The organism is Anaerolentibacter hominis, assembly GCF_032380675.1.
GTDB lineage: Bacteria > Bacillota > Clostridia > Lachnospirales > Lachnospiraceae > Anaerolentibacter > Anaerolentibacter hominis.
Genome location: NZ_JAWDIX010000005.1, coordinates 57,672 through 115,342, shown reverse-complemented (window position 1 = coordinate 115,342; position 57,671 = coordinate 57,672). Strand labels below are relative to the sequence as shown.

At 48.5% G+C, this 57,671-nt stretch carries 52 protein-coding genes (2 of these 52 cut by a window edge); 5 read left to right on the top strand and 47 right to left on the bottom strand.

Annotation, left to right across the window (positions count from 1 at the left end; translation table 11 throughout):
* Together truA and ABCW47_RS13935 are read right to left on the bottom strand one after the other, a co-directional pair.
* Positions 1–683, bottom strand: the 5' portion of a protein-coding gene (truA, locus tag ABCW47_RS13940) for a tRNA pseudouridine(38-40) synthase TruA (protein WP_343210550.1). 76 nt of this gene lie to the left of the window's left edge; the window shows 683 of its 759 coding nt (coding positions 1–683); its start codon is at positions 681–683; its stop codon lies beyond the left edge, outside the window.
* Positions 684–759: 76 nt separating this feature from the next.
* Positions 760–1,317: a manganese efflux pump gene (locus ABCW47_RS13935; protein WP_343210549.1), complete on the bottom strand. Its 558-nt coding sequence runs from the start codon at positions 1,315–1,317 to the stop codon at positions 760–762.
* A 100-nt stretch (positions 1,318–1,417) separates the two neighbouring features.
* Between ABCW47_RS13935 and ABCW47_RS13930 the strand changes: the two genes are divergently transcribed.
* Positions 1,418–3,970 carry a calcium-translocating P-type ATPase, PMCA-type gene (locus ABCW47_RS13930; RefSeq protein ID WP_343210548.1) on the top strand — a complete coding sequence of 851 codons (2,553 nt, stop codon included), beginning with the start codon at positions 1,418–1,420 and terminating at the stop codon, positions 3,968–3,970.
* Positions 3,971–4,084: 114 nt separating this feature from the next.
* On the opposite strand, the gene ABCW47_RS13925 is transcribed toward ABCW47_RS13930, so the two are convergent.
* The 7 genes from ABCW47_RS13925 to ABCW47_RS13895 all read right to left on the bottom strand — a co-directional run bounded on the left by ABCW47_RS13925 (position 4,085) and on the right by ABCW47_RS13895 (position 11,799).
* Positions 4,085–4,891 (bottom strand): sugar phosphate isomerase/epimerase family protein, encoded by an 807-nt coding sequence (locus tag ABCW47_RS13925; RefSeq protein ID WP_343210547.1) that lies wholly within the window; start codon positions 4,889–4,891, stop codon positions 4,085–4,087.
* Between the two features lie 85 nt (positions 4,892–4,976).
* Positions 4,977–5,654 carry an aspartate/glutamate racemase family protein gene (locus ABCW47_RS13920; RefSeq protein ID WP_343210546.1) on the bottom strand — a complete coding sequence of 226 codons (678 nt, stop codon included), beginning with the start codon at positions 5,652–5,654 and terminating at the stop codon, positions 4,977–4,979.
* Positions 5,655–5,790: 136 nt separating this feature from the next.
* Complete coding sequence (locus tag ABCW47_RS13915) at positions 5,791–6,765, bottom strand: alpha/beta hydrolase (RefSeq protein ID WP_343210545.1); 975 nt, start codon at positions 6,763–6,765, stop codon at positions 5,791–5,793.
* Positions 6,766–6,787: 22 nt separating this feature from the next.
* Entirely contained in the window at positions 6,788–7,459 is a 672-nt protein-coding gene (locus tag ABCW47_RS13910; RefSeq protein ID WP_343210544.1) for a DUF6320 domain-containing protein, read from the bottom strand.
* Positions 7,443–8,729 carry a hypothetical protein gene (locus tag ABCW47_RS13905; protein ID WP_343210543.1) on the bottom strand — a complete coding sequence of 429 codons (1,287 nt, stop codon included), beginning with the start codon at positions 8,727–8,729 and terminating at the stop codon, positions 7,443–7,445. Before ABCW47_RS13905 ends, ABCW47_RS13910 begins: the two co-directional genes overlap by 17 nt.
* Positions 8,730–8,911: 182 nt before the next feature.
* Complete coding sequence (gene eno, locus ABCW47_RS13900; RefSeq protein ID WP_343210542.1) at positions 8,912–10,216, bottom strand: phosphopyruvate hydratase; 1,305 nt, start codon at positions 10,214–10,216, stop codon at positions 8,912–8,914.
* An 80-nt stretch (positions 10,217–10,296) separates the two neighbouring features.
* On the bottom strand, positions 10,297–11,799 hold the full coding sequence (locus tag ABCW47_RS13895) for a carboxypeptidase M32 (protein ID WP_343210541.1): 1,503 nt from the start codon (positions 11,797–11,799) through the stop codon (positions 10,297–10,299).
* A 288-nt stretch (positions 11,800–12,087) separates the two neighbouring features.
* On the opposite strand from ABCW47_RS13895, the gene argH reads away from it, so the two are divergent.
* Positions 12,088–13,461, top strand: coding sequence for an argininosuccinate lyase (gene argH, locus ABCW47_RS13890; RefSeq protein ID WP_343210540.1), 1,374 nt, complete (start codon positions 12,088–12,090; stop codon positions 13,459–13,461).
* The gene (locus ABCW47_RS13885) at positions 13,461–14,600 is read left to right on the top strand and encodes an AI-2E family transporter (protein WP_343210539.1); all 1,140 of its coding nucleotides are present in this window, start codon (positions 13,461–13,463) and stop codon (positions 14,598–14,600) included. Before argH ends, ABCW47_RS13885 begins: the two co-directional genes overlap by 1 nt.
* An 85-nt stretch (positions 14,601–14,685) precedes the next feature.
* On the opposite strand, the gene ABCW47_RS13880 is transcribed toward ABCW47_RS13885, so the two are convergent.
* The 17 genes from ABCW47_RS13880 to leuC form a co-directional block, all read right to left on the bottom strand.
* Positions 14,686–14,892, bottom strand: a complete 207-nt coding sequence (locus ABCW47_RS13880; protein ID WP_343210538.1) for a helix-turn-helix transcriptional regulator — start codon at positions 14,890–14,892, stop codon at positions 14,686–14,688.
* Position 14,893: 1 nt separating this feature from the next.
* A complete protein-coding gene (locus tag ABCW47_RS13875) occupies positions 14,894–15,529 on the bottom strand; it encodes a DUF3796 domain-containing protein (protein WP_343210537.1) in 636 nt (211 codons plus the stop codon).
* 84 nt (positions 15,530–15,613) lie between these two features.
* Positions 15,614–15,865: a kinase to dihydroxyacetone kinase gene (locus ABCW47_RS13870; protein ID WP_343210536.1), complete on the bottom strand. Its 252-nt coding sequence runs from the start codon at positions 15,863–15,865 to the stop codon at positions 15,614–15,616.
* Between the two features lie 3 nt (positions 15,866–15,868).
* Complete coding sequence (locus ABCW47_RS13865) at positions 15,869–18,490, bottom strand: calcium-translocating P-type ATPase, PMCA-type (protein WP_343210535.1); 2,622 nt, start codon at positions 18,488–18,490, stop codon at positions 15,869–15,871.
* A gap of 405 nt (positions 18,491–18,895) precedes the next feature.
* On the bottom strand, positions 18,896–19,249 hold the full coding sequence (locus tag ABCW47_RS13860; RefSeq protein WP_343210534.1) for an MGMT family protein: 354 nt from the start codon (positions 19,247–19,249) through the stop codon (positions 18,896–18,898).
* Between the two features lie 157 nt (positions 19,250–19,406).
* Positions 19,407–21,512, bottom strand: coding sequence for a glutamine synthetase III family protein (locus ABCW47_RS13855; protein WP_343210533.1), 2,106 nt, complete (start codon positions 21,510–21,512; stop codon positions 19,407–19,409).
* Positions 21,513–21,788: 276 nt separating this feature from the next.
* Positions 21,789–22,634 (bottom strand): mechanosensitive ion channel family protein, encoded by an 846-nt coding sequence (locus ABCW47_RS13850; RefSeq protein ID WP_343210531.1) that lies wholly within the window; start codon positions 22,632–22,634, stop codon positions 21,789–21,791.
* Between the two features lie 43 nt (positions 22,635–22,677).
* Positions 22,678–23,916, bottom strand: coding sequence for a DUF1015 domain-containing protein (locus ABCW47_RS13845; RefSeq protein WP_343210530.1), 1,239 nt, complete (start codon positions 23,914–23,916; stop codon positions 22,678–22,680).
* A gap of 250 nt (positions 23,917–24,166) precedes the next feature.
* Entirely contained in the window at positions 24,167–25,363 is a 1,197-nt protein-coding gene (locus tag ABCW47_RS13840) for an LL-diaminopimelate aminotransferase (RefSeq protein WP_343210529.1), read from the bottom strand.
* A 27-nt stretch (positions 25,364–25,390) separates the two neighbouring features.
* Positions 25,391–26,572 carry a phosphoglycerate dehydrogenase gene (locus ABCW47_RS13835; protein ID WP_343210528.1) on the bottom strand — a complete coding sequence of 394 codons (1,182 nt, stop codon included), beginning with the start codon at positions 26,570–26,572 and terminating at the stop codon, positions 25,391–25,393.
* 40 nt (positions 26,573–26,612) lie between these two features.
* Positions 26,613–27,695 carry a 3-phosphoserine/phosphohydroxythreonine transaminase gene (gene serC, locus ABCW47_RS13830; RefSeq protein WP_343210527.1) on the bottom strand — a complete coding sequence of 361 codons (1,083 nt, stop codon included), beginning with the start codon at positions 27,693–27,695 and terminating at the stop codon, positions 26,613–26,615.
* Between the two features lie 73 nt (positions 27,696–27,768).
* Positions 27,769–29,448: a biosynthetic-type acetolactate synthase large subunit gene (gene ilvB, locus ABCW47_RS13825; RefSeq protein ID WP_343210526.1), complete on the bottom strand. Its 1,680-nt coding sequence runs from the start codon at positions 29,446–29,448 to the stop codon at positions 27,769–27,771.
* A 47-nt stretch (positions 29,449–29,495) separates the two neighbouring features.
* Positions 29,496–31,163, bottom strand: a complete 1,668-nt coding sequence (ilvD, locus tag ABCW47_RS13820; protein ID WP_343210525.1) for a dihydroxy-acid dehydratase — start codon at positions 31,161–31,163, stop codon at positions 29,496–29,498.
* A gap of 107 nt (positions 31,164–31,270) precedes the next feature.
* Complete coding sequence (gene leuB, locus ABCW47_RS13815) at positions 31,271–32,353, bottom strand: 3-isopropylmalate dehydrogenase (protein WP_343210524.1); 1,083 nt, start codon at positions 32,351–32,353, stop codon at positions 31,271–31,273.
* Between the two features lie 180 nt (positions 32,354–32,533).
* Complete coding sequence (locus tag ABCW47_RS13810) at positions 32,534–33,952, bottom strand: alanine/glycine:cation symporter family protein (protein WP_343210523.1); 1,419 nt, start codon at positions 33,950–33,952, stop codon at positions 32,534–32,536.
* Between the two features lie 127 nt (positions 33,953–34,079).
* Positions 34,080–34,568, bottom strand: coding sequence for a 3-isopropylmalate dehydratase small subunit (leuD, locus tag ABCW47_RS13805; protein ID WP_343210522.1), 489 nt, complete (start codon positions 34,566–34,568; stop codon positions 34,080–34,082).
* A gap of 15 nt (positions 34,569–34,583) precedes the next feature.
* Positions 34,584–35,849 carry a 3-isopropylmalate dehydratase large subunit gene (gene leuC, locus ABCW47_RS13800; protein ID WP_343210521.1) on the bottom strand — a complete coding sequence of 422 codons (1,266 nt, stop codon included), beginning with the start codon at positions 35,847–35,849 and terminating at the stop codon, positions 34,584–34,586.
* 176 nt (positions 35,850–36,025) lie between these two features.
* Between leuC and ABCW47_RS13795 the strand changes: the two genes are divergently transcribed.
* Entirely contained in the window at positions 36,026–36,943 is a 918-nt protein-coding gene (locus ABCW47_RS13795; RefSeq protein ID WP_343210520.1) for a LysR family transcriptional regulator, read from the top strand.
* Here the strand turns inward: ABCW47_RS13795 and mutY are convergent.
* From mutY to ABCW47_RS13760, 7 genes are all read right to left on the bottom strand, one after another.
* Positions 36,922–37,977 (bottom strand): A/G-specific adenine glycosylase, encoded by a 1,056-nt coding sequence (gene mutY / locus ABCW47_RS13790; RefSeq protein WP_343210519.1) that lies wholly within the window; start codon positions 37,975–37,977, stop codon positions 36,922–36,924. The genes ABCW47_RS13795 and mutY overlap by 22 nt on opposite strands.
* Positions 37,978–38,093: 116 nt before the next feature.
* Entirely contained in the window at positions 38,094–39,104 is a 1,011-nt protein-coding gene (gene ilvC, locus ABCW47_RS13785; RefSeq protein WP_343210518.1) for a ketol-acid reductoisomerase, read from the bottom strand.
* Between the two features lie 32 nt (positions 39,105–39,136).
* A complete protein-coding gene (gene ilvN, locus ABCW47_RS13780) occupies positions 39,137–39,640 on the bottom strand; it encodes an acetolactate synthase small subunit (protein ID WP_343210517.1) in 504 nt (167 codons plus the stop codon).
* 170 nt (positions 39,641–39,810) lie between these two features.
* The gene (locus ABCW47_RS13775; RefSeq protein WP_343210516.1) at positions 39,811–40,737 is read right to left on the bottom strand and encodes a glycosyltransferase family 2 protein; all 927 of its coding nucleotides are present in this window, start codon (positions 40,735–40,737) and stop codon (positions 39,811–39,813) included.
* Positions 40,730–41,668, bottom strand: coding sequence for a glycosyltransferase family 2 protein (locus tag ABCW47_RS13770; RefSeq protein WP_343210515.1), 939 nt, complete (start codon positions 41,666–41,668; stop codon positions 40,730–40,732). The genes ABCW47_RS13775 and ABCW47_RS13770 overlap by 8 nt, the downstream gene beginning before the upstream one ends.
* Before the next feature lie 27 nt (positions 41,669–41,695).
* Positions 41,696–44,158: a homocysteine S-methyltransferase family protein gene (locus tag ABCW47_RS13765; RefSeq protein ID WP_343210514.1), complete on the bottom strand. Its 2,463-nt coding sequence runs from the start codon at positions 44,156–44,158 to the stop codon at positions 41,696–41,698.
* Positions 44,159–44,226: 68 nt separating this feature from the next.
* Entirely contained in the window at positions 44,227–45,435 is a 1,209-nt protein-coding gene (locus ABCW47_RS13760) for an NADP-dependent isocitrate dehydrogenase (protein WP_343210513.1), read from the bottom strand.
* 194 nt (positions 45,436–45,629) lie between these two features.
* On the opposite strand from ABCW47_RS13760, the gene ABCW47_RS13755 reads away from it, so the two are divergent.
* Positions 45,630–46,355 (top strand): FadR/GntR family transcriptional regulator, encoded by a 726-nt coding sequence (locus ABCW47_RS13755; protein WP_343210512.1) that lies wholly within the window; start codon positions 45,630–45,632, stop codon positions 46,353–46,355.
* A gap of 151 nt (positions 46,356–46,506) precedes the next feature.
* Here ABCW47_RS13755 and ABCW47_RS13750 read toward each other — a convergent pair whose 3' ends face one another.
* From ABCW47_RS13750 to ABCW47_RS13685, 14 genes are all read right to left on the bottom strand, one after another.
* Positions 46,507–47,397: a sugar phosphate isomerase/epimerase family protein gene (locus tag ABCW47_RS13750; RefSeq protein ID WP_343210511.1), complete on the bottom strand. Its 891-nt coding sequence runs from the start codon at positions 47,395–47,397 to the stop codon at positions 46,507–46,509.
* Positions 47,398–47,409: 12 nt separating this feature from the next.
* A complete protein-coding gene (locus ABCW47_RS13745; protein WP_343210510.1) occupies positions 47,410–48,417 on the bottom strand; it encodes an SIS domain-containing protein in 1,008 nt (335 codons plus the stop codon).
* Between the two features lie 15 nt (positions 48,418–48,432).
* Positions 48,433–48,912: an RpiB/LacA/LacB family sugar-phosphate isomerase gene (locus ABCW47_RS13740; RefSeq protein WP_343210509.1), complete on the bottom strand. Its 480-nt coding sequence runs from the start codon at positions 48,910–48,912 to the stop codon at positions 48,433–48,435.
* Entirely contained in the window at positions 48,909–49,388 is a 480-nt protein-coding gene (locus ABCW47_RS13735; protein WP_343210508.1) for an RpiB/LacA/LacB family sugar-phosphate isomerase, read from the bottom strand. Before ABCW47_RS13735 ends, ABCW47_RS13740 begins: the two co-directional genes overlap by 4 nt.
* 38 nt (positions 49,389–49,426) lie before the next feature.
* A complete protein-coding gene (locus ABCW47_RS13730) occupies positions 49,427–49,876 on the bottom strand; it encodes an RpiB/LacA/LacB family sugar-phosphate isomerase (protein WP_343210507.1) in 450 nt (149 codons plus the stop codon).
* Between the two features lie 16 nt (positions 49,877–49,892).
* Positions 49,893–50,606: an ABC transporter ATP-binding protein gene (locus ABCW47_RS13725; protein WP_343210506.1), complete on the bottom strand. Its 714-nt coding sequence runs from the start codon at positions 50,604–50,606 to the stop codon at positions 49,893–49,895.
* Positions 50,603–51,376 carry an ABC transporter ATP-binding protein gene (locus ABCW47_RS13720; RefSeq protein WP_343210505.1) on the bottom strand — a complete coding sequence of 258 codons (774 nt, stop codon included), beginning with the start codon at positions 51,374–51,376 and terminating at the stop codon, positions 50,603–50,605. The genes ABCW47_RS13725 and ABCW47_RS13720 overlap by 4 nt, the downstream gene beginning before the upstream one ends.
* Positions 51,377–51,397: 21 nt before the next feature.
* Positions 51,398–52,366, bottom strand: a complete 969-nt coding sequence (locus tag ABCW47_RS13715) for a branched-chain amino acid ABC transporter permease (RefSeq protein ID WP_343210504.1) — start codon at positions 52,364–52,366, stop codon at positions 51,398–51,400.
* Positions 52,367–52,374: 8 nt separating this feature from the next.
* Positions 52,375–53,259, bottom strand: a complete 885-nt coding sequence (locus ABCW47_RS13710) for a branched-chain amino acid ABC transporter permease (protein WP_343210503.1) — start codon at positions 53,257–53,259, stop codon at positions 52,375–52,377.
* Between the two features lie 192 nt (positions 53,260–53,451).
* Positions 53,452–54,693, bottom strand: a complete 1,242-nt coding sequence (locus ABCW47_RS13705; protein ID WP_343210502.1) for an ABC transporter substrate-binding protein — start codon at positions 54,691–54,693, stop codon at positions 53,452–53,454.
* A 32-nt stretch (positions 54,694–54,725) separates the two neighbouring features.
* On the bottom strand, positions 54,726–55,442 hold the full coding sequence (locus ABCW47_RS13700) for a FadR/GntR family transcriptional regulator (protein ID WP_343210501.1): 717 nt from the start codon (positions 55,440–55,442) through the stop codon (positions 54,726–54,728).
* Positions 55,443–55,874: 432 nt separating this feature from the next.
* The gene (locus ABCW47_RS13695; RefSeq protein ID WP_343210500.1) at positions 55,875–56,666 is read right to left on the bottom strand and encodes a class I SAM-dependent methyltransferase; all 792 of its coding nucleotides are present in this window, start codon (positions 56,664–56,666) and stop codon (positions 55,875–55,877) included.
* A gap of 38 nt (positions 56,667–56,704) precedes the next feature.
* The gene (locus tag ABCW47_RS13690) at positions 56,705–57,292 is read right to left on the bottom strand and encodes a TetR/AcrR family transcriptional regulator (RefSeq protein WP_343210499.1); all 588 of its coding nucleotides are present in this window, start codon (positions 57,290–57,292) and stop codon (positions 56,705–56,707) included.
* Between the two features lie 231 nt (positions 57,293–57,523).
* Positions 57,524–57,671: the 3' end of a hypothetical protein gene (locus ABCW47_RS13685; RefSeq protein ID WP_343210498.1), read on the bottom strand. Its footprint extends 167 nt past the window's final position; the window shows 148 of its 315 coding nt (coding positions 168–315); its start codon lies beyond the right edge, outside the window; its stop codon occupies positions 57,524–57,526.

Genomic DNA, 57,671 nt, shown 5'->3' with positions numbered 1-57,671 from the left:
CGGTCGCCCGATGCAATGACCGTCGTAAGATCCTCCGGCCGCCTGTTCCCCTGTCCGATCTCCAGAAGAGTTCCCACGAGGATACGCGCCAGGCCGGGCCAAAAATCATCTGCATGAATCGTAATCAGTATCTCTTCCTTGTCCCCGTAAATGTCAATGTTATATATTTCTCTGACCGTGGACTTCTTCATCCTGGGATTGTCGGAAAATGCCTTCAGGTCATGCTTTCCGATCAGAATTTTCGCTCCCTGCCTCATCGCATCTATATCCAGAGGGCGAAAACTGTAATAGCTGTATTTCCGTTCAAAAACGGATGCTACTTCTCCCATCACAATCTTATACTGGTACACCGCCGATTCCACGGAGAAGGTACTGTGAAAACGCAGAGGGACATCCTCCGCCTCCACGACCGCAATATCCCTCGGCAGATACCGGTTCAGATAATGTTTTATTTCATACGGCTTCATCTTGGATTTCGTCTTGAAATTGGCTGTCTGGGCGTATGCATGCACGCCTGATTCCGTGCGCACCGCGCCCACAAGCTGGATGGATTCATTCTCCATTTTAGACAGCACAGTTTCAATCTTCTCCTGAATGGTCAGCCGGTTCGTCCGTCCGGCCTGTTTCTGCCATCCATCGTATCTGGAGCCATCGTATTCTATCGTCAGTTTAATATTTCTCATCAGCAGTTTTTCTACTCCCTGTATTCTTTCGCCGCCAAAACGGCTGTTTTCATTATCACTTACTTTTGCCGGTACGTCAAGATGCGAAGAACCGGAACAAAGCGATGGATATGAGCAGAACGCCGGACAGGATACCTCCGCTGTTTATTTTCTTTTTTTTCAGAAGCCGGTGTCCCGCCATCACCGTTCCCAGTGAAAAAACCAGTGTCTGAAATACACCTACCATAACAGGCAGAATCCAGTGATAGACTCCGATTGCCGCTGCCGCCACACCCAGGCTGCCGCTGTCCAGGGAGAGAAGCGCCCCCATCAGGCAGGCCTCCTTCAGGTCAATAACCATGGAGTTATCCAGGTCACATTCCTTGCCTTTATTCCAGATTCCACTGCATATATAATAAATTCCCATACCGACGAGAACCAGGCTGCCCAGTCCTTTGACGATCTGGCCGGACAGGGTTCCAGTGAGAAAAAGGCCAGTTTTCAGTGCGGCCCACATAACACCCCAGGACACCAGTCCGATTGCCAGCTTCTCCGGCAGAGGAACCCGGATTCCCCGAACGCCGTAGGACATACCGATTCCAAAAGCATCAATGCTGACAGAAAAGGAAAAAAGTACCATCTGCAATAATAACATGATAAAAAATCCTTTTCTTTTATCCTATGCAAGTTGTCTTATTGGGTTAATTTTTAGAAAGCCACATATAAATGAAGTAATCATGGATTGGAGGTCTGGCATGGATTGGCATGCATTAACGGCTCAGGAAACCGTACTTTCCCAGGAAACAGATACTAAAGAAGGACTCTCCGCAAATGAAATTACCAAAAGAAGACGAATATTTGGCTGGAATGTGCTGGCCACCCAGAAAAAAACACCTTTTATTCTGCGGTTTCTGGCCCAGCTGAAAGATTTTATGATTCTGACGCTGCTGGCCGCGGCAGTAATTTCTCTGCTGGCCTCTTACTGCAAGCACGAAGTAGACTTTGTTGAACCCTGTATTATTCTGGGAATCGTTCTGCTGAATGCCATCCTCGGATTGGTGCAGGAATCCAAAGCTGAACATGCTCTGGAGGCACTTCGGGATATGGTGGCCCCCATGGCTACTGTGATCCGGGCAGGCAAAACTTCTGTCATCGAGGCAAAGGCCCTGGTTCCCGGTGATATTATTTTATTAGAAACCGGGTGTTTTGTTCCTGCTGATGCCAGACTGATTGAAACCACCCTGCTCCAGGCCGATGAATCCTCCCTGACAGGCGAATCTCATCCGGTGAATAAAAATGCCGGTCTGCATCTGCCGGCACAGACGCCTCTGGCCGATCAGAAAAATATGGTCTTTTCGTCCACGCTTGTTGTCGCGGGACATGGAAAGGCAGTGGTAACTGCTACCGGCATGGACACCGAAGTAGGTAAGATTGCTTCTCTGATGATGCAGGATGAGATACCCATGACTCCTCTTCAAAAGCGTCTGGCAAAAACCGGACAGCTTCTGGGGATCGGCGCACTGGCAATCTGCGTCATTATCTTTCTGGTGGGAGTTGCGGGCGGAAGCCCCATCTTCGATATGTTTATGACCTCCGTCAGCCTGGCTGTAGCCGCGATTCCGGAAGGTCTTCCCGCCACTGTCACCATTATGCTCTCACTGGGCGTCCAGAGGATGGCGAAAAAGAATGCGGTGGTCCGGCGGCTTCCCGTTGTGGAAACTCTGGGAAGCGCCACTTTTATCTGTTCCGATAAGACCGGCACACTCACTGCCAACCAGATGACGGTGACACGCATTGAACCAGAAACCAGCAGAAAGCTTCTGCTCACACTGTGCTGCCTTTGCAATAATGCCGCAATAGACGGCAAAACAGTCACCGGTTCCCCCACAGAGACTGCACTGCTTACAGCTGCCCGCAAGGCAGGCTTAAACCGCGCCGACCTGGAAAAGAAATATCCGAGGAAGGCCGAACTGCCGTTTGATTCCGTCAGAAAGCGGATGAGTACTGTTCATTCGATCGGGCCGGGCCGGTATCGTATTATTACCAAAGGAGCGGTGGATTTCCTGATGGATCTGTGCAGTCTCTCTTCATTCGAGAAGAGGGAGATTCTGCGTCAGAACCAGTCGATGGCAGGCGACGCGCTCCGTGTACTGGCGGTGGGATTCCGGGATTTTGAGGGGCCGCTTCCCTCTGATCTTGCCTCCCTGGAAAAAGGGCTGCAATTTGCCGGGCTTATCGGCATCATTGATCCGCCCAGACCGGAAGTTTTTCAGTCCATACAGCTGTGCAAACAGGCCGGTATCGTCCCTGTTATGATTACAGGGGATCATAAGGATACCGCGGTGGCCATAGCCAGGGAATTAGGAATCTTACATAATAAAGAACAGGCAATCACCGGAAAAGAGCTCTCTGCAATGGCACCGGAACAACTGAGAGAAACAATAAAAAATTATCGGGTATTTGCTCGGGTATCACCGGAAAATAAAGTTCAGATTGTCAAAGCCCTGCAGCAGCGGGGCGAAATTGTGGCCATGACCGGGGACGGCATCAACGACGCCCCGGCGCTCCGCGGTGCGGATATCGGCTGCGCTATGGGCAAAAATGGAACGGATGTAGCAAAGAATGCCGCGGATATGGTTCTTCTGGACGATAATTTCTCTACTATCGTGGCAGCCGTGAAGGAAGGCCGGGGAATCTATGATAATATACAGAAAGCAGTTCATTTTCTTCTCTCCAGTAATATAGGCGAAATCATAACTATTTTTACCGCGATACTGATGGGCCTCCCCTCTCCTCTGGTGGCCGTCCAGCTGCTCTGGGTGAATCTGGTCACAGATTCCCTTCCGGCCGTCGCCCTGGGTGTGGACCCCCCGGATAAAGATATTATGAAGCGTCCTCCGGTCGCTCCGGGACAGAGCTTTTTCTCCGGCGGGCTGTATTACAAAATTGTATTGGAGGGCATCATGATCGGCGCTCTGGCATTAGGGTCATTTTATCTGGGCTGCAAAGAATCCCTGCCCCTTGGCCGTACCATGTGTTTTGCAGTGCTGAGTCTGTCCCAGCTTTTCCATTCGTTTAATATGAGAAGCCGAAAGTCCATCTTCAAGGCAGGCCTTTTCACCAACCCCAAACTGGTCCTTTCCTTCTTCGTCTGTACGCTGCTTCAGGTAAGTGTCATATCCATACCTGTGCTGGCAGCTGTATTCCAGGTCATCCCGCTTACTTTGCACCAGTGGGGCCTCGTCTGGATCTTCTCTGCCATGCCGATATTTATCGTGGAGACTGTGAAGAGGCTGAAAGGTAAATAACAAACGATGGGACGTGAAAACGCACCATCTTATTGCAGCAATCGTATCACCTTATCATAACAAAAGAAGCGCCGCAAAACGGCGCTTCTTGGTTTTATTCTCATAATCATCGACTCAGGCTGTCAATTCTTTTATACGGCTGATTACCGCTGCATACTTCTCTTCCTTCTCCCGCAGATCCGGCGCGTATCCCTCCAGGCTGAACGTGTCATCGTAACCTGTGGATTTGATCCGTTCAAAGGCCGGTTTCAGCTCTTCCAGATCATTCAGATCCGGGGTATGCCTGGCCAGTGTACAGGCAAAGTGAATATGGCCGATTCTGTCCCCATATCTGGTAATCAGATCGTCATCCTCATTTCCCAGAGCGAAATGGTAGTAGTCCAGAATAGTCCTCAGATTGGCTATCCCCAGTTCATCCACCATAGCGGCACTTTCCTCAAACGAGTTGATCAGGTTGCTCTCCAGGCGGTTTAAATGCTCAATCGAAATCACGATATTTCGCAGAGCAGCCTGCTCACACATAATCTGCAGGCTCTTTTTCACTTCCGCCAGAGCCTTTTCCATCGGATATCCCGACGCCCTGTTTCTGGATTTGGCGCTTCCGAAGATGACCTTCCCCACGCCCAGCTCCCGGGCCCGTGTGAGAGCCAGAGCCAGGTAATCTCTTAACTGCTTCTCCTGGTATTCTTCCCCGATCACTCTTAACGTAATGGGAAGGAAATCATTACAGCATAAAACCGGAAGGTCCAATTCGTTCAGCTTGGCCTTCAATGTACCATAGTCTGCTTCCGACAGTCCTGCAACTCCCCTGAGAGGAAGCTCCGCATAGTCGCAGCCGATTCTTTTTAACAACGGCAGAAATGCCATCCCCACAGGATCTGACGAATCTGCCAGCATATTTGTACAGAGCCCAATCTTCATAGTTATCCCCCTGCATATCGCAGGCCTGCCTGCGATACTGCGCTAATAAATAATTTGAAACTACTTGTGCTGCAAATTTTCTCTCCTACTCTGCCTCCAGCATCTCCCTGACTCTCTGGAATCCGGTTGTTCCGCTGTTGTATACCGGAACTTTCGTATCTTTCAGATGCGGTGCCAGAGCTGACATGGAAAGCTGTGCCATCACGATACAATCCACTTCCTTTGACAGGGATTCGATTGTATCAAATAAGATCTCATTATGTTTATCAATATTTCCTTTGGTATATTCTTCAAATGCTTCCGCTTTCAGAACAGTCTTACATTCAATCTCTTTGCCGGCCTCTCTTGCGGCGATCTGAAGCAGCCGTTCAGAGGAAGGTACCGTAGTTTCCAGCGTTGCCAGCAGGCCGATTTTTTTACCTGTCCTCACAGCCAGTTCCATCATCGGCCGGTCAATCTGGGCGATCGGCGTATTTACCAGTGGTCTTCCCAGTTCAGCAGCATAATTAAACGTAGAACATGCCAGCAAAATCAAGTCCACATTTGCCTCTTCCAGATTGTGGGCATACTGGGCAAATTTATAGTAATTCACTTTCGGAATTACGCCTACTCCTGCCGCAATATTATCTCTCTGAATGGTATCATCGCACAAATGCATGATGGTTACTTCCGGAACAAATTCCTTTATGTAAGGCTGCATGGCATTGATGGTTATATGGGAAGCATGAATAATTCCCAGTGTCTTTCCTGATAAGTCTTTCATTTGCGATACCTCCTGATATGGCTTTTATTGTAATTTCAGGCCGATCCCTCTGAATCGAAATTTTCTTTCGGTTTTACTGAACGATCAGCAGTTAAACTTCATTATACAGCAAACCCTCTGAAAAAAAAAGTACAGATTAAATCTCGCTCTGTCTGCGCTCCTCTTTTCCCGTTTTACACAATTTAGCCAGAAACCGCCCAACCTCTTTCCATGCTTTATCTGATTCCGGAATCAGGGAGCCTGCCATCTGAAACACATGAAACATCCCTTCGTAAACACTGAGTTTTACTTTAACATTCTGTTCCTCTGCCTTTCTTGCAACGTTCAAGGTATCATCCAAAAGCATCTCGTAGGTTCCCACCTGCATCAGCATGGGAGGGAAGCCATTATATTCACCATACAATGGAGAGATGTAAGGATCGGTGGGATCACTCTCTCCCACATAATCCCCGTTGTAGAGCATACTGTCGGGAGCATTCCCAAACAGCGGGTCCAGCTCATAATTCTCAGCGTAGGAATCCCCGGAACAGGTCAGGTCCGTCCAGGCCGACATGGTAATAATACCTCTCGGCAGGGATCTGCCCTGATCCCTCAGCCACATACAAAGAGCCAGGGCAAGGCCTCCTCCTGCCGAATCCCCCGCCAGGATGATCTGCTTCTCCGGGTAACGATTAAGAAGCCACTCATAAGCCGTGCAGGCATCTTCCAGGGCCGCCGGATAGGGATTGGCAGGCGCCACTCGGTAATCGATTGTCAGAACATTCCCGCCGCCCAGCGCCTCGCTGTACCGCACCGCAAAGGAGCGGTATATATTTTTCATGGGTCCAATGTAGCCTCCGCCGTGCAGCTGCAGGACTGCACAATTGGAATGAAGCTGTTTTGGTTCCAGCCATTCCATTGTAAACCGTTCCATATCTACTGTGGTAAGGCTGTACCCGGAAGGACAGTGCCACTTCGGTTCAACCGGGTTTCTCCGATATTCTCCCGTGCGTATTTTCTTTCCGATCACACCGGCCGCCGTAATATTTGCATACAGCTCCCGCACAAGCCTGCCTCTTACACTTTCCCTGCGCTCTTTTCTGCTTTTTCTCAGCTTCTCTTCCTTCTTCATTCAACCTCCTTTTTATCTGTGCTCAGACGTGAAAACGCCGCTTTAATTCTTCTTTTGCCTTCCTGTCTCCGAACACAATCGTTCCCAGCAGGATCAGGACCGACATTCCCGCGCCGATAAAAGACAGGAGCGGTTTCGTAATGATGCCAACCAGGTGCAGGACAATTGGAATCAGGGAAAATACCACATACTCGATCTGAAACAGAATGTAACTCTGCCAGTTCATAAAATTCACAATCATTAAAACCAGCATGGCCAGATTTGCCACAATAAAAATGGATGGTATGGCGTAATTGACCGACCACCCCGTATAGCCCAGGGAAAAATCGATCAGCAGGGCAAGCAGCTGGGCACAGAGGGTCTGCACCAGTATTTTGGCAGCTGAGTTCGTGTTGTTTTGTATCGAATAGTATAGAGTAATCCAGAAATAAAGTGTGGCTCCTACCGGGATCAGCGACCACCAGACCGCAGAATAGGTCAGATAATTGACCCCTACCAGCACACAGGCCTGGACTATGGACAAAAACAAGAATATTCGTATCACAAAGGGATACTGGTGCGGATTTTCCTGGATCACAGGATAACTCCGGTATCCTTCTTTTCCCTCCATACCTTCCAGAGCATTGCGGCAGAGTGGGCACACATTTGTATTATCCAGAATTAATACATGACAGTGATTACAGCGTTTCATCATACACCCCGTTACTTTCCAGCTCTACATGAATCCCGTCCTCCGCCAGTTTTCGGAAAAAGGACCGTTGCACCCTCGTATCGGCCAGCACCGAACTGATCGTAAATGCAATCCTGCCCTGATAGGAAACCACACCGCATTTAAAAGGCTGTTTTTTGGAGACTCCCATTGTGACATGGCACCGGTCAATATATGGTTCATATTCCGGCAGGGTTTTCACAATACCCACATTTGATACCGTCGTTGTGAATGACTTGGAGGAGCGGCTGTAGATCCATTTGATCCCCATATTTTTTATAAACAGCGGGATACGGCGGATCAGCCCGTTTTTTTCATTCGAGACGTTGTAGGAAATCAGATCCTCCATGTGGGGGATATTTAACTGCTCTTTCATAGCATCCGCCACCACGTCCAGAATCTCCTGAAAGGTGTAGCCGTTTTTCTTCATGTCAAACCGCACCAGTACGATCCCGAAGAAGTTCATGGTAGTGGTAGAGGGAAAAAACTGTCTTAAATTAACCGGTATATTAATAACAATCGGCCGTCTGGATTTCTGCATATTCAGACACTCTGTATAAATTGACCAGATGATCACCGCCGTAAAATACTGGGTGATAGAGGCCTGGTATTTCCTTCCCGCCTCCTTTACCTGCCCCACATCCATATAGCCGTGCAGGATACCGATGCAGGGACTTGCAAGCATATTGCCCTTAAGCTGGTACGCCTTCTCCCGGCGATAGCCCTTTGCCCCGGTCTTTTTATAATATTTAAGATAACTGTCCTCCATATCAAAAATGCACTCCCGTGTCGGGCCGTCCGGCGTCCCGGAAAATGCTTGCGGATGTGCCAGCCTGATATACTGGTAGGCCAGCTCTTTCAGAAAATTCATTGCTCCGGCGCCGTCGGTAAGCGCATGAAATACCTCCAGATTAATTCTTCTGTCGTAAAAACTCACCCGGAACAGGTATTGCCCATTTCCGTAAGGGTCCATAAAACGGCAGGGGTAAACCACCTCTTCTTCCACCAGAGGCGTCTTTTTATTCGTCTCAAAGTAATACCAGAATACCCCCCGGCGCAGTCTGACATTGAACAGGTCAAACCAGGGAATAATTGTCTCCAGCGCCTGCTGCAGCAGCTCTCTGACCACCGGTTCTTTTAACACAATGGATACCCGGTAGACATTGCTCAGCTTCCGGCTGGAAACCACCGGGTAAATATTCGCCGTATTGTCCAGCCGTCTCCATTTCAGTTTAATTTCTTTTCTTTTTCCCATATGCACCTATATCCGGCCCATGTAAGGGGCGCCTCTGAATTATGTAAGAACATTCCTGTTGCAATTATAAAATTCAGTATAACATATTCTATGAAAAGAAGAAAGAACAGACGCCATAAAGACGTGCTGTCCTTTCTCAACCGGCTTATGAACCCTGCCGGCATCTGTTCTAAATTAACTGACTATACTCTCATGCAGTGAACGCCCGGAAATCTGGCACTCTCACCCAGGCTTTCCTCAATCCGCAGAAGCTGATTATATTTCGCTACCCGGTCGGTTCTGGAGGGCGCGCCAGTCTTAATCTGTCTGCAGTTTAAGGCTACCGCCAGATCTGCGATGGTGGTGTCTTCTGTTTCACCGGAACGGTGGGACAGAATTGCTTTCCATCCGATGTTCTTTGTCATCTCCACCGCATCAATGGTCTCTGACAGAGTACCAATCTGGTTCGGCTTAATGAGCACTGCATTGGCCGCCTGCTCTTCGATGCCCTTCTGAATCTTTTTCGTATTAGTCACAAAGAGATCATCTCCCACGATCTGAACACGGTCTCCGATTTCCTTTGTCAGTATCCGGAAGCCTTCCCAGTCTTCCTCTCCCAGAGGGTCCTCAATAGATTTAATAGGGTACTTCATACACAGTCCGGATAAATATTCGATCATTTCCTGTCTGGTCTTCATGATATCAGACTTCCAGAAATAGTACTTCCCTTCTTCACCTTTTTCCTTCGCCGCGTCATATAATTCGGTTGCGGCCACATCCATAGCAATATAAAAATCTTTTCTGGGTACAAAGCCGCACTCTTTTATGGCATTTGTCAGGAATTCCAGGGCCACCTCATCATTTTCAAATTTTGGTGCAAAACCGCCCTCATCTCCTACAGCCGTTACATATCCCTGCTTTTTCAGCAGACTTTTCAATTTCATGAAAACTGCCGTGCCCCATTCCAGACATTCTCCGAAGGAATCGGCTCCCACCGGCATAATCATAAATTCCTGGATATTCAGGCTGGAATCCGCATGTTTTCCGCCGTTAATCACATTCATCATCGGTACCGGAAGGGTAATGCCGTTCACGCCCCCCACATACTGATAGAATGGAATCGACAGCGCTGTCGCCATCGCCTTGGCATTTGCCAGAGACACACCCAGAATCGCGTTGGCGCCCAGTCCTGATTTATTGTCTGTCCCGTCGGACTCCAGCAAAGCCCGGTCAATCTCTCGCTGACTGCCCGCGTACATACCCAGCAGTTCGGAACGGATTGTGGTGTTAATATGTCCCACTGCAGTGCGCACACCATTTCCGTTATATCTGACTTTGTTATCTCTCAGCTCTACCGCCTCATAGGCGCCGGTAGAAGCGCCGGACGGAACTGCCGCTCTCCCCATGCTGCCGTTTGCCAAAACCACCTCGGCCTCAACGGTCGGATTACCTCTGGAGTCCAGAATTTCACGGCCTCTGACCTCTTTTATGCGAAAACACTCTTTCATATATTTTTCCTTTCTATCATAACTTTTCTGTATTTTTTCTCTTTTGCCACTATTCTACAGTATGGAATAAAACCAGATTCTCATTCATAAAGGCTCCGGAATTTTTCTTTCAAATACTGGATGTAATAGTCTGGGTTAAACTCTTCTCCTGTCATATCAAGCAGCAGTTCGTTGGTACTTCTCATCGCTCCGAACTGGTGGATATGCTCCCTTAAATATTCCCGGATCGGGAGAATATTACCATCTTTTAAATATTGTTCTACCGGCATAACCGTACTGATATGGTCATAGATCTGAGCTGCTGCCGCACTTCCCAGCACGTAGGAGGGAAAATAGCCAAACATACCGCCTGACCAGTGGACATCGGAAAGAACGCCGTCCTTATCGGAAGACACGGTCACATCCAGATATTCTTTATATTTTTTGTTCCAGGCTTTCGGAAGATCTTTCACCTTTAATTTTCCGGAAATCAAATCCTTTTCCAGTTCATAGCGGATCATGATGTGCACCGGATAGGTCAGCTCATCGGCGTTGATTCTGACCGGACCCTGGATCGGTTTGTTTATCCCCAGTATAAAATCGTTCAGCGACAGGTCCTTCAGCTGTTCCGGATACATTTCTTTTAGTTTAGGAAATAAGGGTTCCCAGAATGCCTCTGTCTTGCCCAGCATATTTTCAAAAAAGCGGGACTGGGATTCATGCATTCCCATAGAGGCCCCTTCTCCGACGGGAGTCTGGGTCAGCTCATCGGCAATACCCAGCTCATATAAGCCATGTCCCGTCTCATGTATAATGGAAAATAGGGGCTGTTCAAACCCTTTCTCCGGAAATGCATTGGTCAGCCTGACATCATGATTATGGAGCGCAATTGTAAAGGGATGGGCACTTTCTCCAAATACGCTCCTGTTTTCGTTCATCCCCAGATAAAGGCTTAAAAATTTGGAGTAGCTTTTCTGTTTTTCCGGATCGAATTTTTTTTGTTCATAGGTCTTTGGCACCGCTTCCGCCTTTTTGCAGATTTCCTTCATGAAGGGTATGAGTTCTTTCTTGATCCGGCTAAATAAAAGATCCAGCTTCTCCATAGTAAATCCAGGTTCAAAATCTTCCAATAAGATATCATATCCGGATTTCTTTCCTTTTTTTCTGTATTTAACGAACTGCCTCTTCAGATCAACAATCTGCTCCAGAAATGGAGCAAACTCGGAAAAATCATCCTTTTCTCTTGCTTTCTGCCAGGCAGCTCCCGCTGAAACAACCAGTTCCTGGCTCTTCTGGTATTCATTCAGAGGAATGGGCTTTAACTGATCCTGTTCTTTTTTCAGATAATCAGAAATGGCCCTCTCCTTATCGGTAAGCTGTTCCCTGATCTTCGGTGTCTTGAGTTTATCCAGAATCTGCGTTAACTCCGGGTCCGTCAGACACAGATAATATTCTTTTGCCATCAGCCCCAGAACCTTTGCTGTGTACTCCACGCTTTCTTTTGGAGCAAGCGTCTGGTTATCCCAGTCGGACAGCACCTGCGCCGTAAACAGCACCAGTCTGCGGTCTAAAAAAGGCTGTAAACGTTCATAATACGTATTCATAATACTCTACCATTCCCATTTCTGCAGATACATCTGCAGAACGGCCTTTCTTCAATTTCTCTCTGATTTCTATCATCTTCTTTTTTTCATTTGCTTATTCCCGCATTTTAAATTTTAATGCCGGATTCCCCGTAAAACCCGGGGATAGTTGCAATCTTTGATAAAACAGGTTAAGATAAAGAAACACCTGCTCCGGCAGGACTTACAACTCATAACAGGCAGGCCGGACTAGCCGGAACGTCTTGTTGCCAATGACTATTGTTTATTACGAAATGAGGGATTTTTCTTATGAAATTATGGGGCGGACGCTTCACGAAAGAAACAAATCAACTGGTACATAATTTTAATGCTTCCATTTCTTTTGACCAGAAATTTTACAGGCAGGATATCGAGGGCAGTATCGCCCACGTAACAATGCTGGCAAAACAGGGAATACTTACAGATGAGGAAAGGGATGATATCATCGCCGGACTTGTGGAAATCAAACATGATATTGAAACCGGCGCCCTGGAATTCGATACCTCTGCCGAGGATATCCACAGCTTTGTGGAAGAACATCTGATTGAACGGATCGGCGAGACCGGCAAGAAGCTGCATACCGGCCGGAGCCGCAATGATCAGGTTGCCCTGGATATGAAGCTTTATATCCGGGACGAGCTGGAAGAGATCGACGGCCTTCTGAAGGAACTGATGATCGTTCTCTATAAACTGATGACAGAGAATCTGGATACTTATATGCCTGGATTCACCCATCTGCAGAAAGCGCAGCCGATTACCCTCTCCCATCATATGGGGGCTTATTTTGAAATGTTTAAGCGGGACCGCTCCCGTCTGGATGATATCTACAACAGGATGAATCTGTGTCCGCTGGGCGCCGGTGCACTGGCCGGAACCACCTATCCGCTGGACCGGGATTTCACCGCCGAGTATCTGGGGTTTGACGGCCCCACCTTAAACAGTATGGATTCCGTATCAGACAGGGATTATCTAATAGAATTCTTAAGTGCGCTGTCTGTCGTCATGATGCATTTAAGCCGGTTCAGTGAAGAGATTATACTCTGGAATTCCAATGAATACCGGTTTGTGGAACTGGATGACTCCTACAGCACGGGAAGCAGCATTATGCCGCAGAAGAAAAATCCCGATATTGCCGAGTTAGTCCGGGGCAAGACGGGCAGGGTATACGGCGCTCTGATCTCTCTGCTTACGACTATGAAAGGTATCCCTCTGGCCTATAATAAAGATATGCAGGAAGATAAAGAACTGGCCTTTGACGCGATTGATACGGTAAAGGGCTGTGTAGGTCTGTTTACCGGTATGCTCTCCACCATTACCTTTCGCAGGGATCAGATGGAAGGCAGCGCTAAGAAAGGCTTTACCAATGCTACTGATGTGGCCGACTATCTGGTGAAACACGGGATTGCGTTCCGTGACGCTCACGGTATTGTAGGTGAACTGGTGCTGCTCTGTCTTAAGAAGGATATTTCTCTGGATGATCTTCCGCTGGAAGAGTATCAGGCTTTATGTCCTGTTTTCCAGAAAGATATCTATGAAGCAATCAGCCTGGAAACCTGCGTCAATACCAGAAATACCATTGGTGCGCCGGGCAGGCAGGCCATGCTCGATGTACTGGAAAAAAATAAGGAGTATCTGGGAATCTGATGAATAAACGACTTAAAAAAGATATTATATTTATCCTGTTTGTGCTGGTCCTATTTGTAGGCGTTCTGGTAAACTTTAACCGTATCGGTTCGTTTCTGGGCCTGATTCTGCAGGTGATCTCCCCTCTTCTGGTAGGACTGGCCATCGCCTTTGTTGTAAATATTCTGTACAGCTTTATCCGGAAACTATTTTCCCATTTCCGTTTTGGCAGGGGCAAGGCCGGTAAATATATTTCTCTGGCTTTATCTTATCTGCTGCTGTTTGGCTTTGTGGCTGCTGTTATTCTGTTTCTCATACCGCAGCTGGGTGAGAGCGTCAACCGGCTCTATATGAATCTGGATAATTATCTGGCCCAGCTGGATTCTTTTGTCAGGGATCTGGTCAGTAAAATTGATTTCAGCAAGATTGATTTTACTCAGATAGACGCAGATATGATCAACAGCTACATCAAGTCCTTCTTCAACGGCGGGGTGAGCGTGGTTCAGACTCTCTTCCCCCACCTGGTGGGATTTGCCACAGGCACGGTCCGGGGCGTGGTCAATCTGGTGATGTCTTTTATCGTGTCGGTGTATGTACTGTCCGATAAGGAGCATCTGCTCAGACAGGCCAACGATCTGCTTGCCGCCTGTCTGCCGGAAAAGGTCTTAAATAAAGTCCTGCATGTAGGCAGGGTCTCTGGCCGTACCTTTACTCTTTTTATCAAAGGGCAGGTGACGGAAGCTCTTGTTTTAGGCTCCCTTTGTTTTATCGGTATGGTCATTTTCCGATTTGACTATGCCCTGCTTATCAGTGTGATTATCGGCGTTACCAGCCTCATTCCGATTCTGGGTGCTATTATCGGCTGTGTACCGGCCGTCTTTATCCTGCTTATGATCAATCCGGTGAAAGCGTTCTGGTTTATCGTATTTATCATCATCCTGCAGCAGGTAGAAGGGGATCTGATCTATCCAAGGGTTGTCGGCAGCAAAATGGGTCTGCCGGCCCTCTGGGTTTTCGCCGGCGTCATGATCGGCGGCGGTCTGGGCGGTGTGCTGGGCATGCTTCTCGGAGTGCCGGTTATGGCAATCATCTATCAGCTGACGTCAGAATTTGTGCGGAACAGAAAAGAAAAAAAGAATGTGCTGCAAACAGAAAAATAACGGCTGCAGTAAAGTTATAAATAAGTTTATAAAAAAGAAGTACCTGAGGAATGATTCCACAGACACTTCTTTTTTATTGTCTTAATTAATCAAATATAAACAGCTCTTCGATCGGCACGTCTACCGCCCTGGATATATCAATGGCCAGTTTTAAAGAAGGATTGTACTGCGCTTTCTCAAGCCTCATAATCGTCTCTCTCCTGACTCCCACCAGATTAGCCAGCTGCTCCTGGGTCATTTCCTTCTGCTGCCGGTATTTCTTCAGATTACAGGTAAAATTCTCCGTCCCCATCTTATTCTTCCCCTGTGTCATACTTATAAAGCAGGTAGTTGTTTAAGAATAAAACAAGTGCAATGATCAATGAGGATGCGACCGTAAAGATCAGCGCCACATAATCTGTGCGCAGCCGATCTCCCATAACGCCGGTAAACCAGGTTACAATCCATAAAAGGGTGAACCCCAGTCTGTAGGACGTCAGCTGTGCCCGCATCTGTTCTTCTTTAAACCGCTCGTCGATCAGCGTACTGCTCAATTTACCCTCATAGAAGAAACCAAAAAAGCCGAAGAAAATAAAGAAAAAGAATGGCCAGACCTGCTGCTGTGTGATATACGCGGGTATACCCAAAAATCCGATCAGACCGAAGAATCCGAACCAGCCAAAGCGCGGGCTTACCGTTCGGGTTCTGTTGGCCTCCTGCACCTTTCCCTTCTTCAGGTTTTCTGCAAAATAGCGGATCGCCTGGATTATAACATACAAAACCAGAAGTACGGTCATTACCATTAAGGGCAGGTCACCGGCCCGGAACTGATACGATGCCAGGTCCAGTGGTTTTACAATTCTGGATTCATTATAAATAACGTCATAGGCACATGCCGCAAGTTCTAAAACAATAAGGACGATTAACAGATGGAATCTCTTCTTTTTCATATAGCCCTCCGAAAGTGATGTATTTGTCTTATTATGTGATAAATATATCACTTACATGCTGAGCTGTCAATGAAGTTTTACATTTTAACCCTGCAGACCGTCCGACTGTCTCTGCATGTTTTCTATCACCACATCATAAACCTCGCCCAGAGAAGCCGCATATTCCAGCACCTTCCAGGGTGTGTTCGTATGGAAATGAATTTTGATCAATTCTTCATCTCCTACAGCCAGCAGGCAGTCGCCCTGGATGTGTTCTGTAATATATTCCGTAATATCATCCTCAGAAAGGTTTTCTCCTTCAATCAAAAGCTGTGTATCATACTTATATTCTAACATGTTCTACTTTCCTCCTTCATGTTTAATCAGGCCAAATGCTTTCGAGAGCTCCATAACGACCAGAGGCACCAGGCACAGTCCCAATCCCGCCAGGTACAGACTCGCATCCAGCCGTATCAGACCAAATGCCACAGACAGCGGGGTAAACAGAACTAGCAGCACCAGAACGAAAGAAAGCAGCGCTGCCATATTCAGCTTCCGGTTGCCGAAAAACCCGGTTTTGAACAGGGAATGGTTCGACCGCATATTAAATGCCTGCACAATCTGCGATAGAGACAGCACCATAAAGGCCAGGGTACGTCCGCCCTCCACACTTCCTGTTGTATTCCAGGCATATCGGAATGCAAACAGAGACAATGCTCCAAACATCAGTCCCTGAAGTGCAGTCCTTATCCCAAAACCATTGGCAAAGATACCCTCATTCCTGGATTTGGGCGGATAGTCCATGACATCGGACTCCACCGCTTCCATTCCCAGGGCCACGGCAGGAAGACTGTCTGTCACCAAGTTGATCCAGAGCAGCTGCATGGATAAAAGAGGGCTCTTATGCCACAGAAGCATTGCTGCAAATACGGTGACCACCTCGCCGATATTAGTGCCCAGCAGGAAGCCTACCACCTTCTTGATATTGGCATAGATGCCTCTGCCCTCTCTCACGGCATCTACAATAGTGGTGAAATTATCGTCGGTCAGCGTCATATCCGCCGCGCCTTTCGCCACATCGGTGCCTGTGATACCCATAGCGCAGCCGATATCAGCGGCCTTTAGTGCGGGTGCGTCATTCACTCCGTCCCCGGTCATGGACACCACCTCGCCCTGGGTCTGCCACGCTTTTACGATACGGATCTTATTTTCAGGAGATACTCTGGCGTAGACGCTGATGCGGCGGACACGCTCATTGAGTTCTCCGTCTGACATAGCGTCCAGTTCAGCGCCGGTAACCGCCTCATCGCCCTCCTCAAAAATACCCAGATCCTTTGCAATTGCCGATGCCGTCACTACATGATCCCCGGTAATCATAACCGGTTTGATCCCTGCCCTGCGGCAGACCGCAACAGCATCCCTAACCTCCGGTCTCGGCGGATCTATCATTCCCACCAGCCCCATCAGGGTCAGTCCATTTTCCAGATCCTCCGATGTAGGTTCCGAAGGCAGAGCGTCAATTTTCTTATAGCCTACCGCCAGCACTCTCAGAGCCTCGCGGCTCATCTCTTCCGTAAGCTCCCTTGCCCGGTCAATATTTCCGCCCACACAGCGGGAGGACATCACGTCAAAGGCTCCCTTTACAATGACAATCAGCTCCCCGTCAATACGATTCACAGAAGTCATCAGCTTTCTGTCAGAATCAAAGGGCAGTTCCGCCAGCCTGGGACAGGAACGGTTTAATTCCTCTTTCTCCATGCCGTTTCGAAGTGCCGCCAGCACAATAGAGGTTTCCGTCGGGTCCCCAATGTGTTTTTCCTTCCCGTCCTCCACAACAACCGAGCCGTCGGAACACAGAGTGGCATACATCAGCAGTCTGCGGATCTGCTCCGTATTGCTGCTGCCGATCTCCTCCATCTCTTTCTCCCCATCCACATAACCCTTCACCAGAGTCATCCGGTTCTGGGTCAGTGTACCGGTTTTATCAGAACAAATGATAGACGCGCTGCCCAGGGTTTCTACCGCGGGAAGCCGTCGTATAATAGCATTCTTTTTCACCATCCGCTGTACGCCGATGGACAGTACAATCGTGACAATAGCAGGAAGCCCTTCCGGTATCGCAGAAACTGCCAGAGAGACCGCGGTCATGAATATCTCCATCACCGGGATGCCATTCATCAGGCCAATGACAAATATAATACCGCAGGCCGCAAGAGCCATGATTCCCAGATATTTCCCCAGATTAGCCAGCTTTTTCTGCAGGGGGGTCTGTGTTTCTTCCTCCCCCTCCAGCAGATTAGCTATTCTGCCCATCTCCGTATTCATGCCAGTGGCGGTGACGACGGCCACTGCCGTTCCGTAAGTAACGCTGCATCCGGAAAAGACCATATTGCTCCGGTCTCCCAGAGGCGCATTTCCGGCAACCGCTGTATCCGCTGATTTTTCCGAAGGAACCGACTCTCCGGTCAGCGCGGATTCTTCCGCTTTCAGACTGACAGAATGAATCAGTCTGGCGTCCGCAGGTATAAAGTCTCCTGCCTCCAGTTTAATAATATCTCCCGGCACCAGATGAACGGCATCAATTACCTGTTCCTTTCCATCACGGATTACCCTCGCATGGGGCGCAGACAAACTTTTAAGGGCGTCTAATGCCTTCTCTGCCTTGCTCTCCTGCATCATCCCCATCACTGCATTCATGACCACAATGAGCAGAATCAGCACCGGCTCAAAGAATTCCTTCGGCTCCCCTTCATAGCACGCGATCACAAAGGATACCACAGCCGCAGCGATCAGGATTAAAATCATCACATCCTTAAACTGTTCCAGAAAGCGTCTCAGATTTGACTTCTTTTTCTTCTCCTTCAGTCTATTTTCTCCGAACTTCTGAATGTATTCCTGCACCTGCGCCGCAGTAAGTCCTCTTGCTTCATTCGTTTTCAATTCTGACAGAATCTGTTCCAATGGTTCACTGTGTGGTGACAAATACCGCACCTCCCGAATTTTATTTGCCCATAAGGCATGGTAGCGTCGATTTACAAAGGAATACACGCCTCAGCCAAGGTATTTTACGGGTTTTCTGCGTTATCCTCAATCAGCGTGCATCCAGCACGCCTCAATCGTCTGCCTTGAAAAACCGTAAAATCTTCATGGCTGAGGTCAGGGAGTCGGGAAAGAACGAATTTTAGTCCCTGTAAGGCACTTGAATGACACGTACAGAGACGTACGTGGAATGAAAGTAACGCAGCAGGTACTAAAATTCGCCTTTATCCGACCGTGTGTCCCTTTGTACATCGACGCTAACTTTATTAATACCCCTTTTTACTGATTTTTACAATACCGTCCGCGTCAATTTACTTTCTGTGACCGATTGTTTTCATTCAGTTTCACCTATATTCCTGCCTCTTCAAACATATTCCGAAGCAGCAATGCTTCATCCAGTGAATTATCCCATCCATACTTTTTTAAGTCCACTCTGTTGTCCCGGCTCACCTTCACCATTTCACTGCGCAGCAGCTTTTTCTGTGTATCCGGTTTTTCAAAATTAGCGGCACCGCTTAAAAAGCCCTGATGGTTTACCACCCGGTGCGCGTACCCCTCTCCAGCCAGACCTTTCTTCAAGGCATAGCCCACGGCCCTGGAATACCGGGGCATGCCGCAGAGCAGGGCAATCTGTCCGTAGGTGGCTACTTTTCCCCTGGGAATATGTTCGCAGACCAGTTTGACCCTTCTATAAAAGTCCATTTGGTTCATCCTCTCTTTTTGGCTCTCCTCTATCATAGCAGGAAACTTCTTCCATTGCAAAATCAAGAAGCCGGAGAAAGAAGATAATCTTTCTCCGGCTTCCTGGTTTTATAGCTGTGCTTATTTTTTACCTGATGGCTTACTTCAACGTGGAAATTTAAACTTCAAACAGCATATCGCCATACTGAGGAACCGGCCAGAACTCTTTATCCACGATCATCTCCAGTTCATCAATCGGGGTTCTCAGCTCAGTCATCACTTCAAATACCACATCGTGGAAGAAATTCGCCTTTTTTGCACCCTCTTCCATCCCTGCAGCCTCCGCCGTAACAGCCTCCAGCCTGGAAAGTGCGTTTTTCGCCCCGGCCAGAAGATTCGAAGTCTTCACCAGAAGATCTGTCTGCACGCTTACGTCGGCAGCGGGGACAGCGGAAGTTATCATATTGATATTCTCGGCCAGCACCGTAGTATATTTAATAATCGCCGGAATATACAGCTTGGATGCCATGTCTATCATTGTTCTGGCTTCAATGTTGATGGCTTTTGAATATGCCTCATACTGAATTTCAGAACGGGCTCTCAGCTCGGATTCCGTGTACACCTTCTGCTTCTCGAACAGCCTGATCGCCTTCTCCGTGGTCAGCGCAGGAATTGAATCCACAAAAGATTTCAGATTGGGAAGTCCCCTTCTTTCCGCTTCCTCCACCCATGCGTCGGAATAGCCGTTGCCGTTAAAGACGATTCTCTGATGCTCTGTTACATTTCTCCGGATGATCTCACACACCGCGCTGTCAAAATCGGCAGCCTTCTCCAGCTCATCGGCGATCTCCTCAAACTCTTCCGCCACAATGGCATTTAGCGTGGTATTCGGGCCTGCGATTGACATGGAAGATCCAACCATTCTGAACTCGAATTTATTGCCTGTAAACGCAAATGGGGACGTACGGTTCCGGTCCGTGGTATCCTTGGATAATTCGGGCAGGGTATGTACACCGATGTTCAGCTTGGAACCCCTTATACTTGAAGTGGCGGAACCATTCTCTATAATCTGTACCAGGACATCCTCCAGCTGGTCGCCCAGGAATACAGAGATAATAGCCGGCGGAGCTTCGTTTGCCCCCAGCCTGTGATCATTACCCGTATTGGAGGCAGAGAGCCTGAGCAAATCTGCGTGGGTATCCACCCCTTTCAGAATTGCAGACAATACTAAGAGAAACAGTCTATTTTCATGAGGCTTTTTGCCGGGATATAACAGGTTGATCCCGGTATTGCTCACCAGAGACCAGTTATCATGCTTGCCTGAGCCATTTACCCCTGCAAACGGTTTTTCATGGAGCAGGCAGCTGAGTCCATGGCGGTTTGCCACCTTTTTCATGATCTCCATGATCAGCTGATTGTGGTCGGTAGCCACGTTGGCACTATTATAAATAGGAGCCAGCTCATGCTGGGCAGGCGCCACCTCATTATGCTGTGTTTTCGCGGTAATTCCCAGCTTCCACAATTCCACATTCAGTTCCTGCATAAAGGAGCCGATCCGCTCCCTGATCGTGCCGAAATAATGATCATCCAGTTCCTGGCCCTTGGGCGGCATAGCACCGAACAGGGTACGGCCTGTAAAAATCAGGTCTTCCCGTTTCATATAATTGTTTTTATCAATCAGGAAGTACTCCTGCTCCGGTCCCACGGAACAGGATACACTTTCCACTCCCGGAAAACCGAACAGCTTCAAAATCCGCACTGCTTGTTTGCTTATCGCCTCCATAGACCTCAGAAGCGGAGTTTTCTTATCCAGAGCCTCCCCGGTATAGGCACAGAACGCGGTTGGGATACAGAGCGTAATGCCGGTTGCATCTTCCTTCAAAAATGCCGGTGAAGTACAATCCCACGCTGTATAGCCCCTGGCTTCAAATGTGGCTCTTAATCCCCCGGACGGAAAAGATGACGCATCCGGTTCACCTTTGATCAGCTCTTTGCCGGAGAAGTCCATAATGACCTGCCCGCCGCCGATGGGACTGATGAAAGAATCATGTTTCTCAGCAGTAACACCTGTCATAGGCTGGAACCAGTGGGTATAATGGGTTGCACCCTTCTCAATTGCCCAGTCCTTCATGGCATTTGCCACGACTTCCGCAACCTCAGGGTCCAGGTCGGCCCCTTCGTCGATGGTTTTTTTCAGAGCCGCATACGTTTTCTTAGGTAAACGGTCTCTCATGACTGCATCGTTAAAAACATTCTTACCGAAAATTTCTGTTACATTCGTCATCTTAACTCCATCCTTCCATTTCAATCTTTATGTCACTCGGCAAACTTTTAAAACCCGGGTTCTGTGCCGGACAGCCTTTCAATTTATCTAAAGTAAGAAAAAGGTGTCCTCAACACATTGAGAACACCCTTGTTCCGACTTAACATATCTTAAGTTCACAAATAACATAACACTTTTTATCCTGGTTGAAAAGTCTTTTTTTGAGGACAATTTCAATTTTGGCAGATTTCATGGGTTTTGAAATCAAATTATTATGTTTTTCGTGCAACATTGCCATTACTGCGGCTTCTCACTCATCTGACCCACCAGGTTTACATCCAGCTGATCGAACGGAATCGTGATATTATTTTCATCAAATTTCTCTTTGATTCTCTCCAGCAGATGCCATTTCAGAGGCCAGTAATTCTCGCTTAATGTCCAGATGCGAAAGCCGATGGAGATTGCGCTGGGATCAAAGTTATTTACAAATATATCAATATCTCTGTCCTTTAAAATCCGTTCTTCCTCCATGGCAAGCTCTGCGAGCAGATGTTTCACCTTCTGGATATTTTCCGAATAGTCCACAGAAACCACCAGATCCAGCCTGCGGACCGGTTCACTTGTCACATTGATCAGGCTCATATTGGTCAGGGTGCCGTTGGGAATCACCGTCATCCGGTTATCCGGCGTGATAATGCGCGTATAGAAAATATCGATGGAACTGACCGTTCCCGAATCATTTCCCGCAATAATGAAATCCCCCACCTTAAAGGGTTTCATCAGTATAATTAAAACACCGCCCGCAAAATTGGACAGGCTTCCCTGAAATGCGAGTCCCAGAGTCAGCCCCGCCGAGCCCACCAGTGCAATAATCGCGCTGGCACCAATTCCGATTACCTCCGTGATCGCCATAATCAGAAGAATATAAAGCCCGGTACGGATCACCGCGTTCAAAAAACCGGAGACACTCAGCTCCATTCCAGCTCTGGTAAAAATACGGTTAAACAGCTTTAATACGCCACGGATTATTTTTTTGCCGATCCAGAATACCACCAGAGCCAGTATTAATTCCAGCAGAAAACTGATCACCTTCGGAGCAAATAAATCAACATAATAAGATAAATCCCGCAAATTTTCCGGCATTGCTAACTCCTTCTATCACTCATAAAATAAAACTGCCAGGCATTCAGGAGAGCCTGTGGATAAACAGGCCGCTGCGCAGTTTGGGCTCAAACCATGTGGATTTGGGCGGCATCAGCCTTCCCGCATCCGCAACAGCCAGAAGTTCTTCAATGGAAGTAGGATACATGGCAAATGCTGCCGCCATCCCATCGCAGACCCGGCGTTCCAGTTCTTCGCTTCCCCGGATACCCCCTACAAAGTCAATCCGCTTGTCAGTCCTGGGATCTTCAATTCCAAGTACCGGCGCCAGCAGATGATCCTGAAGCAAAGATACATCCAGCCCCTCCACTGGATCACTGGTACGCAGTGCATCCTTTATTCTGAGCCGGTACCATCTGCCGTCCAGATACATGCCGATAATGCCCTTTGCATCCGGCTCACATACTCCGTCTTTCCAGGGTTTCACTTCAAAATTCTCTGCACACCGATTCAGAAATTCCGGAATGCTAAGTCCGTTCAAGTCAGCTACAACCCGGTTATAAGGAAGAATTTTCAGCTGGTCATGAGGAAACAGCACCGACAGGAAATAATTGAATTCTTCTTCGCCTGTATAGCCGGGCTGCTGCTCTCTCTTATTCAATCCCACCTTAACTGCGGAGGCCGCCCTATGGTGTCCGTCCGCTATGTAGATCTGGTTGATCTTCCGAAACGCTTCTTCCAGCGCTCTACTGTCATCCAAAGCATCTATCGCCCACACTCTGTGGGTAATCCCGTCCTCCGACGTAAAATCGTACTCCGCCTCCTGCATTTTCGTGCGGCTCATAATTTCATTTATCACAGGCTCTGAGCGGTAAGTAAGAAAAATAGGGCCTGTCTGAGCATCCATGACAGTTACATGGCGAATCCGGTCCTGTTCCTTTTCCTCTCTGGTATTCTCATGCTTTTTAATAACGCCGCTCTGATAGTCATCAATCGAAGCACAGGCCACGATCCCATCCTGGCTTCTCCCGTCCATGACCAGTTCGTACAAATAATAGCAGGGAACGTTATCCTCTATGTAGACGCCTTCTCCCACCTGCTGTTCAAACAGTTCCCGGGCCTTTTGGTATACCCGTTCGCTGTACATATCCACCGTCTCCTCAAACTGAGTCTCCGGACGGTCAATATTTAAAAAAGACAATGGTTCCTTCCCTGCCTCAGCCTTTGCCTCTGCCCTGCTGTATACATCATAGGGCAGGGCAGCGACTCTGGATGCAAGCTCTTTTGCGGGCCGGACACAGGGAAATGGTCTGATTACCGCCATTTTCCATCCTCCTTTGTTTTCATATTCAAGTACGCCTCGGCGTACTTGCTGCGAGCCGCCGGAGGCTTTATCCTGGAAGGAGACTGGGCTCCCCCCAAGACGAATTTGTTATTTACTCACCACCTATTGAGGTGGGAGTCTTATCTACTTCCATGATACAATCAGAAAACGGGAACCGGCTACTATACGGCAAGCAGGCCGTCATCCGGTTTGCTTGATCTGTCTTCCGATTCCCGTCTGATACATTGATTTAGAACAAGCGGTCAAACCGCTCCATTGCTTCTATTGTATTCTCCCGGCTTCCGAATGAAGTCAGCCGGAAGTAGTTGGTACCGTTTGTACCAAAGCCAGCGCCTGGCGTACCGACAATCTGAGCGTTCTCCAGCAGATAATCGAAAAACGTCCAGGAGTCCATTCCGCCGGGGCACTCAAACCAGATATAGGGCGAGTTCACTCCGCCGTAAAACGGAATATTTTTCTTCGTAAGAGTATCCGCAATTACTTTCGCATTGCCCTTATAAAACTCGATGTTCTTCTTAGCCTGAGCCATGCCTTCCTCGGAGAAAACGGCAGCAGCGCCCTTCTGAACAATATAAGAAACACCATTAAATTTCGTTGTCTGGCGACGGTTCCACATCTTATTCATGGACATCACCGTTCCGTCAGCACACGGAAAGGACAGCTCCTTCGGCACGATGGTATAGCCGCAGCGTGTTCCCGTAAAGCCGGCTGTCTTTGACAGTGAGCAGAACTCTACCGCACATTTCTTCGCTCCCTCAATAGCAAAGATGCTTCTGGGGAGAACAGGATCGTCAATGAAACACTCATAGGCGGAATCATACAGGATAACCGCCTGATTCTCCAGTGCATAATCCACCCACTCCTTCAGCTGAGCCGCATTGTAAGCGGCGCCGGTGGGATTGTTCGGGGAGCAGATATAGATAATATCTGCATGGACATTTTTGTCCGGCATGGGCAGGAAGTCGTTTTCTTTATTCGCATCACAGTAAACGATCTTTCTGCCGTTCATCGTATTGGTATCAACATAGACCGGATAGACCGGGTCGGGAATCAGAATCACATTATCCACAGCAAAAAGGTCTGTGATATTGCCGGTATCGCTCTTGGCTCCATCGCTTACAAATATCTCATCCTTCTCAATGGTTACGCCATTGCGGGCATAATAGTCCAAAATCGCCTCTCTCAGAAAATCATAGCCCTGCTCCGGTCCATATCCCTTAAATGTCTCTGCCTTACCCATCTCGTCCACCGCCTCGTGAAGGTTATCAATAACCTTCTCACAGAGAGGCAGCGTCACATCGCCGATGCCAAGGCGGATCACCTTTTTATCCGGATGCTTTTCCGTATAGGCGGCAACTCTATGGGCAATTTCAGAGAACAGATAACTTTCTTTTAAATTCCGGTAATTCTCATTTAACTTAACCATGGGCTGCGTGGCCTCCTTACTTTTTCTTTATTTGATTACTCTTACTCTCAATACGCCGTCAATGGTCTGGAATTTATCCAGAATTTCCTTTGTAGAGATATCCTTGCAGCCATCCTTCAGGAAATAATCCATCACCGTGTATGCATAATCGCCTTTGCTCTTATTTACCATGTGCTCAATGTTAATGTTCATAGAAGAGAATACATTGGTAAACTGGTTGAGCATATGAGGAATATTTCTGTGAAGAACCGCGATCCTTCCGTCGGTCTCACAGACACCGGCGTCACAGTTGGGGAAATTGACGGAGTTCACAATATTACCGTGCTCCAGATAGGTGCGGATCTGTTTTACCGCCATCACTGCACAGTTATCCTCTGATTCTTCCGTGGAAGCTCCCAGATGGGGGATTGCAATACAGTTTTTCATATTTACCGTCTTCGGATTCGGGAAATCGGTGATATATTTTCCAATCTTGCCGGATTCCAGCGCTTCCTTCATGTCGTCGTCGTTTACCAGCAGATCTCTGGAGAAGTTTAAGATAACCGCGCCGTCCTTCATCATGGCAATGGTGTCTTTATTGATCATCTCTCTGGTATCATCTAACAGCGGTACATGCATCGTGATATAATCGCACTCTTTAAAGATTTCCTCTCTGGTTTTTGCCTGGTTCACGCTTCTGGAAAGTCTCCACGCGTGATCAATCGAAATATAAGGATCGCATCCGTATACTTCCATACCCAGATGAGTAGCCACATTGGCTACGATAACGCCGATAGCGCCCAGACCGATAACACCCATCTTCTTGCCAGACACTTCTTTGCCGGCAAATTTGGATTTATTTTTCTCAACCAATTTGGCAACATCCGGATCGTCTTTCACGCTTTCCAACCATTCCACGCCGCCGATGATGTCACGGGAAGCCAGCATCAGGCTGGCAAGCACCAGTTCCTTTACGCCGTTTGCATTCGCGCCGGGGGTATTAAATACAACGATACCCTTCTCCGCACATTTATCCAGCGGAATATTATTGACGCCAGCGCCGGCTCTTCCGATTGCCAGAAGAGATTCCGGAAGATCCATCTCGTGCATATTGGCGCTTCTGACCAGCGCGGCATCCGCCTCGCTAAAGTTATCTGTCATTTCATAGTTCTTATCTAATAAATCCAGTCCTACATTACTGATCTTATTTAAACAATTTATTTTTGCCATTTCCTACTCCATTCCGAAGCGTCACAGATCCTCTGAGCTCCTATTTATTCTCATCCTCAAATTTCTTCATGAATGCAACCAGCTTCTCAACGCCTTCCTTCGGCATAGCGTTGTAGATACTTGCTCTCATACCGCCTACCGTTCTGTGTCCCTTCAGATTTACAAAGCCGGCAGCAGCGGCCTCCTTTACAAACTTAGCGTCCATATCGGCATCGCCGGTCACAAATGGAACATTCATGATAGAACGGTCTTCTTTTACAACAGTACCCTTAAACAGTTCGCTGGAATCCAGGAAATCATAGAGAACAGCAGCTTTCTCTTCATTTCTCTTCTTCATCTCTTCCAGGCCGCCCATGGCTTTAATCCACTTGAATACCTTGCCGCAGATATAGATGCCGTAGGTCGGAGGCGTATTGTACATGGAGCCTGCATCCAAATGAGTTTTATAAGTCAACATAGTAGGAGTACCGGGAAGAACATCCTCACGGATCAGATCCTCACGGATGATCACAATTACCGTACCCGCAGGGCCGATATTTTTCTGTACGCCGCCGTAGATCACTCCGTATTTTGTTACGTCAACCGGCTCGGATAAGAAACAGGAAGAAACATCTGCAACCAGGATTTTACCCTTTGTGTTCGGCAGTTTTTTGTATTTCGTACCATAGATCGTATTGTTCTCACAGATGTATACATAGTCTGCATCCTCTGAGATCGGCAGATCGGAACAGTCCGGAATATACGAAAAGGTCTTGTCGGCAGAAGATGCAACCGCATTCGCTTTGCCGAACTTGGAAGCCTCCTGATAAGCCTTTTTAGCCCACTGGCCGGTAATAATATAATCCGCAACACCGTTCTTCATCAGATTCATCGGAATCATCGCAAACTGGGTAGAAGCCCCGCCCTGTAAGAACAGCACCTTGTAATTGTCCGGAATATTCATCAGATCCCTGATGTCCTTCTCCGCCTCGTCAATAATTGCCTGATACGCTTTGGAACGGTGGCTCATCTCCATAACTGACATGCCTGTTCCCTTGTAATCCAGCATCTCTTCTGCTGCTTCCTTCAGTACCTCTTCCGGAAGGACTGCCGGACCTGCTGAAAAATTGTACACTCTTCCCATTCTTACCATCCTCCTATTTTTCTTATCTCTGATTCAACTGTCATCGGGATGCTCTGCATCTGCCTCCGACACTTTAATCCTCTTCTAAGTCTTCCTCTGAAAATACATCTGAAATAGCTCCACCCGGCGCCACCATCGGCCAGACCTTCTCATCTTCGTCAATCTGACAGTCGATCAGCATGGCCTTTCCCGACTCCGCGGCTTTCTCAAATGCAGTTTCGAATTCCTCAATCGTGGTCACCCTCACGGCATCCACGCCCATAGCCTGTGCAACCTTCACAAAATCAACCTTGTCATTCAAAATTGTATTGGAATATCTCTTTCCATAGAACAAGGTCTGCCACTGGCGCACCATTCCCAGCACATGATTATTCACGACCACCTCGATGACCGGGACTTCACTGCGGGATACGGTGGCAAGCTCGTTCAGGTTCATACGCAGGCAGCCGTCGCCTGCGATATTGACCACCAGCTTGTCCGGGCGGCCGATCTTGGCGCCGATCGCCGCACCCAGGCCGAAGCCCATTGTCCCCAGGCCGCCGGAGGTGAGGAATGTCCTTGGTTTCTTATACCGGTAGAACTGAGCAGCCCACATTTGATGCTGTCCTACTTCAGTTGTAATAATTGCGTCGCCTTTTGTCAACTCATAAATTTTCTCTATAATCTCCGGTCCGCATAATTTCGTCTTTTTATAATGGAGAGGATACTTTTCTTTCAGCATCTGAATCTTCTCCATCCACTGCGGATGGCTCTGCTGTTCCAGCCTGGTATTCATCAGCTCCAGCACGCTTCTTACATCTCCGATCACGCTGGCGCTGGTGATGATATTCTTATTAATCTCCGCCGGGTCCACATCAATCTGGAGTACCTTGGCTTTGTAAGCAAACTTCTTCGTATTGCCGGTTACCCGGTCACTGAATCTGGCCCCGATCGTAATCAGCAGATCCGCATCCGTCACACCCAGATTAGAAGTCTTGGTTCCATGCATTCCCAGCATCCCGGTATAGGCCGGGTCCGTACCGTCAAAGGCTCCTTTTCCCATCAGGGAATCCGCAACCGGCGCATCCACCTTCTTTACAAAGGTTTTCAGCTCTTTGTCCGCACCGGAAATGACCGCACCGCCGCCCACAAATATGTAAGGCCTCTTGCTGTTGCGGATCATCTCCACCGCAGTATCAATATCCTCCGCAGTAATCTTCTTGGTCATACGCTGCACCGGCTGGGGGAGCACCGGTGTATATTCGCCTACCGCCGCGGTAACATCCTTGGTGATATCCACCAGGACAGGCCCCGGACGTCCGGTCTTTGCGATCTGAAATGCTCTCCGGATCACTCCTGCCAGCTCATCCACATTCTTGACAATAAAATTGTGCTTAGTAATCGGAAGAGTCACTCCCGCAATATCAATTTCCTGGAACGTGTCTTTTCCCAGAAGCGGTACCGCCACATTAGCCGTAATCGCAATCAGCGGAACAGAGTCCATATAGGCCGTTGCAATACCGGTTACCAGATTAGTGGCTCCCGGTCCGCTGGTTGCAAGGCAGACTCCCACTTTGCCGGTCGCCCTGGCGTATCCGTCCGCCGCATGGGCTGCGCCCTGCTCGTGGGAAGTTAGAATATGTCTGATTTCATTCTGATGTTTATACAATGCATCATATATATTCAGAATAGAGCCGCCCGGATAGCCGAAAACGGTATCCACGCCCTGCTCTTTTAAACATTCAACTACAATTTCAGAACCTGTTAACTGCATTGTGCACCTCTCTCTTCAGCTTGTAAAAACGTTCTTCCGATCTGCTGTTACTTTTTAATCTCCAGAATAGCTCCTCTGTTCCCGGAGGTAACCATAGATGCATAACGCGCCAGATAACCGGTGGTTATCTTCGGTTCTCTCGGCTGCCATTTTGCCTTTCTGGCCGCAAGTTCTTCATCAGAAACCAGCACGTTGATCCCATTGGACGGGATGTCGATCTGAATGATATCCCCTTCTTCAACCAGTGCAATCGGTCCGCCCACCGCCGCTTCCGGTGAGACATGTCCGATGGCCGCTCCGCGGCTTGCGCCGGAAAAACGTCCGTCCGTAATCAGTGCCACGGTAGATCCAAGGCCCATTCCCATAATCGCGGAGGTAGGATTTAACATTTCTCTCATACCAGGGCCGCCTTTCGGGCCTTCATACCGGATCACGACAACATCGCCTTCCACAATCTTACCGCCCTTGATGGCGTCAATGGCGTCTTCCTCACAGTCAAACACCCGGGCCGGGCCCTCGTGCTTCATCATCTCCGGCGCTACCGCAGACCGTTTCACCACGCAGGAATCCGGAGCCAGATTGCCCTTTAATACGGCGATTCCGCCGGTTACACTGTACGGATTGTCTATCGGACGGATCACTTCCGGATTCTTATTCTCACAGCCGCTTATATTTTCCTTCACCGTCCTGCCGGTCACCGTGATCAGATCTGTATAGAGCAGATCTTTTTTCGTCAGCTCATTCATAACGGCGTAAACGCCGCCTGCTTCATTCAAATCTTCCATATACGTAGGACCGGCCGGCGCCAGATGACACAGATTCGGCGTCCTTGCGCTCATCTCATTGGCAATCTCCACGTTCAGGTCCACCCCTGCCTCATGGGCAATAGCGGGGAGATGAAGCATAGAGTTGGTGGAGCAGCCCAGCGCCATATCCACGGTCAGGGCGTTGAAGAACGCTTTCTCGGTCATGATATCTCTTGGTCTGATATCCTTTTTCAGCAGCTCCATCACCTGCATGCCCGCATGCTTGGCAAGTTTAATTCTCTCAGAGTAAACTGCCGGGATTGTGCCGTTTCCAGGAAGTCCCATACCCAGCACTTCCGTCAGGCAGTTCATGCTGTTTGCGGTATACATGCCGGAACAGGACCCGCAGGTCGGACATACCTTCTGCTCGAATTCGGTTACATCTTCCTCCGTCATCGTGCCCGCAGCATAAGAGCCAACCGCCTCAAACATGCTGGAAAGACTTCTCTTCTGTCCGTGTACACGTCCGGCTAACATAGGGCCGCCGCTGACAAATATTGTGGGTACATTGATGCGGGCCGCCGCCATCAGAAGGCCGGGCACATTCTTGTCGCAGTTCGGCACCATAACCAGGGCATCGAAGGCATGGGCCATAGCCATAGCTTCTGTGGAATCTGCAATCAGATCCCTGGTAACCAGAGAATATTTCATACCGATATGGCCCATAGCGATTCCGTCACATACCGCAATCGCCGGGAACACAATCGGAGTTCCACCTGCCATGGCAACTCCCATTTTTACCGCTTCCACGATTTTATCCAGGTTCATATGTCCCGGCACAATCTCATTATAAGAACTTACAATACCTACAAGCGGTCTGTCCAGTTCTTCCTGTGTCATTCCCAATGCATTGAACAGTGACCGGTGCGGCGCCTGCTGCATCCCTTTTTTAACTGAATCACTTCTCATCCTTATTCCTTCTTTCCATCAATCCCATAACGTTATCCGCAGTGTATTTGTTTCTATAATATCTATTAGATATCCTCCCAAACTCCGGGAGTCTAAATAAATTCCGCTTAAATGCTGCCGACAATAATATCGCCCATACGGCTGGTTCCCACCTGAACCTTGCCCTCCGACATGATATCAATGGTACGGTATCCGTCCTTTAACGCTTTCTTCACCGCATCCTCCACCGCATCCGCTTCTTTGTCCAGATCCAGAGAATAGCGAAGCATCATGGCAGCTGAGAGTATGGTTGCGATCGGGTTTGCAATATCCTGGCCCGCAATGTCCGGAGCGGAGCCGTGGCTCGGCTCGTACAGGCCGAATTTCGTATCATTTAAACTGGCGCTTGCCAGCATCCCGATAGAACCGGTCACCATACTGGCCTCATCTGATAAAATATCACCAAACATATTCTCCGTCAATATAACATCGAACTGCCCCGGATCTTTTACCAGCTGCATCGCGCAGTTGTCCACCAGCATATGGGTCAGCGTTACTTCCGGATAATCCGCTGCCACTTCCTCCACAACCTTTCTCCAGAGCCTGGAGGAGTCCAGCACATTGGCCTTATCCACACTGATTACATTTTTCCGTCTCTTCATAGCAATATCAAAGCCCCGCTTCGCGATCCTGCGGATTTCGTTTTCATCATAGGTCAGTGTGTCATACGCCTTCATCACACCATTTTCCTCCACGGTCTTTCGTTCCCCGAAATACAGGCCTCCGGTCAGTTCCCGCATAATCAGCATATCGAAGCCGTCCCCGATAATCTCATCCTTTAACGGGCAGGCCCCCTTTAACTCATCATATAGAACCGCAGGTCTTAAATTGGCAAAGAGGTTCAAAGCCTTGCGGATTTTTAAAAGCCCAGCCTCCGGTCTTTTCTCCGGCGGAAGTTTATACCAGGGAGAAGTAGTCGTATTCCCTCCGATGGAACCCATGAGAACAGAATCACTTTTCTTCGCTGTCTCAATTGCCTCATCGGTGAGCGGTACACCGTGCACATCAATGGATGCACCGCCTAACAGCACTTCCGTATAATGAAAGGTATGTCCGTATCTATCTCCTACTTTATTCAGCACTTTCTGTGCTTCTCTGACAATCTCCGGTCCGATTCCGTCTCCCGGAATCACCGCTATCTGAAATTCCATAATCCTTATCCTCCTTTATCTGATAGTCCCCGGCTCATTCCGGGGAGCCCTTAAAATCTTTCTATATACCAGCAAAGCCCCAAGTAGTACGTACTACTCAGGGCTCATAAAATACTACACGAATTATCGACAATTATAAACGAATAATTATACACTGTCAAGTACGCTGCCCGACCTGTCCTATTCTTCCAGGCTGCCTTCCCTGCGCCGTTTCAGGTAATCTCTGGTCAGCTTAACCACCTCTCCTGAGAGCAGTGCAACGGCCAGAAGATTGGGCACAGCCATCAGGCCGTTAAACGTATCGGAAATCTTCCAGACCAGATCCAGCGACGAGATACAGCCCACAAAAATCATACCGATAAAGGCAATCTTATAAATCAGAATCGCCTTCCCGCCAAACAGATAGGCGATGGCACGTTCCCCATAGTACGACCATCCAAGAATCGTGGAGAAAGCAAACAGCACGATGGCAATCGCCACAAATTTATCTCCAAACGGAATCGTGCTGGCAAAAGACTGGCTGGTAAGAGCAGCTCCGCTCACCACATCCTGTCCGGCTTCGATTGCCTTTAAATAGGTCTCCTGATTATAGATATTCGTGGTAAGAATCGTCAGCGCCGTGATCGTACAGACAACAATAGTATCGGTAAATACCGCAAAAATTCCCCACATGCCCTGTACCACCGGTTCCTTTACATCGGATGCGGAGTTAACCATAACCGAAGATCCCAGACCCGCCTCATTGGAAAATACGCCTCGGGCGATTCCCTGTTTCATGGCCAGTGCAATTCCGTACCCTAATACTCCGCCGCCTGCGGCTTTCAGCTGAAATGCCTCGCGAAAGATTGTGGCAAATGCCTCCGGTACATGGCTGATATTCATGCCGATGATCACCAGCGCGCCGATCAGATATGTGATAGCCATAAAAGGCACCAGCTTTTCTGTCACCGACGCGATCCGTTTGATCCCCCCTACAACCACCAGGGAAATAAAAATCATAAGTACGATACCGGTTATGTAGGGCGGAATTCCAAAGGAATTGTCAAGTCCGTCCGCAATGGAATTAGCCTGGGTCATATTGCCGATCCCAAAGGATGCCAGAGCACAGAATACGGAGAAAATAACAGCCAGCCATTTCCATCCAAGCCCCCGCTCCATATAAATCATCGCGCCGCCGACCCAATGGCCGTTCTTGTCTTTATAGCGGTAGCGGATACCCAGGGTGTTTTCCGCAAAACTGGTCATCATACCCAGAAAAGCAGAAAGCCACATCCAGAACACAGCGCCCGGACCGCCCGTTACGATGGCAGTCGCTACTCCAGCTATATTTCCTGTCCCAATGGTTGCCGCCAGAGCCGTGCAGAGAGACTGAAACTGGGAAATAGCATGCTCATCTTCTGTCTTCCTCACACTCTTCTTACGTATACAGGCCAGTATGGTAGATTGAAACCACAGCTTGATCTTTGTTACCTGAAATATCCCGGTCCTCAGTGTGAGCATCAGCCCAACCAGCAGAAAGATTGCCAGCATAACCGGTCCCCACACGAAATTGTTGACCGCATCGTTGACCGTCTTGATCGAGTCGACCACACAAAACATCGTTTTATCCCCCTCGTATTTTTCGAGCAGCTGCATATTCCATATGCGGCTGCTCCTGTATAGATAAAAGTTTATGTGAATCGGCAAACTGTGTCAAGTGTATGCCAGCCAAAAGAGCCCTATTCAATTAGTTTTGCTGATTAATGTAGTTAATTAAACCCTCTGCGGCGATAATCTTCTGCATGAACGGCGGGAAAGCCTGACCCTTGAATTCTGTTCCTTTTGTCCGGTTATAGATCATTCCGCTGTCAAAATCCACATCCACCTGGTCCCCTGCTTCAATTCCCTTTGCTGCCTCCGGACATTCAATTATAGGCAGACCAATGTTAATGGAATTCCGGTAGAAGATCCTGGCGAATGTCTCTGCAATCACGCAGCTGACCCCAGCCGCTTTCAGCGCGATCGGAGCATGTTCTCTCGAGGAGCCGCAGCCGAAATTCTTATTCGCCACCACAAGATCCCCCTTTTTAACCTTCCTTACAAAATCTTTATCAATATCCTCCATACAGTGGGTAGCCAGTTCGGCAGGGTCGGATGAATTCAGATATCTGGCTGGTATAATTACATCCGTATCCACATTATCACCATATTTAAATACTGTTCCTGATGCCTTCATCTTTCTTCTACCTCCCTACAGTCCCAGTTCTTCCGGACTGGAAATTTTACCGGTTACCGCACTGGCCGCCGCCACTGCCGGGCTCGCCAGATATACTTCAGATTTCACATGTCCCATACGTCCTACAAAGTTCCGGTTTGTGGTAGAGATGCATCTCTCCCCCTCAGCCAGGATACCCATATAACCTCCAAGGCAGGGACCGCAGGTCGGAGTGCTTACCACACAGCCGGCCTTGATAAATATCTCAAGAAGTCCTTCCTTCATGGCATCCAGATAAATCTTCTGGGTGGCCGGGATTACAATAGCACGGATGCCCTTTGCCACCTTTCTTCCCTTCAATACCTCTGCCGCTATTCTCAGATCCTCCAGCCGGCCATTGGTACAGGAGCCGATAACCGCCTGATCAATAGCCACATCGCCGCACTCATCTATCGTCTTTGTATTCTCCGGAAGGTGAGGGAATGCAATGGTAGGCTTCAATTCTGATAAATTGATCACATAAGTCTCATCATAAACCGCATCTGCATCTGCCTCATAAATCTTATACGGTTTTTTGGAGTGTTCCTTCATATAGTCTTCCGCTGCCTCATCTACAGGGAAGATGCCGTTCTTCGCGCCGGCCTCTATCGCCATATTGGCAATTGTGAACCGGTCGTCCATAGAGAGATTGGCAATTCCATCCCCCACAAATTCCATGGATTTATACAGAACGCCGTCCACGCCGACCATGCCAATGATATGCAGGATCACGTCCTTGCCGCTCACCCATCTGGACGGTCTGCCGGTCAGTTCAAACTTAATTGCGCTCGGCACCTTAAACCAGGCCTTGCCTGTCGCCATACCGGCTGCCATATCCGTACTTCCCACGCCTGTGGAGAAAGCTCCCAGCGCGCCATAGGTACAAGTATGGGAATCCGCGCCGATAACTGCGTCACCGGCAACGACCAGGCCTTTTTCCGGAAGAAGGGCATGTTCGATTCCCATCTCACCTACATCAAAGAAATTTGTAATATCATATTTCTTTGAAAACTCACGCACACATTTACAGTGCTCTGCGGACTTAATATCCTTGTTCGGAACAAAATGGTCCAGTACAAGCGCGATTTTATCCTTATCAAACACTTCCTGTTTCGACATCTTTTCCATCTCATGAATCGCGACAGGGGAAGTGATATCATTGCCCAGAACCAGGTCCAGGGAAGCCTCGATCAGCTGTCCTGCTTCCACTTTATCAAGCCCTGCATGGGCTGCCAGGATTTTTTGTGTCATTGTCATTCCCATAACAACATCCTCCTTAGAATTTACTGCCTATTATTCTAGCATATTATCTGGTATAATAAAAATAAATATTTGGAATGGAAAGTATAACCTGAAATTATGAGAAGAGAAAGGAAAAATGAAATCAAGAATGAATAACGAAGAACGTAGTAAATTAACGAATAAAAGGGGGTTTTTGTATGGAACACAATTTATCGCTGTACCGGGCTTTTCACGCGGTGGCCCGGACCGGTAATATTTCCCACGCGGCGAAGGAGCTTTTTGTGAGCCAGCCGGCTGTCAGCAAGGCTATTTCCAAACTGGAGGAGAGCTTTCATGTGGCCTTGTTTAACCGGGGTGCAAGAGGGGTCAGCCTGACTCCTGCGGGAAAGATTTTATATGATTATACGACGACTGCTTTTTCCGCTCTTTCCAAGGCGGAGGAGGCGATGAATCAGATACAGAATCTGGAACTCGGACAGATCCGGATCGGCGTCAGCACTACTCTGTGCAAATATATGCTGCTTCCGTTTCTCTCCCGATTTATCCGGGAGAATCCCCACATTAAGATCACGATTCACTGTCAGTCTACTTTCCATACATTAAAGCTGATTGAAAAGAATGAACTGGACATCGGCCTGGTGGGACGTCCGGAGAAGCTCGGAAACATGGATTTTTATCATCTGGAAACGATACGCGATATCTTTGTCGTAAGCCAGACCTGCCTGGATACGCTGTGTACCCGCGGGCTTCTGTCGGAATATGAGACAGCAGACAGCGAGGCGCTCTTTCGCTGCGGCAACCTGATGATGCTGGATCGGGAAAATATAACCAGGATCTACATCGACAACTATCTTCGTGCCAGACAGCTGGAAGTCAACGAGGTGCTGGAGATCAGCAATATGGATCTGCTGATTGAATTTGCAAAGATAGGTCTGGGCATAGCCTGTGTGATCGGCAATTTTGTAGAAGAGGAATTAAAAACAGGGGAATTAATTGAAATCCCCCTGTCCGAACCGATTCCGCCCAGAGAACTGGGCTTTGTTCACAATAAAAATGCGGTCTTATCCGATGCGGCCAAATACTTTCTCACATCCTACACAAGCAGCGGCGTATAAGCCTCAAAAGCGGAGGGCAGCGCGAACCGCTCCTTAATCTCAGCCCCGGTTACCCACACGGGGCGTCTCCCCTCATCAATGAATTCCGGCATTTCGTTCAATCGGATAAAGTATCCCAGCATATGCCACTCCACATGACTAAAAATATGCTTCGCATCGGCAAGGGGATTTAATTCCGCAATCACAAGTCCCCTGTCCGACAGCCAGTGTCCGGCCTCCGCCGCCGTCAGCCATCCTTCCCTGTTCGGAAGTTCCCAGAGGCCAGCCAGCAGACCCCTGGCCGGCCTTTTAAACAGAGCGTACTTCCCGTCGTATTCCAGGATAAAGACGGATCGTTCCTCAATTCTCCTGGGCCTTTTCGCCGCCTTCACCGGAAGCTCCATCTGGATATCCTGTTTAAATGCTCTGCACAGATGCATCACAGGGCATTTGTCACACAGCGGTTTTCCATTGGGCAGACAGACCACCGCTCCCAGCTCCATCAGCGACTGGTTAAAGTCGCCCGGCCGCTCCGGCATGATCTTCTTTAATGTCTCTTCCAGCCCTTTCTTTACAGACTGCTTCGTGATTTCACTGTAGTCGGCTGACAGTCTCATCGCCACCCGCAGCACATTTCCATCCACCGCCGGTACCTTTTCACCGAACGCAGCCGATGCGATAGCGCCTGCCGTATAGGAACCGATGCCGGGGAGTTTTTGCAGTTCTTCAAAAGAAGACGGCATACGGCCGCCGTATTCTGCCATAATTTTCTCTGCCGCACGTTTCAGGTTTCTGACCCGGTTATAATAGCCAAGGCCCTCCCATAGCTTCAAGAGCCGCTCTTCCTCCGCTTCCGCCAAACTCCGGATATCGGGCAGCGCTTCTACAAACCGGTCAAAGTAGTCTTTTACCGCCTCCACCCTTGTCTGCTGCAGCATTATTTCCGAGATCCAGATATAATATGGCTTCGGTTCCTGGCGCCACCTTAAAATTCCGGCGTTATTATCGTACCAGTACAGTAAATCTTCCACGATTGCAGAAAAATCATAGTCCATAGTTACCTCCCAAATAATTCCTTCCGGCAAGCCTGATTGTCTGTCATAATACGACAAGTCCAAAAAAGGGTATGGATCGCTCCATACCCCTCTTACCTTTATAACAGCTGCAATTATTAGTTATCCAGTAATTTTGCTTTCTTGGTCCAGCTCATCATATTACGAAGCTCTGCTCCGACTTTCTCCAGCTGATGATCTGCTTCCATTCTTCTCTTTGCAAGGAAGTTTGTGCAGCCGATCTGGTTCTCCAGCAGCCAGTTGCGGGCAAATACGCCTTCCTGGATATCTTTCAGAACCTGACGCATCGCGTTCTTGGTATCTTCCGTGATGATCTTCGGTCCTGTAATATAATCACCGTATTCAGCGGTATTGGAAATAGAATATCTCATGCCTGCAAATCCGCTTTCATTGATCAGGTCAACGATCAGCTTCATCTCATGGATACACTCAAAATAAGCACTCTCCGGCTCATAGCCAGCTTCTACTAATACTTCAAATCCTGTTTTCATCAGAGCGCAGACACCGCCGCAAAGAACAGCCTGCTCGCCGAACAGGTCGGTCTCTGTTTCTTCTCTGAATGTAGTCTCCAGAACGCCGGCTCTGGCACCGCCGATACCCAGAGCATAAGCAAGTCCGATATCATGAGCGTTGCCTGTTGCATCCTGATGTACAGCGATCAGACATGGAACGCCCTGGCCTTCCTGATACTGGCTTCTTACGGTATGGCCCGGTCCCTTAGGAGCGATCATGATTACATTGACATCCTTCGGAGGAATAATCTGGCCGAAATGAATTGCAAAACCATGAGCGAACATAACGGTATTCCCTGCTTCCAGATTGGGAGCGATGGATTCCTGATACATCTTCGCCTGCTTCTCATCATTGATTAAGATCATGATGATGTCGGCTTTCTTTGCAGCTTCAGCTGCGGTATAAACTTCAAATCCTGCTGCTTCCGCTTTTGCCCAGGATCTGCTTCCTTCATACAGACCGATTACAACATGAATACCGGACTCTTTCAGATTCAGCGCATGTGCATGGCCCTGGCTGCCGTATCCGATGACAGCAACGGTTTTACCCTCTAATAAGGATAAGTTACAATCTTCCTGATAGTAAATCTTTGCCATTTTAAAACTACCTCCTGATATAATTTAAATAGTTAATCTATGTAGTCAGCAATATCGCCAGAGCCCCTAACCAGGCCGGTAATACCTGTCCTAACCAATTCAATAATTTCATATCCAGCCAGAAGATTGATAAAAGCATCAATCTTGGCCTGATTGCCGGTCAGCTCCACCATCAGCGAATCTGTAGCCACATCCACAATCTTGGCACGGAATATATCGGCGACCGCAATGATAGCCTGTCTCTCCTTAGCGGTAGCTGCAACCTTCACAAGGATCAGCTCCCTGCAGACGCTTTCTCCATCTTTCAGCTTTACAATTCCTCTTACATTTTCCAGCTTGGCAAGCTGTTTCTCAATCTGCTCCAGAATGATATGGTCACCGCTGACGGCTACTGTGATCCTGGATACCTCCGGATCATGGGTCTCCCCAACAGTAAGACTGTCAATATTGTATCCCCGGCGGCTGAACAGGTTGGAAACCCGGTTCAGAACACCCGGCGTATTATCTACAAGAATGGAAAAAACTACTTTGCTCATAAGCATCCTCTTTTACTGTGTAATCCTGCATTTATGTGTATAATGTGCATATTTTTTCAATTTGGTAACCATTGTATCAAGTCGCCCCGGCTTTGTCAACTGCGCGGTTTAACCGGATTAGGTTAAAAAAGATCAAGTTTCAGGTTATTTTCATACAGATATTGTGAATTTTATATCAATACCATCAGTCCCAGGTTCCGCACCAGCCCCGACTTTAAAAATCCATATTTCAGCAGCAGATATCTTTTTTTCAGAAATCCTGCATCCGCGAGCCGGACAAACTCCCTCAGAATATGAGTCTTTTCCTCCGGAAGCTCCGCGCCAAAATGTTCCAGAAGCTCCCGTCCCTGGCTGATCGTATCCGCGATTGCCTTCCTCTGCCCGGACGAATCGGAGACTCTGCCGGCTACATATCCTTTAAAGCTCTGGTCTCCCACCTGATTCCCGCCGTGCTGGCGGTAAAGCATGGTGGGCTGCTTTACATAGCCGATCTGCCCGAAAGACGCCGCGATCAAGCCCACCCACCAGTCGTGGTATCTGGCCTTTTGGGGCATATAGTCAAGCTTTCCCCCAAGAGCCCTGTTAAACATCACGGTACAGCCGATCAGTTTATTCTCCATCAATAGATGGGCCAGGTCCGTCTTCGTTACATCCAGCCTGTCGGATTTATGAAAGGACTCAGCCGTCACGAAAAGCTCTCCGTCCGTCACCTTCACATCGGTAAACACTGCAAGCGGAGTCTCTTTCCCGCACTGTCCTTCCAGCTGCTTCATTTTATTAAGAGTACGGGCAATCTTATCCTCAAGCCACCAGTCATCCTGGTCGGCAAACATCACATAGTCCCCCCTGGCGGCCTGCGCTCCTTCCAGAAAGTTCTTCACCACGCCTTTGTTTTGTACATTTTTATGAAAGGAAATCTTATCCGGAAAACGGCTGCAAAACTCAGACACAATCTCCGCGGTGCGGTCTGTGGACCCGTCATCCCAGATAGTCAGTTCGAAGTTCCCCCATGTCTGATCCAGAATAGACCGGATCTGATCCGCGATATAATTTTCTCCATTATAGGAGGTCATGACAATCGATACCAAATCATCCAATGTTTCGCTCCTTCTTCCAGAAACTCTTGTTCATACTGAACTTTACTACCAGGCTGCGGGGCAGTTTTTCATAGTTTCGTCCCAGCTTATAACCCAGAAATTTAAAACCGCTTGCCAGAATCAAATCGGGAATCAGCCAGGCCTTTCCTGATTTTAATAAATATTTCATTGTGGTTTTCACAAGCTTTACGCCTTCCGATTCCGACTTCACCCGGTCAAAAATCTCCCGGTACATCGTCTGAGAAACACCCAGATCAAAATTCCTGGTAAACTGCTGCCGATACGTATATTTATGGGAGTGAACCACCTTCGCATCCGCACAGTAGGCAATGGAGAATCCTGCGTCAACCATCCTGGATGCCATAATCATATCCTCATTAAAGATTGCCTTTGTCACAAATCCTCCCAAAGACATATATACCGATCTCCGGTACATGGCGCAGGCATTGGAACAGAAATACGTCTTAATGCCCAGCCGGGGAATATCCGCCGCCGACTTGGTATACGATTGATCCGGATAGTTAAATTGTCTTGTGAAGTTCTCCACCACCCCCGCTTTGCCGTCGTCTAACTGTCTGGCATAGCTTGCCGCCACCTGCTCCGACTCCATGGGTGCAAGAAGCTTCTCGATCAGGAACTCATCGGTCGGCACAGCATCCTGGGTCATCAGCAGCACAAAATCCGCGTCTGAGAGAGACACTCCATAGTTTCTCGTGCCTCCATGATCAAATTCTTCCTTTTTTATATGAATCAGCGTAAGATTCTCACAGAAAGAATAATATTCCTTCCGCAGAAATTCCTCTTCCGTGTTGATCAGAAATATCCTGTCTGGCTTTACGGTTTGTTTTCCCATCATTTCCAGCAGGTGTTTGAGCTTCTCATCCGGCTTGTAGCTGGGAACAATCAAATCCACCGAACTAGTCTGTGCCATTTCCCCGTCCCGTTTCCTTTCCTGATATTATTCATTAGTATTGCCCAGATTTAAGAGCTTCCTTGCCAAAACCACAGCCTCTGACGCATCCGGGGAATATCCGTCCGCCCCGATCTCCCTGGCAAAGCTCTCTGTGATCACGGCTCCGCCTATGATAACCTTGGCGCGGGCCTGCTTCTCTTTCGCAAGCTCAATCACATTCTTCATTTCCATCATGGTGGTGGTCATCAGCGCAGAAAGACCGATAATATCAGCGTCTTCCCGCAGCGCCGTGTCCACGATCCGTTCCGCCGGCACATCTTTGCCCAGGTCGATTACCTCAAACCCATAGTTTTTCAGCATCAGTCCAACCAGATTCTTGCCGATATCATGAATATCTCCCGCCACGCTGGCCAGGACGATTTTACCCTGCTTCTTATCTGTCCCGCTCTGAACCAGCAAAGGTTCCAGATAATCTACCGCCATCCGCATGGTCTCTGCACCGGAGATCAGCTGAGGGAGGAAATAAATCTGTTTATCAAAGAGCCGTCCCACTTCATTGATGGCGGGGATAAGCATATTATCAAGAATATCGGAAGGAGCCGTTCCCCTGGAAAGTTCTGCCTTTACTCCTTCCAGAATCTGCTTTCTGTTTCCCTTCACTACCATCTGAAAGATCACCGGTTTCTCCGAAAGACCATCCTGTTTTTTTGTCCCCGCACCGGCAACCGCCCCTGTACCGGAAGAGGTTCCCATGGTCATGGGATTATTGCTCACCCGATCCATATATCTTAAGTCCGCATCCTCCTTCGCCATCAGCAGATCGGCGGCAAAGGCCGTCCTCACCAGCAGCTCCTGGGATGGATTGGAGATTGCCATAGTAAGCCCCGCACCGATTGCCAGAGTCAGGAAAGTGCTGTTTACAAACTGACGCTCCGGAAGTCCGAAGGAAATATTGGAGAGGCCGCAGATGGTGGCCAGGCCCAGTTCTTCCTTGCAGTAACGTATAGTATCTATGGTTTCCAAAGCCGCCGCTTTATTCGCTCCTACCGTCTGAACCAGTCCGTCCACGATAATATCATTCTTTGTTAATCCCAGCTCCTCTGCTCGTTTCACAACACCCCGGATAATGTCTTTCTTCTCCTCCAGATCAGCAGGAAGGCCCTTATCTGATAAAGGCAGAAGAATGAACATGGCACCGTACTTTTTGGCGATGGGCAGAAGCTTTTCCATTTTCTCCGTTTCCATGGAAATGGAATTAATAAGTGCCCGTCCGGGATAAATCCGCAGGGCCGCCTCAATAATATCCACATAGCTGGAGTCAATGCTTAACGGCGTATCGACAAGATTTATCAGCTCGTAAATGGTTTTAAGCATCATTTCCTTCTCGTCGATGCCATTCATACCCATGTTAATATCCAAGATCTGTGCTCCCTGCTCTGCCTGATCCTCCGCCATCTGGCGTACCAGCTCCAGAGAGCCCTCCCGGAGTTCGGCCTGTAAGGCCTTCTTCCCGGTGGGATTAATCCTCTCTCCCACAATCTTAAACCGTCCGTCCAGTTCGATCGGCACAAATTTCCGTTCTGTGGTCAGCACCCGGGGCTGCTCTGTCCTGATTTCAGGACTCTTCATCTCTTTAACCTTCATATATAGCAGAGCAATGTGAAGAGGCGTAGTGCCGCAGCAGCCGCCCAGCACAGAAGCGCCCGCTTCCACCAGCTTTGCCGTCTCTTCCGCAAATTCTTCCGGCCCCATATTATAAACCGTCTCCCCGTCAATCAGGGCAGGAATACCTGCATTTGGCTTGGCAATAATCGGGACGGCCGCGTATTCCTTCATCCGCTTAACAATCGAATACATCTTGTCCGGGCCCGTGGAACAATTGACTCCCACCGCGTCGGCTCCCATAGACTGCAGCACAATCACAGCCGTCTCCGGGTAGGTTCCGTAGAAGGTTGTCCCATCCTCTTTAAAGGTAAGGGTTACCATAACCGGCAGGTCGCAGGTCTCCTTAATAGCCAGCAGGGCCGCCCGGCATTCATTTAAGCTCATCATGGTCTCCACCACGAACAGATCCACGCCCTCTTCCAGCATGCAGCTTACCTGCTCCTTGTAGACGTCTACCAGTTCCTCAAAGGTAAGCGTGCCTATAGGGTAGAGCTGCTCGCCCGTCATGGTCATATCAGCGGCCACATAGATATTCTGATTGCTCTGGGCCGCAACCTCTCTGGTCAGTTTCACCAGCTCCCGGTTCATCTCCCGCACATATGCTTCCAGGCCATACTCTTTCAGCTTAATCCTGTTTCCTGAAAAAGTAGGGGTGTATAAGATTCTGGCCCCCGCCTGGATATACTCCCGCTGAAGCCCCTTCATAATATCTGCATGTTCCAGTATCCACAGTTCGGGACAAACGCCGGCCGGCATGCCGCGTTTCTGCAAGTTGGAACCGGTCGCCCCGTCCAGCACCAAAATTCCTTCCTGACATAGTGCTTTGAATTGTTCTTTCGTCATCTGTCGTTCCCTTTCCTGTTTACACAAACGGAGCGGATAGTTCCGCCCCGTTGTAGATTTCTTCTATTTTAGAGCATCTGCTCCAGATTCTTCCGGATCTCTTTGATAAAGCCTTCGCTGTTTAAGACAACGACCTCCGGATTGGTAGTAATCTGCGCCAGATCCTTGGTCATCTTCCCGGACTCAATGGTACTGAGTGTGGCATGTTCCAATTTATCCGCAAACCACATCAGGTCCTTGCTGCCGTCCAGCTCACCCCGTTTTCTCAATGCACCGCTCCATGCAAAGATAGTGGCCACCGAGTTTGTGGAAGTCTCTTCGCCCGCCAGATGCTTATAATAATGTCTCTGGACCGTACCGTGGGCCGCCTCATACTCATAGTACCCGTCCGGCGATACCAGCACGGAGGTCATCATAGCCAGTGAACCGAATGCAGACGAAATCATATCACTCATTACATCGCCGTCATAGTTTTTGCAGGCCCAGATATAACCCCCTTCCGACTTCATCACACGGGCAACCGCATCGTCAATCAGGGTATAGAAATATGTAATTCCCGCTTCCTCAAATTTCTCTTTGTATTCCTTGTCATAGATATCCTGGAAAATATCCTTGAAGTTATGATCGTATTTTTTGGAGATCGTATCCTTCGTAGCAAACCACAGATCCTCTTTCTGATCCAGAGCATAGTTAAAACAGCTTCTGGCAAAACTCTCGATGGAGGCGTCAATGTTATGGGTGCCCTGTACGATACCAGATCCCTTGAAGTCATGAATCAGTTCCTTTATCACCGTTCCGTCTTCCGCCGTATAGACCAGCTCACATTTTCCCGGTCCGGGAACCTTGATCTCCACGCCCTTATACACATCCCCGTATGCATGCCTTGCAATCGTAATCGGTTTCTTCCATGTCTTTACATTGGGTTCGATTCCTTTTACAATAATCGGTTTACGGAATACGGTTCCATCCAGAATAGCCCTGATGGTGCCGTTGGGGCTCTTCCACATTTCCTTTAAACTATATTCTTTCATCCTCGCGCCATTGGGTGTAATGGTGGCGCACTTTACCGCAACTCCATATTTCTTTGTTGCCTCGGCAGATTCCACTGTCACCTTGTCATCGGTCTCATTTCTATGTTCCAGTCCCAGATCATAATATTCTGTATTTAAATCCACAAAAGGGCTAAGCAGTTCATCCTTAATCATCTTCCAGAGGACGCGGGTCATCTCATCCCCATCCATCTCCACAAGCGGTGTCGTCATTTTAATCTTATCCATTTGCATATACCTCCCTTTTTTGTACAGGTTAAATATAACATAGTACCTGCGAAAAATAAAGCATAAAACGTTGCGGCCGCCGTATGCCAATGTTTTGCTTCCTGAACCGCTTTATGCTATAGTTAATTCAATATAAGACTGGAAAATATGACTTGAATAAATATTGAAATGATTTTAGGGAGGTACTTAATCTTATGGACGTGATTTCCAAACCGCAGCCTTTACCACTGCAGGCAGCGCAGAGGATAAAGGAAATGATAGTCAAAAATGGGATGAAGCCCGGCGACCGTCTGCCTACGGAAGTGGAATTTTCAAAGCAGCTGGGACTCGGCCGTTCAACCATTCGGGAAGCGATGAAGTATCTGAGAGCTGAAAATGTAATTACTATTACACAGGGGAAGGGAACGTTTGTCAGCGACTATACCGGTATGGTGGATGACCCTCTCGGTTTAAGCTTTCTGCCCCAGGACTCTCTGATCGAAGATCTGTACGAGACCAGAATTGTCCTGGAACAGCAGATCACCCGGCTCGCGGCAGAGCGCGCCACGACGGAAGATATTGAGGAACTGGAACAAATTGTATCCAGAATGGTGAAAGCAGCCGTAAATGATCTCTCTGCAATGAATATGGATATAGAATTTCATAATTGTGTGGCTAGATGCTGTAAGAATCAGGTGCTGCAGCGTATCATGCCAATCATTGTACAGGCCATCGAGAAGAGCCATTTGCTGACGAAAGATATGACAGATTCCTACGAAAGTTCGCTGAAAGATCATGTTGATATCCTGGATGCCATCCGCAGACATGATACCTCCAAGGCCCGTTTCTTAAGTGAAAAGCATGTACGTGATGCAATCGAGAGTATACGGCGCAGCCAGACTCCGATGCATATCATCTCATCCAGCGATCTGCAGCTGTAAATAACAGCTGCGTGAGCTATTTGCTGCTTCACAAAAGCAAAGCGTTTGAGAAGGGCCTCTTTTCTTTATGAAGCGAGGGCCGAACGTAATAAAAAACAGGGGAGGAGCGCCGCAACAGGCCGCTCCTCCCCTATAAGGATTAAGAAGATCTTTACTGGCCGAACTGACTCCGGATATACGAAAGTCCCCTTTTCATCGCCTCCAGCCTGGCATCCAGGCTGTCTTCCTTCAGTCCATCCCTCCACAAACGCATGCTGTATGAGGCAGGCCCGTCAAATCCAACAACAGCTTCCATAATCACTGCGCCGTCAAACCCTGTTTCTTTCAATGCTTCCCCGATTTCTTTCCAGTTGATACGGGTATCATGGTACGGAATATTGCGGTCAGGTTCAGATACATGGAATTTACCCAGGTAAGGGGAAGCTCTGCGGATCGCGGCCGTGATATCTGCTTCTTCTATATTCATATGGTAAATATCCAGAAGCAGCCCGCAGCACTTGCTGTCCACGGCTTCGCAGAACCGTATGCCCTCATCCACCGTATTGATGATATAGTTTTCATACCGGTTCAGGATTTCCATATTCAGACGGACTCCATATTCTTCAGCTGCCGGCATGGCGGCCCGAATACATTCAATGCTCCTTTTAACCCGCTCCTGTCTGATCTCCCTGGTCAGCATGTCGTGATCATATCGGCTGGGCCAGGTAGAATAGAGCACTCCTCCGATCTCGGTTCCGCCCAGTGCCGCTGCGGCCCGGATCGCACTGTTCAGATGCATCAGCGCATATTTTCTTGTAAAACTGTCCTCCAGCCTCATGTCCAGCCCCCTGGGGTATCCGAAGCAGAATTTAAGCTCGATTCCCTCTGAATCCGCCATCTTCCTGACCCTCTGTGCCCGGTCCATGTCGCCGTTTAACACTTCATCCGGCGGGCGAAGCTCCAGGGCTTCCCCTCCTGCCGCCCTTGTCTGGGCAAACATCAGATCCAGCCGCCCGGTATCAAAGTATTTTCCCCAGGTCATTTTATGTAATCCGAACTTCATGTTGCTCCCTCCCTACTCCATATTTGTATGACGGACAGCCAGATCCGCCTCCTCCATATGGTATCTCTTCATCATTTCCGCCACAGTGTAATCCAAAAACAGCAGCATTGTCTGTGTATAGGCCACATCATCTTCACATTCCGGAAGCTTTATCACAGCCTGAGCTTTATTTTTAATGCGCTCTGTTATATTCCCGGTCAGGGCCAGCACCAGCCCCTTCCTGCCCGCCTCTTCCATCTGCAGCAGTGTCTTCTGATCCTCATTGCGGCAGGCTGTTACGATTCCATCTCCGCTCTGTATCTCAGGCACCGTCACCTCATTCATGACATATGTCAGAAATCCCATATGATATATCCGCATGGCAAAGGCCGATAAAATCATCAGCTCCCTCCTGCCTGCATAAAAGAACAGCCGCTTTCTTCCATGAATCCATGCACCCAGCCGCGTACACTCCTTCCGGTCCGTCTGCCCCGCATTGTATATAACGCGGTCTATATACCATTCTTTATTTTCCCTTGTATTTTCCAGCTTGTTTCCGGCCAGCCAGGCAATGTAATCCAGTATAAAGAGCTCCGTCTGCTCCAGGGTGGAACACATGGGCTGCAGGGATGGCACATCATTCTGATCCAGGTTCATGGTACGGGCATGGATTTCCAGAAAACAGTCTGCCAGCATCCCCACAGGCCCGCTTCGGTACGCAGTTATGGCACAGCTTAACGCTCCTTTTTCGCGGGCGATCTCAAAAAAACGGGTGGATGCCGAGGGATAGCCGGAAGCGGAGGCTGCCAGAAAGAAGTCCCCCGGACCAATGGCCGGGGCGGTCACATCGCCGACCGTCCTCACGTCATACCCATAGCCGGACAAATGCATGCCAAATGCTTTCAGAATCAGCCCCATACGCCCTTTTCCATGTATTACAATCCGCTTTGCTCGTTTTATTTCCCTGAGAGTCCGGTCAATCTGCCCGTCTGAACTATTCATATAACAATTTTTTACTTCTTTTAATATCTCTGTAAACATGCCGTAACTTCCCTTCTAATTGGCTCCGGAACCGATTCTGTTCAAAAATTCCTGCCTGTAAAGCCGGCGGTCCAGTTCTTCACACTGCATCACATTATTCCGGTAAGCCTCATCAAATTCCGTATCCAGGAAAGCGTCCACCATATCCGCCGCCGTCTCCGGCCCCACGATGCGGCCGCCCATAGACAGAACATTCATGTCGTTTTCCCTTCTGGCCATCTTAACCTGAATACTGCTGTCACAGCGCCCGCACCGGATTCCCGGATACCGGTTTGCCGCCATCCCGATTCCCAGACCGCTTCCGCACAGCACGATCCCCCGCTCCAGATTTTCTTTCAGCATCAGCCGGCAGACCCGGTCTGCAAATATATTATAATTTGTCATTTCCATATCATAACAGCCCAGATCCACATACGGAATCTTCCGTATGTCCAGGTGTTTCATCACAGCCTGTTTTAAGACATAGGAAGCCTGGTCCCCTCCGATCGGTATCATTCCGTCTCACCTTCCTCTCTGCCTCCGGCAGATAAGAACTCTTGTCTGACCTTCTCAATCTGCTGTTGCAGAAGTACGTGACTTCCGCCGTCAAAGGGCGTATCCAGCCAGGTATCCACCGCCTCCAGCACAACGGCCGGACCGGTGATCCGCGCTCCAAAGCAGAGCACATTGGCGTTATTGTGTCTTCTGGTCATCCGGGCGGAATAGATTTCTCCCACCGTTGCCGCATAAATCTGCGCATAACGGTTTGCCGCGATGCAGACGCCCACGCCGTTGGAATCAATCAGAATCCCACGGTCAAACTCTCCTGCTTCAATTGCCTCGCATACTTTTACTGTTTTTTCTGTATAGCCGCACCGTTCCAATTCATAACAGCCGAAATCATAATAATCAATATTCTTCTCGTCCAGATGGTTCTTTATTGTTTCTTTCATCACGTAACCGATCCGGTCACTGGCGATTGCTATCCTCATGCTGCTCCTTCCTTTCCAATGTCCCTGTTCATCCGGGGTTATTTCAACTGTTCCAGAATCCGGCTGTAATCTGTACAGAAATCAGTCGTCAGCATCTTAAGTACAGATTCCATATTTACACCAAAGCCGTTCTCCGCATAATCCAGCACCAGGACATTGCAGTCATTTTCCTGCCTGCCAAGCATGACTCTCACCGGCTTATCCCCCAGAACCGCACGGATTCCGCGCAATTTATTGAAGCATGCGCAGTCCTCACTTCCGTTATCTGTAATCCAGACCGCTGTTACATTCTCTCGCAAACTGCCGCAAAAGGCTGCGGCCGCTCCCGCCCATCCGTCCTGTATCCCTTTATCCTCACACATCACGTGGCTTTCCCTCATGTAATCCTGTATGCTCTCCTTCAGTCCATGACCGCCTGCTGCCGCAGCAGCCAGCACCGTACCGCTATAGCCTGTAACCGGCTCTCCCCCGGTCTGTATAACATTCATCCGATTTCCCCCTTTTCTAAGCCTTAAAATAAGCATCCAGCAGATTTTCCCCTGCAAGTACCTTTGACGGCCCTTCACGGACAATTTTCCCTGATGACAGAACATAGGCATAGTCTGCCACATCAAGGGCAATGGAGGAGTTCTGTTCCACTAGAAAAATAGTCATACCGGTCCGGTTGATCGCCGCGATCTGTTCGTATATCTGATCCACAATGACCGGAGCAAGCCCCATGGACGGTTCATCCAGCATCAAAAGCTTCGGATGGGCCATCAGTCCCCGCATGATGGCTAACATCTGCTGTTCGCCGCCGGAAAGTGTGCCCGCAGGCTGTTTCAGCCTCTCCTTTAACTTGGGAAACATATCCAGGACTGCCGGAATCTCATCCTCCGTCTCTTTTTTATCTTTTCTCATATACGCTCCCATGAGCAGGTTCTCCTTCACCGTCAGGCCGGGGAAAACACCTCTGCCCTGAGGAACCTGCACGATTCCTTTGGAGACAATACGGTCAGAACTCTGCTTCTGAATTTCTTCTCCCTGAAACGTAATGCGGCTGGAATCCGAGAGCCTAACCATACCGGAAATGCTCATCATCGCCGTGCTCTTTCCAGCTCCGTTCGGACCCAGAAGAGCCGCCACCCGCCCTTCCTCTATGGAGAGCGTTACGTCTCTGAGCACCTGGGCATGCCCGTAATAGGAATCCAGATGACTGACTGTCAGCAATTTATTCAATCTTTCTTCCCTCCCGTCCCCAGATAGGCTTCTTTCACTACCGGATCATTCTCTATTTGCGCAAAGGTACCTTCTGCAATGTTTTTTCCATTGTTGAGCACGTAGACTCTGTCCGAGACACCTCTGACCAGATCCATAATATGTTCGATCATAACCACCGTAATGCCCAGCTTCTGAATCCGGCGCAGCAGGGCATCCAGATGCTCAATCTCCACCGCACTCATCCCCGCTGCCGGTTCATCAAGCAGGATCACCTTCGGGTCTGTGGCCATCGCCCGGGCGATTTCCAGGAATCTCTGATGGGCATACGGAAGATTCTCGCTGCGCATCGACTCCTTTTCCTTTAAACCCACAAAGTCCAGCCATTCCAGTGCCTTCTCTCTGTAAATCCCTTCTTCTCTCCGCGATTTCGCCGTGTTGAATATAATGTCTGCCAGCCCGCTTTCAAACAGCTGGTTGCTGCCGATCAGCACGTTATCCAACACCGTTCTGGACTTAAAAAGGCGGATATTCTGAAAGGTTCTTGCGATTCCCGCCCGGCAGATTTTCTCCTTTGCCAGTCCTTCTACAGGGACCCCCTCAAGCAAAACATGACCGTTATCCGGCACATAGACGCCGGTAATTACATTTAGCAGCGTGGTTTTTCCCGAACCGTTGGGGCCGATAATTGCCACAATCTCACCCTTGTAAATTTCCGCATTTACATTTTGAAGGGCCAGGATGCCGCCGAAGTTTTTGCTGATATTCTGAATTTCCAGTATTTTTTCCATTTATTTGTGTTCCTCCTGTCCCTATCTGCTTCCAGCGGCGGATTTTCTTCCTGTTTTCTCCCGCAGCCAGTCCCCGATCTTATTCCACGGCGTCAGCAGGTAAACCAGGATGACCATGTTAAATACCATAATGTAGTATTCCTGCATGAAACGCAGTATTTCCGGCAGTGCGGTTACACCCAGAGCCGAACAGATTCCTCCCAGAACCGCGTCTCCCCCACCCAGCACCACCATGGAAAATACGTTGGCGGAAAACTGCTGTGCAAAGTCTCCTGGTGCCAGAAAGCCTGCAAAATGGGCGTACATGACACCGGCAGTCCCGGCCAGAAAGGCTGCGGTGGAAAATGCAATTGTTTTCATCTTTTTTACCCTGACTCCCATGAGCGAGGCCGCCAGTTCATCGTCCTTCACCGAATAAAAAGCCCTGCCGTAATTGGACCGTTTCAGGCGTATTACCGCAATTCCCATGAGCAGAAGAATACACAGGATAATGTAGTACCACACTTTGTCCGTAGCTATTTTCATTCCAAATACCGAGACCGGCGGAATATCACTTAAGCCCGAGGGCCCGTTGGTCAGAGGTACCATATTGATCAGTGCCGTTTTGACAATCTCACCGAATGCCACCGTGGATATAGTTAGGAAAGGCCCGGATAGCTTAAATGAAGGTATGCTTAAAATGATGCCCCAGAGGGTCGTCATCAGAATTCCGAACAGCATTGCCGCCACGGAATTTACATGGAATGTCATCTGGAGCACGGCCGCTGTATACGCCCCGATTGCAAAGTAGGACATGGTGGCCAGAGTGATCTGTCCTGTCATACCATACAGGACCGCCAGGCCCAACACGGCAATCGCGTTGGTCAGCCCTCTGTTTGCCACGTAAACCGTATAGTTGTTGGGCAGCAGGGCAGGCAGCGCCAGAAACAGCAGAAAGAATATGAAAAGTGAATGTTGTTTCAAAAAGCCTTTTATTTTTTTCCCATTCATCCCGCCACCTACACTTTCTCAACGATTTCCTGTTTAAACAGCCCCTTGGGTCGGAACAGCAGGAAACATAAAAGAAGTACGTATGTAATGATGTCTTTCATGGAAGAAGATACCAGAGCGGCGCCAAAGGTTTCCACCACTCCCACAATGAGCCCTCCTATCACGGCCCCTACCGGATTGCCGAAGCCTCCTACAATAAGCCCGGCAAATGCCTTGGTGCCAAACGACAGCCCCATTTCCATTGATGCGTAAAACAGGCAGCCTGACAGAGCGCCGGCTACACCCGCAATGGAAGCGGAGAGGCCGAATACCAGATTTGTGATTTTCCTTGTCTTTACTCCCATAAGCGCGGCAGACGTTCTATTCTGTGTTGTAGCCCTCATTGCGATGCCCAGCCTGGTCTTCTTGTAAAGAAAAGTAAGCAGCAGCATTAATACCAAACAGATTCCGATAATCCAGAACACATGAGGCATGATAAACAGGCTGCCCACCTGCACCGGGCTGACTCCAAAGGGATTTTTATAAGTCAGAGGTTTGGTCCCCCAGATAAATCTCGCCGCATACCGCAGCGTGATGGAAAGGGCAATAAAACTTACCATCGTATTGTGAAGCTTCTTCTTCCGCCGCAGATTCTCCACTACAAGCCATTCCATACAGATGCCGAAAAAGAACATAATAATAATGACCAGCGGCAGTGTAATATAGAAGGGGAGCCTGCCGGTAACCATCAGTGCGTAGGTCAGATAGGCGGCTATCATAACGTAATCCCCGTTGGCAAAGTTAAATATCCCGGCCGCATTCCAGATCAGCGTTATGCCCAGGGCCGGAAGAGCATACAAAACACCGATCGAGATGCCTCCGATCAGGAGCTGCAGAAATGTATTAAACTGCATAAGCACAATCCATGCATAGAGGGAATCAGGAAAATTCCCTGTCAGCCGGAAGAAACAAAAGTATGCATGGCCTCCTTGTCCCTCGTATTTTCTCCCGGTCTGTGGCTGAAACGTTAACGGATATTTTTATCAATGCGGCAAAACCCGTAGGCCGGCGCCATATCTGGCGCCGCCCCCGTCAGGCACAAGCCTTTAATCTCCTACATAACCGTCAAATTCCCAGACGCCGCTCTTGCAGGTGGATATACTCTGCTTTGTACACATATCTCCGTTTTCGTCCGCTTTATAATGGCTCTGAACACCGGTGTAATCAATATTTCTAAAACCTTCTATAATCTCCTCGCTTGTGGTTCCATATTCATTCAGTACAATGCCAAGCATATGTACCACATCGTAATAGCAGGCGGCGTGGTTGATCGGCACCGCGATTCCATACTCCGCATTATATTTCTTCACAAATTCCTGGACCGCTGCATCCGGGTTGCTGGCCACATAGGGAACAATGGCATGGACACCTTCCACCGCCTCCTCACCGCACAGTTCCATAACAAAGTTGCTGGCCAGGGAGGAACCGCCGTATTTCTCACAGTTGAGGCCAAGCTGATAAGCCTGTGCCAGGAATTTTGCCCCTTCGGTTTCTTTTGCGAAAATAATCAGGGCGTCCAGATCGGCATTTTTCAGATTCATAATCTGGGAGGTAAAGTCTGTGTCACCGATGTTGCAGGTTTCAGCAGCGGACAATTTAATATTGGATTTGCCCAGACTGTCCTCTACCGCCTTGTAGGCGCCCAGTCCGTAATCTTCATTGGTATAGAAAAGGCCGATATTCTTAAACTCATTTTTCACCATGAATTCTGCTACCACTTCCGCGGTGGCTGTATCATTCGCCCGGAACCGGAATACATTTTTGTATCCGGAGGAAGTTACCTTATAATTGGTTCCGGTTACCAGAACCGGCACTCCTTTTTCTCCCGCGTAGGGCAGAACTGCAAGTGCATTGCTGGATGGGTCCGGTCCCAGCAGAACCTGGCTTCCCATCTCATCAATTCCCTTCTTCGCCGCATTCAGCGCTTCCGATGCAGTCAGCTGATCGTCGATCACTTCCAGCACCAATTCTCTGCCTCCAATCCCACCGGCCGCGTTGATCTCCTTGCAGGCCAGCTGGGCGCCATAAACAATCTCTTCCCCAATTGCCGCGTTCGTACCGGTGACAGAGGCTATAAATGCCACCTTTACAGGGTCGGAGGAATCCGCATTATTTTCTTTTTGGACATCCTGTTTTTGGGTATCTCCATCCGCTGTTCCCTGAACAGGCTCTGTTGCGCCGCCCTCTTCTTCCTTTGCCCCGCAGCCGGTAAGCACAGAGATACACAGCGTCAGAATCAACAGTATCCCGATCCATTTGTAGTTTCTCTCATTCCGTTTCTTTTTCATTTCTTAGCCCATTCCTTTCTTTTATAGTAGTTTCAGATATCCACATCCATCTTCTCATCTTTCTCCGAGTGCTGGATCGATTCCACGGCGTTGCGGATATGCTGTTCTGCAAAAAATCTTGCAGCGGAGGTATCCCGGTTCTTGATGGCGTTACAGATATTTTCGTGATCCCGGATTGATTCCAGATAGGATTCATCCATATTCCTGGTGAGCGCATGGCTCTTGCGGATGGCCTGGCTGATGATCGGGACAATACGTTTCAGCACTCCATTCTTGCAGCAGTCCGCAATTTTCTGATGAAACTGGATATTTAACTCCATTGCAACCAGATCATTTGCTTTTCGCGCTTTCATCTGTTCTACAATCTGCTCCAGTATTTCAATATCTTCCTGGGTCGCTCTTTCTGCTGCCAGTCTGGTCATCTGCTGCTCAATCACGATTCTCGCCTCATAGAGATCCCGGACTATCATATTCTGGGGCAAAAACTGCAGTCCCAGAGGGTCTTCCCCTATTCCCAGCTCTTCACTGACAAAGGTCCCCTTTCCCTGCCGGATTACCACCACATTTTCCGCCTTGAGAAGCTTCATGGCTTCCCTGATTGTGGACCTGCTCAGATGCAGAAGTTCCATCAATTCGTTTTCGGTCGGAATCTGATCCCCCGGCTGCATATGATTTTCAACAATCATAGATTTAATGGCAGCCGCCGCCTGAGTGGGAAGCGGCTGTGATTGAATTCTGTCCTCTAACATTTCTATTTTCTCGCTTTCCCTTTCCATAGCTCATATATATCATATCATCTGATGATTGTAAATATATATTTAGATAATTTATGTACTATATCTAATATAATTTGATTTATTTGTGCATTTTGCCTATATTATTTGTTTTAACTGAGCCAAATACATATGATGTATCTGCTATTTACGGCGGCAATTCACAAATATAGTGTCCAATACCCTCTTATCTTCTGTTCTCTTTTCTTTTGAAATGTTTTCATATCGTTTTGTTTCTGCTGTAATTCCGGGTTATTCAGGCAAATTCATCATACCTTTATTCCCATTTTCGTCGAATGATCATATTGAAAAAAGAGCGGCGGTCTGAAATCTTTTTTCAAACCGCCGCTCTACGAAAGAGACAACATGTCAAATATTTATTTACGCAGCCGGGACTGTTTATTAACCTTATTTCCGGAATATGTCAATGGAATGGCTTGTAATGCCCGCCAAATCCTCACGTTCACATGTGGCGAAGTGATAGTTTAAATACAGGTCAAACACCTCATCGTCCATGGCGTCCACCGCTTCCCTCAGCAGCAACGCACAGCCATCCGAAGCCACATAATGGAGATGGGTTACAGGGAATACCGACATCAATTCGTCAATGTCTTCCCGGCGGACAAGTTCAAACAGATCTTCCGGCCCGGATTTTGCGGCAAATGTTTCCCCGTCAAGCAATCCCCGGTCAATATATTCAGCGACGCTGATACTGCCCCGTTTGAAGCCCTCGTCCAGGAGACAGCCGTCCGATATGACATAGGCGGCAAAAATCACACCACCCGGTTTTGTTACACGTATGGCCTCCCTCAGAGCCTGCCGCTTATCTTCTGTGCGGTAAAGGTGATACAGCGGTCCCAGCAACAGCGTAATATCATACGTATTATCCGAAAAAGCGGATAAGTCCATGGCATTACCCCGGGTGATGGTTACCGTTTCCCCCGGCCGGGTATTCTCCTGAAAAACCCGGATATTATGCTCTATCAGCTCTACAGCGTCAACGGTATAACCCTGGCGGGCCAAAGCATGGGAATACCGGCCTGTCCCGGCTCCCACCTCGAGAACACGATCACCCGGCTTGATATACTTTTCAATATAGCGCATGGTAGTAAGGAACTCTACCGATCCATGCTTTAGCGCCAACCGGCTGTCTTCATCATAATTATTGTAGAAATCTGTTAAGTACTGGTTTGGTTTCATATCGCTCGCCTCTCTGTATCAGTATGAATGATCATATATTAAATAGATGCATTCCAATCCGGTTTTTGTTGTCTTATGAAAGCAGTCAGTACATTTTGTACCATCCCCGCTGCATCAGTTCTGCCGAACCGCAATTTCTTCGTCGCAGTTAAGACAGCGATGCCGTGGGCATAGAGAAACAAATCCAGAAATATTAGTTTGGCCGGCTCCAGTCCGACTCCGATTGTTTCTGCAAATTGCTCTGCCCTTTTCTGATTATCGGCTTCGTTATAAAAATCCTTCGCCTCTGTCATAGTCAGATCCATATCGTTTATAAACAGCAGCTTAAATAAATGCGTTTCTTCCTGGGCAAATTCGATATACGAAACAGGAAGAACCAGGCAGGAACTGACAGCCGCAGAGCCGCGGAACTCTTCGACATACTTCTCATAGTAACGGTAGGCAAAGGCAAGGAACTCCTTTTTCAATTCATCCATATTTTCAAAACAGGTAAATATCGGCCGGGTAGAACATTGCAGCTTATTTGCAATACTTCTGGCATTTACAGTCTCAAATCCCATTTCCCTTGTAATATCCAGGACCGCATTTAATATCATTTCGTTTGTAATCTTTGCTTTTGGCGCCATACCATTGCCTTTCCATCTCAATCCAAAAATAATGTTACTTATGTTATGTAACAATTGTTGCATATTGAGTAAATTATGTCAAGCCGTTTTTACTGGAAATAAACGGTTTTTCTTTTTGAAACAAAGTGGGCAAATCAGCAACGCCGCCTGCAATTACCGCAGACGGCGTTGTTCATCAGTCAGCAGTATCGTTTCATGAACCTGCCAACAAACTATTAATTTATATCATGCTCAGCGCCTGCTGTGAAACCATCCGCCCAGCCCGTTTCCAGCAAAGGCTAACACCCCATATCCCAAGATGTAAACCCAGGCAGAGCTATTAAAATGTATCGGGATAGCGGGTATAAACATGACAGCTGCGATCAGTCCATAGTACCAC

What these genes read in the sequence shown, in the direction of transcription:
- ABCW47_RS13935 (WP_343210549.1), bottom strand. Translation starts at nt 1,317, where the DNA reads ATGTTATTATTGCAGATGGTACTTTTTTCCTTTTCTGTCAGCATTGAT.
- ABCW47_RS13930 (WP_343210548.1), top strand. Translation starts at nt 1,418, where the DNA reads ATGGATTGGCATGCATTAACGGCTCAGGAAACCGTACTTTCCCAGGAA.
- ABCW47_RS13925 (WP_343210547.1), bottom strand. Translation starts at nt 4,891, where the DNA reads ATGAAGATTGGGCTCTGTACAAATATGCTGGCAGATTCGTCAGATCCT.
- ABCW47_RS13920 (WP_343210546.1), bottom strand. Translation starts at nt 5,654, where the DNA reads ATGAAAGACTTATCAGGAAAGACACTGGGAATTATTCATGCTTCCCAT.
- ABCW47_RS13915 (WP_343210545.1), bottom strand. Translation starts at nt 6,765, where the DNA reads ATGAAGAAGGAAGAGAAGCTGAGAAAAAGCAGAAAAGAGCGCAGGGAA.
- ABCW47_RS13910 (WP_343210544.1), bottom strand. Translation starts at nt 7,459, where the DNA reads ATGATGAAACGCTGTAATCACTGTCATGTATTAATTCTGGATAATACA.
- ABCW47_RS13905 (WP_343210543.1), bottom strand. Translation starts at nt 8,729, where the DNA reads ATGGGAAAAAGAAAAGAAATTAAACTGAAATGGAGACGGCTGGACAAT.
- eno (WP_343210542.1), bottom strand. Translation starts at nt 10,216, where the DNA reads ATGAAAGAGTGTTTTCGCATAAAAGAGGTCAGAGGCCGTGAAATTCTG.
- ABCW47_RS13895 (WP_343210541.1), bottom strand. Translation starts at nt 11,799, where the DNA reads ATGAATACGTATTATGAACGTTTACAGCCTTTTTTAGACCGCAGACTG.
- argH (WP_343210540.1), top strand. Translation starts at nt 12,088, where the DNA reads ATGAAATTATGGGGCGGACGCTTCACGAAAGAAACAAATCAACTGGTA.
- ABCW47_RS13885 (WP_343210539.1), top strand. Translation starts at nt 13,461, where the DNA reads ATGAATAAACGACTTAAAAAAGATATTATATTTATCCTGTTTGTGCTG.
- ABCW47_RS13880 (WP_343210538.1), bottom strand. Translation starts at nt 14,892, where the DNA reads ATGGGGACGGAGAATTTTACCTGTAATCTGAAGAAATACCGGCAGCAG.
- ABCW47_RS13875 (WP_343210537.1), bottom strand. Translation starts at nt 15,529, where the DNA reads ATGAAAAAGAAGAGATTCCATCTGTTAATCGTCCTTATTGTTTTAGAA.
- ABCW47_RS13870 (WP_343210536.1), bottom strand. Translation starts at nt 15,865, where the DNA reads ATGTTAGAATATAAGTATGATACACAGCTTTTGATTGAAGGAGAAAAC.
- ABCW47_RS13860 (WP_343210534.1), bottom strand. Translation starts at nt 19,249, where the DNA reads ATGGACTTTTATAGAAGGGTCAAACTGGTCTGCGAACATATTCCCAGG.
- ABCW47_RS13855 (WP_343210533.1), bottom strand. Translation starts at nt 21,512, where the DNA reads ATGACGAATGTAACAGAAATTTTCGGTAAGAATGTTTTTAACGATGCA.
- ABCW47_RS13850 (WP_343210531.1), bottom strand. Translation starts at nt 22,634, where the DNA reads ATGCCGGAAAATTTGCGGGATTTATCTTATTATGTTGATTTATTTGCT.
- ABCW47_RS13845 (WP_343210530.1), bottom strand. Translation starts at nt 23,916, where the DNA reads ATGGCGGTAATCAGACCATTTCCCTGTGTCCGGCCCGCAAAAGAGCTT.
- ABCW47_RS13840 (WP_343210529.1), bottom strand. Translation starts at nt 25,363, where the DNA reads ATGGTTAAGTTAAATGAGAATTACCGGAATTTAAAAGAAAGTTATCTG.
- ABCW47_RS13835 (WP_343210528.1), bottom strand. Translation starts at nt 26,572, where the DNA reads ATGGCAAAAATAAATTGTTTAAATAAGATCAGTAATGTAGGACTGGAT.
- serC (WP_343210527.1), bottom strand. Translation starts at nt 27,695, where the DNA reads ATGGGAAGAGTGTACAATTTTTCAGCAGGTCCGGCAGTCCTTCCGGAA.
- ilvB (WP_343210526.1), bottom strand. Translation starts at nt 29,448, where the DNA reads ATGCAGTTAACAGGTTCTGAAATTGTAGTTGAATGTTTAAAAGAGCAG.
- ilvD (WP_343210525.1), bottom strand. Translation starts at nt 31,163, where the DNA reads ATGAGAAGTGATTCAGTTAAAAAAGGGATGCAGCAGGCGCCGCACCGG.
- leuB (WP_343210524.1), bottom strand. Translation starts at nt 32,353, where the DNA reads ATGGAATTTCAGATAGCGGTGATTCCGGGAGACGGAATCGGACCGGAG.
- ABCW47_RS13810 (WP_343210523.1), bottom strand. Translation starts at nt 33,952, where the DNA reads ATGTTTTGTGTGGTCGACTCGATCAAGACGGTCAACGATGCGGTCAAC.
- leuD (WP_343210522.1), bottom strand. Translation starts at nt 34,568, where the DNA reads ATGAAGGCATCAGGAACAGTATTTAAATATGGTGATAATGTGGATACG.
- leuC (WP_343210521.1), bottom strand. Translation starts at nt 35,849, where the DNA reads ATGGGAATGACAATGACACAAAAAATCCTGGCAGCCCATGCAGGGCTT.
- ABCW47_RS13795 (WP_343210520.1), top strand. Translation starts at nt 36,026, where the DNA reads ATGGAACACAATTTATCGCTGTACCGGGCTTTTCACGCGGTGGCCCGG.
- mutY (WP_343210519.1), bottom strand. Translation starts at nt 37,977, where the DNA reads ATGGACTATGATTTTTCTGCAATCGTGGAAGATTTACTGTACTGGTAC.
- ilvC (WP_343210518.1), bottom strand. Translation starts at nt 39,104, where the DNA reads ATGGCAAAGATTTACTATCAGGAAGATTGTAACTTATCCTTATTAGAG.
- ilvN (WP_343210517.1), bottom strand. Translation starts at nt 39,640, where the DNA reads ATGAGCAAAGTAGTTTTTTCCATTCTTGTAGATAATACGCCGGGTGTT.
- ABCW47_RS13770 (WP_343210515.1), bottom strand. Translation starts at nt 41,668, where the DNA reads ATGGCACAGACTAGTTCGGTGGATTTGATTGTTCCCAGCTACAAGCCG.
- ABCW47_RS13765 (WP_343210514.1), bottom strand. Translation starts at nt 44,158, where the DNA reads ATGACGAAAGAACAATTCAAAGCACTATGTCAGGAAGGAATTTTGGTG.
- ABCW47_RS13760 (WP_343210513.1), bottom strand. Translation starts at nt 45,435, where the DNA reads ATGGATAAGATTAAAATGACGACACCGCTTGTGGAGATGGATGGGGAT.
- ABCW47_RS13755 (WP_343210512.1), top strand. Translation starts at nt 45,630, where the DNA reads ATGGACGTGATTTCCAAACCGCAGCCTTTACCACTGCAGGCAGCGCAG.
- ABCW47_RS13750 (WP_343210511.1), bottom strand. Translation starts at nt 47,397, where the DNA reads ATGAAGTTCGGATTACATAAAATGACCTGGGGAAAATACTTTGATACC.
- ABCW47_RS13745 (WP_343210510.1), bottom strand. Translation starts at nt 48,417, where the DNA reads ATGTTTACAGAGATATTAAAAGAAGTAAAAAATTGTTATATGAATAGT.
- ABCW47_RS13740 (WP_343210509.1), bottom strand. Translation starts at nt 48,912, where the DNA reads ATGATACCGATCGGAGGGGACCAGGCTTCCTATGTCTTAAAACAGGCT.
- ABCW47_RS13735 (WP_343210508.1), bottom strand. Translation starts at nt 49,388, where the DNA reads ATGAGGATAGCAATCGCCAGTGACCGGATCGGTTACGTGATGAAAGAA.
- ABCW47_RS13730 (WP_343210507.1), bottom strand. Translation starts at nt 49,876, where the DNA reads ATGAATGTTATACAGACCGGGGGAGAGCCGGTTACAGGCTATAGCGGT.
- ABCW47_RS13720 (WP_343210505.1), bottom strand. Translation starts at nt 51,376, where the DNA reads ATGGAAAAAATACTGGAAATTCAGAATATCAGCAAAAACTTCGGCGGC.
- ABCW47_RS13715 (WP_343210504.1), bottom strand. Translation starts at nt 52,366, where the DNA reads ATGAATGGGAAAAAAATAAAAGGCTTTTTGAAACAACATTCACTTTTC.
- ABCW47_RS13710 (WP_343210503.1), bottom strand. Translation starts at nt 53,259, where the DNA reads ATGCAGTTTAATACATTTCTGCAGCTCCTGATCGGAGGCATCTCGATC.
- ABCW47_RS13705 (WP_343210502.1), bottom strand. Translation starts at nt 54,693, where the DNA reads ATGAAAAAGAAACGGAATGAGAGAAACTACAAATGGATCGGGATACTG.
- ABCW47_RS13700 (WP_343210501.1), bottom strand. Translation starts at nt 55,442, where the DNA reads ATGTTAGAGGACAGAATTCAATCACAGCCGCTTCCCACTCAGGCGGCG.
- ABCW47_RS13695 (WP_343210500.1), bottom strand. Translation starts at nt 56,666, where the DNA reads ATGAAACCAAACCAGTACTTAACAGATTTCTACAATAATTATGATGAA.
- ABCW47_RS13690 (WP_343210499.1), bottom strand. Translation starts at nt 57,292, where the DNA reads ATGGCGCCAAAAGCAAAGATTACAAACGAAATGATATTAAATGCGGTC.